The 57,671-nt window shown below is 40.8% G+C and carries 53 protein-coding genes; 29 read left to right on the forward strand and 24 right to left on the reverse strand.

The features are described from left to right. The 14 genes from ACKWB9_RS02595 to ACKWB9_RS02660 form a co-directional block, all read left to right on the forward strand. A partial coding sequence (locus ACKWB9_RS02595) for a DUF4982 domain-containing protein (protein ID WP_414001429.1) occupies positions 1–650 on the forward strand: 650 nt, incomplete at its 5' end. 156 nt (positions 651–806) lie between these two features. Further along, positions 807–1,757, forward strand: coding sequence for an alpha/beta hydrolase family protein (locus tag ACKWB9_RS02600; RefSeq protein ID WP_414001430.1), 951 nt, complete (start codon positions 807–809; stop codon positions 1,755–1,757). Positions 1,758–1,763: 6 nt separating this feature from the next. Then, positions 1,764–2,552 (forward strand): ATP synthase subunit B family protein, encoded by a 789-nt coding sequence (locus ACKWB9_RS02605; protein WP_414001431.1) that lies wholly within the window; start codon positions 1,764–1,766, stop codon positions 2,550–2,552. A gap of 536 nt (positions 2,553–3,088) precedes the next feature. Beyond that, complete coding sequence (locus ACKWB9_RS02610; RefSeq protein ID WP_414001432.1) at positions 3,089–3,634, forward strand: hypothetical protein; 546 nt, start codon at positions 3,089–3,091, stop codon at positions 3,632–3,634. Further along, positions 3,624–3,860: a hypothetical protein gene (locus ACKWB9_RS02615; RefSeq protein ID WP_414001433.1), complete on the forward strand. Its 237-nt coding sequence runs from the start codon at positions 3,624–3,626 to the stop codon at positions 3,858–3,860. The genes ACKWB9_RS02610 and ACKWB9_RS02615 overlap by 11 nt, the downstream gene beginning before the upstream one ends. 6 nt (positions 3,861–3,866) lie before the next feature. After that, positions 3,867–6,197 (forward strand): molybdopterin-dependent oxidoreductase, encoded by a 2,331-nt coding sequence (locus ACKWB9_RS02620; RefSeq protein ID WP_414001434.1) that lies wholly within the window; start codon positions 3,867–3,869, stop codon positions 6,195–6,197. Between the two features lie 3 nt (positions 6,198–6,200). After that, on the forward strand, positions 6,201–6,896 hold the full coding sequence (locus ACKWB9_RS02625) for a cytochrome C (RefSeq protein ID WP_414001435.1): 696 nt from the start codon (positions 6,201–6,203) through the stop codon (positions 6,894–6,896). After that, positions 6,889–7,506: a cytochrome C gene (locus tag ACKWB9_RS02630; protein WP_414001436.1), complete on the forward strand. Its 618-nt coding sequence runs from the start codon at positions 6,889–6,891 to the stop codon at positions 7,504–7,506. The genes ACKWB9_RS02625 and ACKWB9_RS02630 overlap by 8 nt, the downstream gene beginning before the upstream one ends. 36 nt (positions 7,507–7,542) lie before the next feature. Continuing rightward, positions 7,543–8,685 (forward strand): 4Fe-4S dicluster domain-containing protein, encoded by a 1,143-nt coding sequence (locus ACKWB9_RS02635; RefSeq protein ID WP_414001437.1) that lies wholly within the window; start codon positions 7,543–7,545, stop codon positions 8,683–8,685. Positions 8,686–8,954: 269 nt separating this feature from the next. Then, entirely contained in the window at positions 8,955–10,199 is a 1,245-nt protein-coding gene (gene dsrP / locus ACKWB9_RS02640; protein WP_414001438.1) for a sulfate reduction electron transfer complex DsrMKJOP subunit DsrP, read from the forward strand. Positions 10,200–10,435: 236 nt separating this feature from the next. Further along, positions 10,436–10,813 carry a DUF7009 family protein gene (locus tag ACKWB9_RS02645; RefSeq protein ID WP_414001439.1) on the forward strand — a complete coding sequence of 126 codons (378 nt, stop codon included), beginning with the start codon at positions 10,436–10,438 and terminating at the stop codon, positions 10,811–10,813. Positions 10,814–11,132: 319 nt separating this feature from the next. Then, a complete protein-coding gene (locus ACKWB9_RS02650; RefSeq protein ID WP_414001440.1) occupies positions 11,133–11,615 on the forward strand; it encodes an RNA polymerase sigma factor in 483 nt (160 codons plus the stop codon). Then, positions 11,612–12,205: a hypothetical protein gene (locus ACKWB9_RS02655; protein WP_414001441.1), complete on the forward strand. Its 594-nt coding sequence runs from the start codon at positions 11,612–11,614 to the stop codon at positions 12,203–12,205. The genes ACKWB9_RS02650 and ACKWB9_RS02655 overlap by 4 nt, the downstream gene beginning before the upstream one ends. A gap of 82 nt (positions 12,206–12,287) precedes the next feature. Then, complete coding sequence (locus ACKWB9_RS02660) at positions 12,288–12,968, forward strand: head GIN domain-containing protein (protein ID WP_414001442.1); 681 nt, start codon at positions 12,288–12,290, stop codon at positions 12,966–12,968. Between the two features lie 63 nt (positions 12,969–13,031). Here the strand turns inward: ACKWB9_RS02660 and ACKWB9_RS02665 are convergent, their stop codons facing one another. From ACKWB9_RS02665 to ACKWB9_RS02700, 8 genes are all read right to left on the reverse strand, one after another. Further along, positions 13,032–13,214, reverse strand: coding sequence for a CPXCG motif-containing cysteine-rich protein (locus ACKWB9_RS02665; RefSeq protein ID WP_414001443.1), 183 nt, complete (start codon positions 13,212–13,214; stop codon positions 13,032–13,034). Between the two features lie 6 nt (positions 13,215–13,220). Next, positions 13,221–13,928, reverse strand: coding sequence for a hypothetical protein (locus ACKWB9_RS02670; protein WP_414001444.1), 708 nt, complete (start codon positions 13,926–13,928; stop codon positions 13,221–13,223). 3 nt (positions 13,929–13,931) lie between these two features. Then, the gene (locus ACKWB9_RS02675) at positions 13,932–15,296 is read right to left on the reverse strand and encodes a TolC family protein (protein ID WP_414001445.1); all 1,365 of its coding nucleotides are present in this window, start codon (positions 15,294–15,296) and stop codon (positions 13,932–13,934) included. After that, complete coding sequence (locus ACKWB9_RS02680; protein WP_414001446.1) at positions 15,293–18,598, reverse strand: efflux RND transporter permease subunit; 3,306 nt, start codon at positions 18,596–18,598, stop codon at positions 15,293–15,295. Before ACKWB9_RS02680 ends, ACKWB9_RS02675 begins: the two co-directional genes overlap by 4 nt. Next, on the reverse strand, positions 18,598–19,728 hold the full coding sequence (locus ACKWB9_RS02685; RefSeq protein WP_414001447.1) for an efflux RND transporter periplasmic adaptor subunit: 1,131 nt from the start codon (positions 19,726–19,728) through the stop codon (positions 18,598–18,600). The genes ACKWB9_RS02680 and ACKWB9_RS02685 overlap by 1 nt, the downstream gene beginning before the upstream one ends. 10 nt (positions 19,729–19,738) lie before the next feature. Further along, on the reverse strand, positions 19,739–20,140 hold the full coding sequence (locus tag ACKWB9_RS02690; RefSeq protein WP_414001448.1) for a MarR family winged helix-turn-helix transcriptional regulator: 402 nt from the start codon (positions 20,138–20,140) through the stop codon (positions 19,739–19,741). Between the two features lie 208 nt (positions 20,141–20,348). Beyond that, on the reverse strand, positions 20,349–21,227 hold the full coding sequence (locus ACKWB9_RS02695; RefSeq protein WP_414001449.1) for a leucine-rich repeat domain-containing protein: 879 nt from the start codon (positions 21,225–21,227) through the stop codon (positions 20,349–20,351). A gap of 169 nt (positions 21,228–21,396) precedes the next feature. After that, positions 21,397–23,307 carry an ABC-F family ATP-binding cassette domain-containing protein gene (locus ACKWB9_RS02700; RefSeq protein WP_414001450.1) on the reverse strand — a complete coding sequence of 637 codons (1,911 nt, stop codon included), beginning with the start codon at positions 23,305–23,307 and terminating at the stop codon, positions 21,397–21,399. Positions 23,308–23,406: 99 nt separating this feature from the next. On the opposite strand from ACKWB9_RS02700, the gene ACKWB9_RS02705 reads away from it, so the two are divergent. Continuing rightward, positions 23,407–23,796 (forward strand): DUF983 domain-containing protein, encoded by a 390-nt coding sequence (locus ACKWB9_RS02705; RefSeq protein ID WP_414001451.1) that lies wholly within the window; start codon positions 23,407–23,409, stop codon positions 23,794–23,796. Here ACKWB9_RS02705 and ACKWB9_RS02710 read toward each other — a convergent pair. The 9 genes from ACKWB9_RS02710 to ACKWB9_RS02750 form a co-directional block, all read right to left on the reverse strand. Beyond that, a complete protein-coding gene (locus ACKWB9_RS02710) occupies positions 23,793–24,845 on the reverse strand; it encodes an NAD(P)/FAD-dependent oxidoreductase (RefSeq protein WP_414001452.1) in 1,053 nt (350 codons plus the stop codon). The genes ACKWB9_RS02705 and ACKWB9_RS02710 overlap by 4 nt on opposite strands. Before the next feature lie 192 nt (positions 24,846–25,037). Further along, entirely contained in the window at positions 25,038–25,925 is an 888-nt protein-coding gene (gene porN / locus ACKWB9_RS02715) for a type IX secretion system ring subunit PorN/GldN (protein ID WP_414001453.1), read from the reverse strand. Between the two features lie 70 nt (positions 25,926–25,995). Further along, on the reverse strand, positions 25,996–27,555 hold the full coding sequence (gene porM / locus ACKWB9_RS02720) for a type IX secretion system motor protein PorM/GldM (protein ID WP_414001454.1): 1,560 nt from the start codon (positions 27,553–27,555) through the stop codon (positions 25,996–25,998). Between the two features lie 54 nt (positions 27,556–27,609). Further along, positions 27,610–28,257, reverse strand: a complete 648-nt coding sequence (porL, locus tag ACKWB9_RS02725; protein ID WP_414001455.1) for a type IX secretion system motor protein PorL/GldL — start codon at positions 28,255–28,257, stop codon at positions 27,610–27,612. A gap of 97 nt (positions 28,258–28,354) precedes the next feature. After that, positions 28,355–29,722, reverse strand: coding sequence for a T9SS ring complex lipoprotein PorK/GldK (porK, locus tag ACKWB9_RS02730; protein WP_414001456.1), 1,368 nt, complete (start codon positions 29,720–29,722; stop codon positions 28,355–28,357). Positions 29,723–29,844: 122 nt separating this feature from the next. Continuing rightward, positions 29,845–31,002 (reverse strand): formimidoylglutamase, encoded by a 1,158-nt coding sequence (locus ACKWB9_RS02735; RefSeq protein WP_414001457.1) that lies wholly within the window; start codon positions 31,000–31,002, stop codon positions 29,845–29,847. A 51-nt stretch (positions 31,003–31,053) separates the two neighbouring features. Then, positions 31,054–33,549, reverse strand: a complete 2,496-nt coding sequence (gene topA, locus ACKWB9_RS02740) for a type I DNA topoisomerase (RefSeq protein WP_414001458.1) — start codon at positions 33,547–33,549, stop codon at positions 31,054–31,056. 121 nt (positions 33,550–33,670) lie between these two features. Further along, positions 33,671–34,942 (reverse strand): LVIVD repeat-containing protein, encoded by a 1,272-nt coding sequence (locus ACKWB9_RS02745; RefSeq protein ID WP_414001459.1) that lies wholly within the window; start codon positions 34,940–34,942, stop codon positions 33,671–33,673. Positions 34,943–35,019: 77 nt separating this feature from the next. Further along, entirely contained in the window at positions 35,020–35,748 is a 729-nt protein-coding gene (locus ACKWB9_RS02750) for a hypothetical protein (RefSeq protein ID WP_414001460.1), read from the reverse strand. 144 nt (positions 35,749–35,892) lie between these two features. Here ACKWB9_RS02750 and miaB point away from each other — a divergent pair, with 144 nt between their 5' ends. The 7 genes from miaB (at position 35,893) to groL (ending at position 42,738) form a co-directional block, all read left to right on the forward strand. Continuing rightward, positions 35,893–37,338: a tRNA (N6-isopentenyl adenosine(37)-C2)-methylthiotransferase MiaB gene (miaB, locus tag ACKWB9_RS02755; RefSeq protein WP_414001461.1), complete on the forward strand. Its 1,446-nt coding sequence runs from the start codon at positions 35,893–35,895 to the stop codon at positions 37,336–37,338. Between the two features lie 19 nt (positions 37,339–37,357). Then, positions 37,358–38,629 (forward strand): sigma-54 interaction domain-containing protein, encoded by a 1,272-nt coding sequence (locus ACKWB9_RS02760; protein WP_414001462.1) that lies wholly within the window; start codon positions 37,358–37,360, stop codon positions 38,627–38,629. 54 nt (positions 38,630–38,683) lie between these two features. After that, positions 38,684–39,205, forward strand: coding sequence for an LptE family protein (locus ACKWB9_RS02765; protein WP_414001463.1), 522 nt, complete (start codon positions 38,684–38,686; stop codon positions 39,203–39,205). 132 nt (positions 39,206–39,337) lie between these two features. Beyond that, complete coding sequence (locus ACKWB9_RS02770; RefSeq protein ID WP_414001464.1) at positions 39,338–40,207, forward strand: hypothetical protein; 870 nt, start codon at positions 39,338–39,340, stop codon at positions 40,205–40,207. A 5-nt stretch (positions 40,208–40,212) separates the two neighbouring features. Further along, positions 40,213–40,572 carry a preprotein translocase subunit SecG gene (secG, locus tag ACKWB9_RS02775; protein ID WP_414001465.1) on the forward strand — a complete coding sequence of 120 codons (360 nt, stop codon included), beginning with the start codon at positions 40,213–40,215 and terminating at the stop codon, positions 40,570–40,572. A gap of 142 nt (positions 40,573–40,714) precedes the next feature. After that, the gene (locus ACKWB9_RS02780) at positions 40,715–40,993 is read left to right on the forward strand and encodes a co-chaperone GroES (RefSeq protein ID WP_414001466.1); all 279 of its coding nucleotides are present in this window, start codon (positions 40,715–40,717) and stop codon (positions 40,991–40,993) included. Between the two features lie 110 nt (positions 40,994–41,103). Continuing rightward, positions 41,104–42,738 carry a chaperonin GroEL gene (groL, locus tag ACKWB9_RS02785; protein ID WP_414001467.1) on the forward strand — a complete coding sequence of 545 codons (1,635 nt, stop codon included), beginning with the start codon at positions 41,104–41,106 and terminating at the stop codon, positions 42,736–42,738. 173 nt (positions 42,739–42,911) lie between these two features. Here groL and ACKWB9_RS02790 read toward each other — a convergent pair whose 3' ends face one another. The 6 genes from ACKWB9_RS02790 to ACKWB9_RS02815 form a co-directional block, all read right to left on the reverse strand. Next, positions 42,912–43,970 carry a DUF3179 domain-containing (seleno)protein gene (locus ACKWB9_RS02790; RefSeq protein WP_414001468.1) on the reverse strand — a complete coding sequence of 353 codons (1,059 nt, stop codon included), beginning with the start codon at positions 43,968–43,970 and terminating at the stop codon, positions 42,912–42,914. Positions 43,971–43,975: 5 nt separating this feature from the next. Next, entirely contained in the window at positions 43,976–44,953 is a 978-nt protein-coding gene (locus ACKWB9_RS02795) for a transporter (RefSeq protein ID WP_414001469.1), read from the reverse strand. A gap of 82 nt (positions 44,954–45,035) precedes the next feature. Continuing rightward, entirely contained in the window at positions 45,036–45,392 is a 357-nt protein-coding gene (locus ACKWB9_RS02800) for a heavy-metal-associated domain-containing protein (RefSeq protein WP_414001470.1), read from the reverse strand. A gap of 52 nt (positions 45,393–45,444) precedes the next feature. Continuing rightward, entirely contained in the window at positions 45,445–47,709 is a 2,265-nt protein-coding gene (locus ACKWB9_RS02805; protein WP_414001471.1) for a TonB-dependent receptor, read from the reverse strand. Between the two features lie 12 nt (positions 47,710–47,721). Beyond that, on the reverse strand, positions 47,722–48,441 hold the full coding sequence (locus ACKWB9_RS02810) for a heavy-metal-associated domain-containing protein (protein ID WP_414001472.1): 720 nt from the start codon (positions 48,439–48,441) through the stop codon (positions 47,722–47,724). 138 nt (positions 48,442–48,579) lie between these two features. Beyond that, positions 48,580–48,996, reverse strand: a complete 417-nt coding sequence (locus tag ACKWB9_RS02815) for an HYC_CC_PP family protein (protein WP_414001473.1) — start codon at positions 48,994–48,996, stop codon at positions 48,580–48,582. Positions 48,997–49,124: 128 nt separating this feature from the next. On the opposite strand from ACKWB9_RS02815, the gene ACKWB9_RS02820 reads away from it, so the two are divergent. From ACKWB9_RS02820 to rodA, 7 genes are all read left to right on the forward strand, one after another. Continuing rightward, complete coding sequence (locus ACKWB9_RS02820; RefSeq protein WP_414001474.1) at positions 49,125–49,574, forward strand: GAF domain-containing protein; 450 nt, start codon at positions 49,125–49,127, stop codon at positions 49,572–49,574. A gap of 91 nt (positions 49,575–49,665) precedes the next feature. Further along, complete coding sequence (purH, locus tag ACKWB9_RS02825; RefSeq protein ID WP_414001475.1) at positions 49,666–51,198, forward strand: bifunctional phosphoribosylaminoimidazolecarboxamide formyltransferase/IMP cyclohydrolase; 1,533 nt, start codon at positions 49,666–49,668, stop codon at positions 51,196–51,198. Positions 51,199–51,254: 56 nt separating this feature from the next. Next, on the forward strand, positions 51,255–52,283 hold the full coding sequence (locus ACKWB9_RS02830) for a rod shape-determining protein (RefSeq protein ID WP_413968967.1): 1,029 nt from the start codon (positions 51,255–51,257) through the stop codon (positions 52,281–52,283). Positions 52,284–52,362: 79 nt separating this feature from the next. Further along, positions 52,363–53,184, forward strand: coding sequence for a rod shape-determining protein MreC (gene mreC, locus ACKWB9_RS02835; RefSeq protein ID WP_414001476.1), 822 nt, complete (start codon positions 52,363–52,365; stop codon positions 53,182–53,184). Beyond that, positions 53,174–53,683: a rod shape-determining protein MreD gene (locus tag ACKWB9_RS02840; RefSeq protein WP_414001477.1), complete on the forward strand. Its 510-nt coding sequence runs from the start codon at positions 53,174–53,176 to the stop codon at positions 53,681–53,683. The genes mreC and ACKWB9_RS02840 overlap by 11 nt, the downstream gene beginning before the upstream one ends. Further along, on the forward strand, positions 53,680–55,548 hold the full coding sequence (locus tag ACKWB9_RS02845) for a peptidoglycan D,D-transpeptidase FtsI family protein (RefSeq protein ID WP_414001478.1): 1,869 nt from the start codon (positions 53,680–53,682) through the stop codon (positions 55,546–55,548). Before ACKWB9_RS02840 ends, ACKWB9_RS02845 begins: the two co-directional genes overlap by 4 nt. Continuing rightward, complete coding sequence (gene rodA / locus ACKWB9_RS02850) at positions 55,538–56,821, forward strand: rod shape-determining protein RodA (RefSeq protein WP_414001479.1); 1,284 nt, start codon at positions 55,538–55,540, stop codon at positions 56,819–56,821. Before ACKWB9_RS02845 ends, rodA begins: the two co-directional genes overlap by 11 nt. Here rodA and ACKWB9_RS02855 read toward each other — a convergent pair. Next, positions 56,818–57,630, reverse strand: coding sequence for a DNA/RNA non-specific endonuclease (locus ACKWB9_RS02855; protein WP_414001480.1), 813 nt, complete (start codon positions 57,628–57,630; stop codon positions 56,818–56,820). The genes rodA and ACKWB9_RS02855 overlap by 4 nt on opposite strands. Between the last annotated feature and the right edge of the window lie 41 nt (positions 57,631–57,671).

Genomic DNA, 57,671 nt, shown 5'->3' on the forward strand with positions numbered 1-57,671 from the left:
ACATCTTCAGGATACCGAAGTTTGCGAACTATTTTTATCGGAGCCAAAGGCCCCCGGACGAGAAAATCGTGTTCGGGGACATGGCGATCGGCGGCCCTATGGTAAAGATCGCGAGCTACTGGAACGAAAACTCCCCTTTGCCCGTAAAGGTGTACAGCAACTGCGATGAAGTGGCCCTGTTCCTGAACGGGGAGATCGTGGACAGAAAAAAAATGGAAAGGGACCGATATTCCACACATTTGGAATATCCGCCCTATGTTTTCGATATAAAAACGTTCAAAAAAGGGAAACTTGTGGCCATGGGCTATATCAACGGGGAGAAAGTTTGTGAAGATAAAGTGGTAACATCGGGCGGGGCCCGACAATTGGCACTTGAACTGGATATGGAACATATTGCCCCGGCGGACAACGACATTGTCATTCTGCATGCAAGGGTGCTCGATCAATATGGGAATATGATCCATGATGCCAATGATGAGGTCAATTTTTCCGTTATGTCGGGCAATGCAGAGCTTATAGGTGAAAATCCTGTAAAGGCAAAAGCGGGAATTGCATCGATTCTAATGAAAATCGCAAATAAAGAAAAGCCCATACAAGTCGTGGCAAGCACCCCTACTCTAGATAGTAGTATTATAGAACTCACCCAATAATAAAAGCGGTTAAAGTATGATTAAAATATAAAGGCGAGAATGCTAAAAGTACTAGCCGTAATTATTTTTTCCATATGAAATTCTTAACTTATTCACCTTTGTCTCAATTCATGTAAATTTACCATTATACTCCAAAGCCAATTTTCAACGTTTTTAATGACTGGAAATAAAAATAATTTAACCCAAAGAATCCTAAGTGTAATAGGTGATTTTGAACCCGACAAGCATATAAATCCTAAGGTTATTTATCAGATTACAAATGAGTATATAAAAGACGGGGTACGATTTCAGAAACTTGATTTATTAGTTGATTCAGATGATAAAGTGCCGTGTTATCTTTTAACTCCAATTAATTTAAAAGATAAAGTACCGGGCATTTTGTGTTTGCATCAAACAACAGTAGATAAAGCCATAGGTATAGAGGAAGTTGTTGGTAACCAAGGGAATTTAAATTTCTCTTATGCTTTTGAATTGGCAAAAAAAGGATTTGTGACAATATCTCCAGAATATCCTTTTTTTGGTGATTATTCTATTACAGAAGATAGGGTTTATTCGGAGTTTGGTTATGAAAGTGTTAGTATGAAAGGGTTGATGAATCATATGGCCGCACTAAACCTTCTAGAGAGTTTGTCTTTTGTCAATTCTTCAAAACTTGGATGTATCGGACATTCTTTAGGAGGAACAAATGCCTTGTTACTTACCCATTTTGATAAGAGAATTAAAATTGCCGTAATCAGTGCTGGATTTACGACTTTTGAAAAGTATGCAGCCATGCAAAAAAGTGGCGATTTATCTAGATGGGCATTACGAGATAAATACATGCCTAACGTTTTTTTAAAATATAAGAACGACCCCGCACGAATGCCCTTTGATTTCCCAGAACTTTTAGCATCACTCAGCCCAACTCCCTTGTTCGTTAGCACTCCAACTGAAGATGAAATATTTGATTATTCAGGGGCATTGTTATGTGTAAACAATGCTCAAAAAAAGTATTCCGAAAAAGCCGACTTATCTAATTTTGAACATTATTCTCCAAGAACAAAACATGATTTCCCTGAAAAAATCAGAGCAAGAGCATATTCTTTTATTCATAAAAATTTAAACTAATTAACAATGGAAATTGATGTTATTAATATTCTTGTTGCATTTGTATCGATAATGTTAACCGGCTTTCTATCAATATATCTTTATAGAAAACAGAATAAAAAGTCAAATGAACAAATAAATGAGATTAATGAACGAGCAAAAAAACAATTGGTCGAGGCCAACGAAAGAGCAGAAAAACAATTGGCAGAAGTCAGTAAAAAAGCAGATGAACGACTGGACAAAGTAAATAATGGAGTTGATTTTTATCCAATCAGGGAAGGCTCGATAAACCACAATTTTTATAACCATTTTGAAAGGGTAATCAAGCAAGCAAAAGAAGATATATACATCACCGGCAGAGGTCTTAACATGGATAGCAGGGATAAAAAAATTGCAGAAGATTATATAAAATCATTCAAAAATTCATTATCAAATAATAGTGGATTAATGATTACAAGAGTTCAATATGGAGAAAACGCAAGTGAAGATTGGTATAGTGAGTTTAAAGAACTTTGGCAAAAATTCCCTAAACAATTACATTTTTATGTATTGGACGATTCTTCTAATCACGATATTTTACATGTAGCCACAATAGATCATCAGGATAGTGAAAATTGTGTAACCGAAATAATGCTACCTACAAAAAAAGATGTGGAAGACAAAGAAAAGGAAATAGCCGGATCAGCTATTTTTGTTCAAAAGAATATAGACTTAGCAATAAGCATTAAAAATAGGATAAAATCCATTATTCCTAAATGCAAAAAAATCGATACGATTGAAAAATGGGAAGAATTGATAAATAAACAGACTGTTTAAATCACCCCAACCAATATTTAATCTGATTTTTGATCAAACTCGTGCTTTCTATAATTTTCTTTTCTATACAATATAAATGCCTGTTAAATTGATATTGGATATGGTCATTTACTTCCAATATCGTTAATCTATCTTAAAAATTAATGTAGTAAATAACCGTATTTGGGCGTTAGTTTAGATTCACATTCAATAAAGAAGCCATTGATGTAATCTGAGAATCAATCAGTTTTACTTTTAAAATGCAGAAAGAACTTTTGCCCATCAAGGATTTCCATACATTTTTACAAGTTCCATTTAAAATTTCCAAAAATGACATTTGTCATGTTTTATCTTATTTCCTGCATTTATATTTGAACGATTAAATGGATAAATCCAGTAAACCCTATAAAAAACGTTATTGGATTTTCCTAAAAACATATTGTTGTTCAATCCATGATAAACTAAAATTATAAAAAGGTATTTCCAACTGAATCCTAGGGGTTAAGGGCCGTAACCGAATTTATATCTTAGTATTATGCCTAAGCATCGATAAACCTATGAAACAATGCTACTCCAAGATTCTTTTTTTGCTGTTCATATGTTCATTTGCAACCGCACAAGTAACGATCAATGCAGAACTAAGACCTCGATTTGAATTCCGACACGGTTTTCAAACCCTGTTCCTGGAAAATATAGATCCCGCTGCTTTTATTTCTCAGCGTACTCGGTTAAACGCTGACTATAAAAAGGAATACCTCAACTTCTATTTAAGTGTTCAGGATATACGTTGGGGTGACGTTCCGCAATTGAACAGAGCGGACCGCAATGGGTTTGCCGTGCATCAGGCCTGGGGAGAATCACGATTTACCCCGGAACTTTCCTTGAAATTGGGAGGGCAGGTCTTGAATTATAATGATCAGCGTATTTTTGGTGGGGTAGCATGGGCACAACAGGCACGCAGCTATGATGTGTCTTTATTCAAATACCACAAAAACAGATCTCGTTTCCATCTGGGTGCCGCCTTTAATCAGGATGGGGAATCAAATACGGGAAATACGCTTACTATAGCAAATACGTACAAAAGCATACAATATGCCTATTAAAAGCTATCTGGCACATCCGCATGACGGTAAAAAAGAGTACCTTATACAGGCATTAAGTGCTATGGACGAATGTGAGGTCTTACCCGCAGAAAACAAGGATGTATTGATTCTTGTTACCGAGACGAATTCACGACAGGAAGAAGATATTTTAAAAGAAAAACTAGAATCCATTCCCAGTTTAAAATTACTGGCCATGGTTTCGGGCTTTGACACTCCTAAAACATAAAGTACTATGTACCGATCAATTCATACCAATAGAAGAAGTTTTATTAAAAAAATGGCAATGCTATCGGCTATGACCGCCGCTGCGGGCATGTTTCCGGGAATCATTTTTGCCGACGAACAGGAAAGGGGGATTCCCTCCGATGCAAACCTGGATTGGAAAAAAGCACCCTGTAGATTCTGCGGTGTAGGCTGTGGTGTACTCATAGGTACAGAAAATGGAAAAGCGGTTGCGGTAAAAGGAGATCCCAAATCCCCCGTAAATAAAGGACTGTGTTGTGTTAAAGGTTACCATTCCATCATGGCCCTATACGGTAAGGATAGATTAACAAAGCCTTTGGTCAAAAAGAACGGGAAATACGTGGAAACCTCCATGGATGAGGCATTAGATTTAATCGCCTCCAAAATGCAGGAAACCATTAAAGACCATGGCAAAGATGCCGTTTCCATTTATGGTTCGGGGCAATGGACAATTCCGGATGGATATGTAGCATCAAAATTGTTCAAAGGCTGTATCGGGACCAATAATGTTGAAGCCAATGCCCGTTTGTGTATGGCCACGGCAGTTACCGGTTTCCTTACCTCGTTCGGACTGGACGAACCCATGGGTTGCTATGAGGATATTGATCATGCCGATACATTTGTGCTATGGGGCAATAACATGGCGGAAATGCACCCCGTGTTGTTCTCCCGCTTATTGGACCAACGGTTAAAACGGGGCGTTAAGATCATTGATTTTGCCACACGGACCACCAGAACCAGTATGGCCGCCGATAAATCCATCATTTTTAATCCCCAGACCGATTTGGCCGTGGCCAACGCCATTTGCTATGAAATAATCCGTAATGGTTGGATACATACCGAATTCGTCAAGGAACATTGCAATTTTAAAAAAGGCCTGACGAATATGGGGTATGGCCTGGAGGATAAGTATAAGTTTACCGATAAACCCGAAGCCATAACCTTTGAGGATTATAAAAAGTTCCTAGAAGATTATACCCCGGAAAAAGTATCGCGATTATCCGGAGTTTCCGTAAAGGATATCAAATACCTGGCGGCCCATTTTGGCGACCCCAATAAAAAAGTAATGTCCTTATGGTGTATGGGCATGAACCAGCATTCAAGGGGTACTTGGGTAAACAATCTGGTCTACAATATACATTTGCTGACGGGAAAAATTTCCAGTCCCGGCAACAGTCCGTTTTCTTTGACCGGGCAACCCAGTGCCTGCGGAACCGTACGGGAAGTAGGTACGCTTACCCATAAATTGCCCCATGGAGTGGTCATGAACAAAGAACATCGCGCCTTTGCGGCAAAAATATGGGACGTCCCCGTAGAAAATATCCCGGCCAAGCCCACCTATCATACCGTAGAAATGTTCAGGGCACTGGATAGGGGCGATATTAGATTTATGTGGATACAGGTGACCAATCCAATGGTCACCATGCCCAAATTAAAGCGTTATAGGGACGGTGCCAAAAAAGAAGGACGCTTTATCGTGGTCTCCGATATTTACCCGACCCCCACAACGGACATTGCCGATGTGGTACTACCCTCGGCCATGTGGATAGAGCGTGAGGGGATGTACGGCAATTCCGAACGCCGTACCCAGTATTTTGAACAGATGCTGGAACCGCCCGGTGAGGCCATGAGCGATACCATGCAACTATTGGAGGTTGCCAAACGCATGGGCTTTGAAAAACAATTTTATTATAAGAAAGAAACCCATATTGAAGAAATTTATAACGAATACCGAAAACACCATGAAGGCAAGAAACACAATATGGCGCCTTTGGAGGTATTAAAATCACAACCGGGCGCTTTATGGCCCTATGTAGACGGCAAATCCACAAAATGGCGTTTTAATGCCAAATACGATCCGGCGTGTTCCAATGGAAAAGACTTTCATTTTTATGGCAAAAAGGACGGCAAAGCGGTCATATGGCAACGCCCCTATGAACCGGCGGCGGAAGAGCCCGATGCGGAATATCCTTTTTGGTTGGGCACGGGCCGTGTGGTAGAACATTGGCATACCGGTTCAATGACCCGAAGAATACCCGTACTGCACCAGGCAATGCCGCATGCATATGTAGAATTGAACCCCGGTGATGCCGAACGTCTGCAAATACGAACGGGAGACAAGGTAAAATTAACGACTAGAAGAGGGGAAATAACACTTCCCGCTTCCGTAAATGAACGGGGCGTTCCGGCACCAATGCAGGTGTTCGTACCCTTTTTTGATGAGAACATGCTCATTAACGACATCACCCTGGATTCGTTTTGTCCTATTTCCAAAGAACCCGATTATAAAAAATGTGCGGTTAAGGTAGAAAAGGCATAAAGCATGAAAAGAGCTGTAATTTTGTCCATATTAGCGTTACTGTCCATAGGTTTTCTGATCAATTGGATCTATAGCTATGAAAAAGGCAGGGAAGATGCCTACATCCCTATTTCCAAAGACAAAGAACTCCCGATCATCCCATCGGAAAGTGCCGTTTTTGAACGTTCGGGATTCGCCCTGGAGTATTTGAATATGCCCATGGACGAAAACCATCAAAGGACATTGGATACCTATTATGAAAATAGGGCCTATCCCGGTGCCCCGCCCAGTATTCCACATCCTGTTAAAGAGAAATTGGGGATGGGCGGCGTTACGTGCCTGCAATGTCATCAAAATGGCGGTTTTGTAGAAAAATTCAATGCATACGCACCGGTTACGCCACACCCGGAAATGATAAACTGCAAACAGTGTCATGTAGAACAACGGACCCGATCGCGTTTTAAGGCCACCCATTTCTATAAAAAACCTGCTCCCATTGTTGGGACGAACAACGCTTTGCCCGGTAGTCCGCCCGTAATTCCACATCAACTCCAGATGCGCGAGAACTGCCTGTCCTGCCATGCAGGTCCGGGCGCCGTAAAGGAACTGCGTATAGATCATCCTGAACGCATAAACTGTCGCCAATGCCACGTACCCCGAAAACGTCAATATGAAAATATAGAATTGTTCGTACGCACAAATTCAACAACCAATGATTAAACAGAGTATCCTATCCATATTCATCTTACTTTTCTGCCTATGTTCCTGTGGACATAAAGAGGGGGAATACCATAGCTTAAAGGAAAAGATAGAAGAGGAAGGAAAAAAATATCATGAAACAGATATCTCTTCCGAGACCTATATAGGGGATATCAAAACGATAGAGATCACCGAAGGTGAACATACCTTTCTAATCCCCGAACGCAAAAGCCAAATAAAATCATACGCCTGTACCGAATGCCATACAAAACCATTGGCAGCACTGCAAAATACCAAAACGGGGCAAAAAGCGCACTGGGATATGCAAATAAACCATGCCAATGAAAATGCCATGAACTGTGCCACATGCCACAATGGAAAGGACATGGATAATTTGAACAGTCTAACGGGGAACACGGTCGATTTTAATAAGAGCTTTAAACTATGTGCCCAATGCCACAGTCCACAGTTCGAAGACTGGAAAGGCGGTGCCCATGGGAAAAATATTGGCGGGTGGGCCAAACCCCGGGCAGCCATGACCTGTGTAAATTGTCATAATCCGCACGAGCCGCAAATTGCACCAAAATGGCCCGAACGGTTCAATACCCGAAAAGTTAAGGAACGGGAATAAGAAATTACCATCAATACACAACACAATAATAGAACTATGAGCGAGAAAAAGAAATGGTTTACATTGGATCTGGGACTCAATAACAAGAAACCGGGGGCAAATAGTTGTGGATGTGGAAAAACTGCTGGAGGCTGCAAATCCCACGGTACGCCCTCACCGGGGAATCATCAACATTCCATTACGGCGGAAGAATTTGATGCCGCTGTGGAGGAGGCTATGATCGAAGAAACCGGAAAGGACGGTTTTCAACAGGTTTTTGATGTAAAGATGGACAGACGGAGCGCCTTTAGAAAGCTTACCGCCAGTTTATTGGTCGGGGCCGGGGCCGTACAAACCTCCTGCAGCCTGGTTGCCGGGGAAGAGTCCAAGGAAAAGGCACAAATTGATTGGGAAGAACAGTTTAAGGGCAATTATAAGTTAATGACCCAAGAAGAACGAAAGGCCACAGTTGACCGGTTGGTACGTTCCTATCAACTTCGAAAAAAACAAAATATTAAAATGGCGGCGACAGATGCATCAAAAGATGTGCTCTTCGGCTATGCCTTTAATATCTCAAAATGCCAGGGCTATATGGATTGCGTAAATGCCTGTGTCAAAGAAAACAATCAGGACAGGAATTCAGAAATGCAGTACATCCGTATTCATGAAATGAAGGACGGCGAAGGTTTTAAATTTAATGAAGCCGATGACAATTACTATCATGAAGTACCGGCAGCGGGGCATTTTTATATGGGGACCCAGTGCTTTCATTGTGACAATCCGCCCTGTGTAGATGTGTGTCCCGTAGAAGCTACGTGGCGGGAAGAAGATGGGCTTGTGGTCATTGATTACGATTGGTGCATTGGGTGCAGGTATTGCATGGCGGCCTGCCCGTACGATGGCAGGCGTTTCAATTGGAGTAAACCGGAGGTGCCGGAAAAGGAAATAAACAAAAACCAGCACTATCTGGGCAATAGGATGCGTAAAAAGGGCGTAATGGAAAAATGTACTTTTTGTGTACAACGTTCCAGGGCCGGTAGGGATCCGGCCTGTGTCGAAGCCTGTCCTACCGGTGCCAGGATCTTTGGAAATCTCTTGGATCCAGACAGTACGATCAGATGGGTACTCGAAAACAAAAAGGTATTCCGTTTAAAAGAGGACTTGGGTACCGAACCCAAATTCTGGTATTTCATGGACTAAACCAAAGATTCCGTAGCGTAAAAAATAAACCACTATGGATTTAAATTCCATAGTTTTAATATAAAGAATGAAATTCCTTTTAAGCATAATTTGTCATTCCGAACGAGGTACGAAGAGGAATCCTATTATTATCGAGATTTCTCGTCACTCGTTCCTCCCTCTGTCGAAATGGCAAGTATTCTTTAAAATTTATGAAAACTAAAGTAACTGCAACGAATCTCGATAGCTATCGGGAGCAGGGTTTTAACTTTTAACTAGATAATAAAAGAATGAATACATTAAGGGCTTTTACAAGCATGATCAGGGACAGTTTTGATTACATTACCCATGGCTCAAAAACCTATCATATCTGGATGATTTTCTTAACGGTGATCATGCTCGTTGGCATGTATTGCTATTCCATTCAATTGGATGAGGGTCTAAGTGCTACGGGAATGACAGATAGGGTGAGTTGGGGGCTTTACATTTCCAACTTTACGTTTTTAGTGGGTGTGGCGGCAGCGGCCGTAATGCTGGTAATGCCTACCTATGTCCTACATGATATTGATTTTAAACATGCCGTGCTGATCGGTGAGGGGCTTGCCGTGGCGGCATTGCTCATGTGCCTTGCCTTTGTAATCGCGGATATGGGAGGGCCATCCGTATTATGGCATATGATACCGGGTATAGGCGTATTTAATTTTCCCAGTTCTATGTTGGCTTGGGACGTAATCGTGCTTAACGGATATCTTTTTATCAATATTACCATTCCCCTATATATCCTCTTTCGCCATTACCAGGGTAAGGATGCCAATCCAAAAGTATACATTCCCGGTGCTATCCTATCCGTATTATGGGCCGTGGGCATACATTTGGTCACCGCATTTTTATATGAAGGATTACAGGCCCGTCCGTTCTGGAACAATGCATTGCTGGGACCAAGGTTTTTAGCGTCCGCCTTTGCGGCGGGACCCGCTCTTATCATATTGGTCCTGGCGATAATCCGTTCCTTTACAGCATTTAAAATAGAAGACAGGACCATCAGAAAAATTGCCATGATCGTGGTGGTGGCGGCCCAAATAAATCTGATTATGCTGGTCTCCGAGCTGTTCAAGGAATTTTATGCCCCCACCCACCATAGTGAAAGTGCCTATTACCTGTTTTTTGGATTGGAGGGAAAAACGGCCCTGCTCCCCTGGATATGGACGGCCATTCCATTAAATGTATTGGCCACCGTTTTATTGACGTTCCACAAGCTCCGCAACAATTTTAAAGTGTTATACTTTTGCTGCTTTATCCTGTTTGTGGCCATTTGGATAGAAAAAGGTTTTGGACTGATCGTTCCCGGTTTTATACCCGGCCCTTATGGAAAAATAGCCGAATATACCCCTACGGGCGTTGAAATTGGCGTTACCCTGGGCATTTGGGCAATGGGCGCCTTTATCTTTACGATGCTGGCAAAAACCTCCATTGGTATTGAGTTGGGCAAACTCAGGTATAAGAAAAAAGAAGTTTTGGAATCGGAAACGGTATAAAGTCGTTCCAAGATATAAACGGATGGTCATAAAGGGACACCTAATTAAGTTGACCGACCGATAAATTAGTATTTAAAATTCATGGATGCCGATAAAAAAGTGATGAAACCATAAACAATTATACCAGTTTGATTTTAAAATGTCATATTCCTAATTTGAATTATTTTTTGTTCAGATGAGACATTTTAGAGTTGAATTGGTATTACATCCGGTCTAAAAACAAGAAATAGCAACAGATGAAAATTAGAATAAAAGGAAACTCGATCAGATATAGGTTGACGAAAACAGAAGTAGAAACCTTAAGTAAAAAAGGACGCTATTCGGAAAAAACGAAAATTGGTGATCAAACGTTTCATTATACGGTATGTGCGGATGCCAACAAAACACATCTTGATGCCGCCTTTGCCGATAATACCATTACGTTGTCCGTGCCAAAAAAAGATACCCTTGAATGGCCCGGTAATGAACAGGTGGGCTTTCAACATACCGTAGTTTTGCCAAATGGGGGAAAACTTTCTTTGTTATTGGAAAAAGATTTTGTCTGTATGGATGCCACTTTAGAGGACCAATCCGATAATTATCCCAATCCGAAGCTCGATCAAAACATTTCTTGACCGAATTAAGGCAACCACATTCCAAGACCCATAATATCCATTTTTAGGGTTTGTTTTTTTGTATAAAAGGCAACTATTTGATATCAATACAGGGGAGCATATCATCTTTTGGAATCAAATATTGATAAGTGCAACAAAAATATATCCAATACATTTCATATTGAGCATATCAATTCGCAATAGGGGATTATTGAACCCATCCTGTTAGGAGCATATACATCTATCGTACTCCTTCTAATTCCCATGTCAAATATTCCGTATCGGAATAAAAATCATTAATCGTGTAATAAATGTTCTTTTTAAGCATCTAAAACAATATATGCCGATAGACATTAACGAAATTACCCATCATTATAAATCAAAGATATTCCAGACTTGTCTGGGATACACAAATGATATTGAGGAAGCCAATGATTTAACCCAGGAAGTCCTGATTCGTATTTGGAAAGGAATCAAGAATTTTCGTGAGGATTCAAGTCTTAGCACATGGATTTATAGGATAACCGTAAATACATGTTTGATGTTCCATAGAAAAAACAAAATGAAAAAAATTTCATTTAATGATGTTAATGAATCCTTATTGGACAACGTTCAAAATCTAAGTTATGAGAACGAAGAATTGGAACAACTTAATGACTTAATTTCCAAGTTGAGCGTAAAAGACAGACTAATTATTATTCTGTACCTACAGGATTTATCTTATAAGGATATTTCTGATATAACAGGTATTTCTATCAACTACGTCGGTGTTAAAATTAATAGAATCAAGAAACTATTGTCGAATCAAATGAACAAATTATGAAAGATTTGAAATCAATCTGGAATACGATAAATGATATTCAATTGAAAAAAGTTGAGTTTACAGATGTCAATAAATCCAATGATATTTTTTCAAGACTAGAGAAAGAGGAAAAATTGAGGAAAAGCTATTTTATTTGGATTATTTTATTGGTCCTGACCACCATGTCATTCTTTTCATGGATAATCTATGATACAAGTGGAGTTTTTGGACTAAATCAAGGAATAGGAGTGTGCTCAATTACCGTAGGCAGTATTCTAATAGTGTATCTTGCCCAACTCGTTAAAATACCATTAAACGAATATAGGTATCAACAAACGTCTATTGAATTCTTATTGGTGGTCAAAGAAAAACTATCAAAAAGAAGGCGGTTTCTTATAGGTGGTATTTCCCTACAATTGATTTTCTTGATTATCGGACTACATTTACTGATTTTCCCAAATTTCCATTCAGTTGGCACCCAGGCGGCCCTAGGCTTATATTATGGCACCATGCTTGCTTTGGCCGGTTCTGGTATTGGCATTACAGTGGCCTGCTATAATGCTTATTACAAGCCAATTCTTGAACGAATCAAAGTTTTTCTAAATGAATGATCAATCAATTCCACCGGTTTTTAATCGAATTGTTTTAATTTCCCTCTTTGGAACAACATATCAATTCATAATCAAAACCCAAATGAAAAAATATATCCCATTCCTCGTTATAATGCTCTACACCGTTGTTACGGTCGCCCAGCGTTCCAATACCAAGAACCTGGAGAAATTTACGGAACTCAAGGTTTATGACAGAATTATGGTGACCCTTGTAAAAAGCAATGAAAATAAACTGGTCATTACCGGGGACGACAAAGATGAGGTCGCTATTTCCCAAAAGGGCGATTTATTGAAAATTAAAATGGAATTCGATAATTTCCTGGATGGTAATGAGGCCAAAGCTACTTTGTACTATACGGAAGAGCTGACCTTGCTGGATGCCAATGAAAACGGCAAAATAATGTCCGACGAAGTTTTTAAGGCCTCTAGGGTCGAAATAAAAGGACAGGAAGGCGGGGTCATTAATTTAAAAGTGGACCTGGACCATGTGTACGTCCGCTCGGTATCCGGAAGCGAAATTAAGCTCACCGGCAAAAGTGTTTCACAAGAGATATCCGTTAATACCGGGGGAAAAGCCTATAATGAAGATTTGGACACCCAGGAAACAAAGGTTACCGTATTGGCCGGGGGACGGGCAGACGTAAAAGCGACGGATTTGGTAAAGGCCAAAGTGAAAGCAGGCGGTTCCATTTACATTTATGGCAATCCAAAAACCATTGAAAGGGATAAAGTTTTTGGGGGCAAGATAAAAGAAATGGATTGATATCAATTCTAATTTAAAATTAGCATAGAAGAAAAAGGGCAATTTAAGTCAGAAGCGGCATGGTTACTGGGCAATATCCGTTGCCCGAAAAGAAACCAGTTCCTCCGCTTGAAACCCGGGCGTAACCTCAATAGGATTACAACAGACCTCACAATCTTCAATATAGGTCTGCTGGGCTATGGAAGTGTCCAACAGCATGGATATTTCTTCCCAACAATATGGACATTGAAAAAAATGTTCGTGCATGACAGGCTATTCCTGATTTTTCCCGAGTGTCTTGAGTAACTGCTCCATGGTCATTTTTTGTATAAGGTTCTCCGCATTGGAACTAAAGACCCTTCGTTCTCTCAGTCTCACTATTAACTCGCCGTTTTCCGTTTCCAAAAACAATTGGGAAGCATCTTCCCTTATTTCTTCCAATCTTAAATCAAAGCGCTTTTTCATGGTAATGGCACCATCCCGATTGGAAAGGCTAAAACCGGCATAATCGAACAAGCGTTTTAGCCCGTTAAAAAAAATAAAACCGGTCCCGACCAAACTTGCCAGAGCAACATTAATAGCCAGGGAGAAGACATTGATCTCATTTCCGTTCATAAACATAGAAACCAAGGAGGCGATCCCGTAAATCCCTGTCAAAAAAACCAAGAGCCCTACGATTACCGATATACTGTCCGTGAGCAATGCCTTTGTGGTACGGGTCACTACTATGCCGTCTTCCTTGAATTGGGCCGAAAAACCAAAATCCGTGAGATAATCCAAATTCTTTATTTCTTCAAGCTTTTGTGCAATGGTCGCTTCAAGCCCACTCTTATTTACCGCAATACATCTCTTTTCAAAAGCTGTATTAAGCTCAAGCTGCGATTCAAAAGTCAACATCCTATGCTGATCTAAAAGCTCCAAAAGTTCGTTCTTCGATTTTTCGCTATACATTCCTTTCGCTTGTAGAGATTCCACATCCATCCCTTAAAATTCGATGTTCAGAAGCTGACCTGTAAGCTGCAATAGTTGCAACTCCGCTAATTTAGCATCATATTTGGCCAAATTCTTATTGGTTTGTGCATTCAATAGGTTTATCTGCGCCTGTCTAAACTCGATCGAGGTTATTCTCCCTAATTGAAATTGTTCCCTGGAACGCTCAAAATTATTTTCATTGGTCCGAACATTCTGTTCCTGTATCCTAAAGATATTGAGTCTATTCTCATATATGGCCAAAGCGTTCTTCATATCTCGATCAACTTCCAATACTATTTGTTTCTTTACCAATTCTTGATTTTCATAGGCGATTTTTGCATTTTTGACCCGCACTGAAGTTCCTCCGCCATCAAACAAATTCCATGTTAAATTTGCTCCCAGGGCAAGACTGTTGACCGTTGAATTCGTCCCCGGGAAAACTGTCCCGGACAAGAAGGCGGAAGGCGGGTTCTGATTCCTGTTCCAACCATACGATCCGGAAAGACCAATGGTGGGCAAATACCCTGATCGGTTCACTTTAACATCATAGGCATTGATATTCAGGTTCCGCTCTGTTTGTAATATGGCCACATTGTTTGTGGTAGCCCGCCCCACAAATTCGTCCAATTTTAATTTTGGGATAAAATCAATGATCGTATCCACTTGATAAACCTCATTCAAGTTTTGATTTAGTACAACGTTTAGATCACGTCTGGCATTGGCCAATTGTTGTTGTGTATTCAACAGATTAATGCTATCATTGGTAACGTCTACCTGTGCGTTCAATATATCCAATTTTGTGTTCTGACCGTATTCAAAAGCGTATTCCGATCGGGTTATACGTTGTTTGGAAACTTCCAAGGCCTGTTGTTGTACGTTCCTATTTTCGGTTAATCTGGCAATTTCAAAATAAATACTGAACATTTGTAGCATTGTATTTTCTATGGTTTCCCTTGCCTGTAAACTACTTAACCGATATTGTTCCTTAAGCTTTTTAAAATCATAGCGTCTACCAAGGCCATCAAATAATACATAATTAAGACTTAGGGCGGCATTATACCTTTGGCTTTCCGCATTTTCCAAAGAGATATCGGGTCTTGGATTTCCGGTATCGTCCAATTGGCCGGGAAATTCCGTGTTTGTATCGTTGCGGTTATAGGCAGCGCCCGCAGTTCCTGTTAGGGTAGGTAAATACCCGGAATTTAAGATACCTTTATTATTTTCGGCGATCACCACTTGGTTTTTAGCCACTAAAATCCCAAAATTATGCTTCAACATCTTGGCAACGGCTTCTTCTTTGGAAAGTAATTGTTCCTGGGCCGTAAGGGTCAAAAATGGTATGACCAAAAATGTAGATAAAAGTCGTAATCCTATCATTCCGTTATTCCTTCCAATTCTTTTTTTGCTACTTCATTTTTTTCAGGTATCTCCAATTCTGAAGCGTAATTATTGCCAATGATCGTTTCTTTATTCTTTTGACCTTCCAAATAAAATCCTTCCTTTTTTTCTTTGATGGCACGCTCCACTTCTTCTTTGGTAATATTATGGCCATAAGCCAACAACATTTTTTTGGATTTTAATGTATTGCTGAAGGACAGGAATAAGGGCAGCATAATTAATGTCAATACCGTTGCTATGCCGATCCCGTATGCAATGGAAATGGCCATAGGTTTTAAAAACTGGGCCTGCCTGCTTGTTTCCGCCATTAACGGGGCCAGTCCGGCTATGGTCGTAACGGATGTAAGGAAAATGGCCCTGAACCTGGATTTGCCCGCTTCATAAATAGCGGCATCAAAAGTCATTCCTTCACGGAGATTGGTATTGAATTTACCGATGAGCACCAGTCCGTCATTCACCATAATCCCTATTAATGCGATAATACCCAATAACGAAAGTACATTGATAGGAAAATCATGGATCCAATGCCCCCAACCTACAGCGGTTAGACTAAAGGGTACCAATAAAAGCAGCATTAAAGGTTGACTGAAGCTCCTAAAGGTAAACGCAATAGTGATGTAGATAAGAAACAATACCGAAAGACCTACCATTTTCAATGATTTTGTCAGTTTACCCACTTCCCTGTTTTGGCCTTCATAAGAGGGGGTAACGGTGGGGTATTTAGACTGTATTTCCGGCATTATTGCATTTTGAATCTCTGCCATGATATCCGTTGGGCTATCTTTGGGGTTCTTAAGATCGGCGGAAACCTGTATCTCGCGTTGTCCTTCCAATCGGTTAATGGCCACATCTCCCCGGGCTATGGTGTAATCCGCAATTTCCTTTAAGGGAATCCTGCTTCCATTGGGCGTGACTATCCTCATATCGTCCAAATCGGAAATAGAAGATCTACTGGTCCTGTCATAACGCACCCATACCCGTATCTCATCCTGTGAACGCTGAAACCTTTGTGCCTGTGTACCAAAGAAACCGGCCCGTACCTGATTCATGACGGTTCTTAGGTCCAATCCCAGTAAATAGGCACTTTCTTTTAGTTCCAAGCGAATTTCCTTGATTCCGGCGGGGTCGTTATCTTCAATATCCTTAAGGGCGGTATTGTTTTTAAGGGCGGTTACGAGTTCTGTCTTGGCCGCTTTCAATTCCTGGATATTATTGCCCAAAAGGGAAACGGATACCGGGGAGCCACCAAAATTACCCCCGGAGCCATAAACAAGGCTTTCTACTCCCACAACAGGCCCTACAAGTTCCCTAAGTCTGTTGGTCACCAAACTTGAAGCAATCTCATCCGGTCTTTCTTCACCGGGAAGCAGGTTAATGGTCAAAGTAGCAGCGGACGAACCCGGACCAAGTCGCTTGATCATATTTTCAAAAAGAACCTTATCCGTTCCTTTTAAATACTTTTCCGTGAGTTCCTCATTTACGACAACGGCCTTGTCCTCTATCATACCAATAATGGAGTCCGTTATTTTTTCATTGGTCCCATTGGGCATTTGAAGTTCTACACGAACACGATCACTGGCAATCCTCGGAAAAAAGGACGTTCTAATTATGCCACCCCCAATGGACCCCATGGTGAGTATTAGGGCTCCCGCAAAGAAACTAAATGCAAGTACCTTATGATCCATGGCAAAACGCAGCACCGGGCCATATAGGTTATCCCTCATCCAGGCCATGGACCGATCACCTAATTCATTAATGATACGAAGTTTGGCAAACGCATTGGCCAAGCCTTTTTTAGGTTTTTTATCCACGGGCCGCAATGCCTTGGAATGTGCCAGATGCGCCGGCAATATAATCAGGGCCTCCACCAAGGAAACGACCAAGGTCAATATAACGATGACAGATACCTCACTAAAGAACTCGCCTATTCTACTGTCTAGGAACAAGAAGATGGAAAATGCCAAAATGGTGGTTATAATAGCCGATAAAATAGGGGGGAGTACCTCCATGGTGCCGTCTATGGCAGCCTGGACCGGTGATTTGCCCTTTTCATAATGTTGATAGATGTTCTCCGCAATGACAATACCGTCGTCTACCAAAATACCTATAACGATAATCATTCCAAAAAGGGAAAGGACATTGATCGTAACATCAAAAAAGCCTGCAAAAATAAACATTCCCAAAAAGGCTATGGGAAGCCCAAAAGCTACCCAAAAGGCCAAACGTGTATTTAGGAACAACGAGAGAAATATCAGTACCAAAATCATGCCCATAACGGCATTTTCCGTCAATAGTTGGGTACGCTGTACAAGCGTGGTGGAAAGGTCCGAGACCACATCCAGTTTTATATTGTTATACTTTTGATTAAAATCGGCTATATACTCCTTAACTTTTTCCGCAGAACCGATCAAATCTTCGGTATTGGTACTGGTAATGGTCATATTTACCGAAAGGTCATCGTTAAAATAACTGGCATTGGGCGTTTCGGAAAATCGGTCTCTAATGATGGCCACGTCCTTAAGGTGAACCGTACTTCCTGAGACATTGGCCCGCACGATCAAATTGGAAAGTTCATCTCCATAATAAGAACGATTGTTAGCCCTTATCAGGTATTCCTCAGTATCTGTCTTTATGTTTCCCCCCGTTACCAATATATTGGCATTGCCAACGGCCCGCGCTACTTCCGCAAATGAAATGCCATAGGCCAAAAGGCTGTTTTCATTTACGGCGATCTCTATTTCTTCCTGTGGATATCCCGTAATCTCTATCTGGGAAATACCATCAATAGCCCTAAGGTCGTTCTCAATTTGTCTTCCTACGTTTTTCAAGGTAACCAAAGGGATATTTTCCCCGCTTATGGCAAAACTTATGGTCTGGCGGATAGTCTCCCGCTTGGATACGATCAATGGTTCCATACCGGTAGGAAAGGTAGGTACACGATCTACGGCATTTTTGACCTCCAAGAGCATAAAGTCGATATCCCGACCTTTTTCGATCTCAACATTTATGCTCCCATTATTTTCCTTAGAGGTAGATGTTACCCGATCTACACCCTCCAATCCTTTGAGGTTGTCCTCTATCTTAAGTACGATACCTTCTTCAACCTCTTGTGGAGAGGCCCCGGGATAAGTAATATTAATCGTTATATTCTTTGAATCCGTAAGTGGGAAAAAAGAGGATTTCAATGATTTGGCACCTACAATGCCAAAAAGGGCAAAGGCAATGATCACCACGTTCACCGCAACATGATATCGAATAAAATATTCAATTAATTTCCGCATCACCTTTTAGATTTGGGCCGCTCATTTTCATAGACCTTCACCGTCATACCGACATATGCACCTATGAGGGGCCTGGACATTATCGTTGTGCCGTCGGTCACATTTTTGAGTACTACACGCTTATCCGAAAAATAAACGGGATCCACTGTGATCACATCCAAAATAGAATCCCTCACGACAAATATCTTATTTCCTTCCAATAACAGGTTCCTATCTATTTCTATAGCGTTTTGCTCCTCCTTTGCATTCAAATAGGCCCCCAAATACATCCCTTCCCTTAACTCTTCGTCCGTGACCTCTATGTAAGCCTTGATCGTCTGCGTAGCTTGATCTATTCTACCGTTGACCCGGGCAACCTTGCCCCTATATTCTTTTTGCCCTTCCAAGGTCGTTAGCGTTACATCTTCCCCGATCTTTAATAGGTTGCTATATGTTTTACTTACGGAAACCTCGAGTTCATAAACATCCGGATTAATAAATTCTCCCAGTTTTTGCCCGGAACGGACCAGGGTCCCTTCCGTTACCAATGTTTCGGTAAGAATTCCATTAAAAGGAGCAGAAATGCGATATTTGGAAAGGCGTTGTTCCAGGTTCCTTACATTATAATACCCTGTAAGAATTCCTCTTCCGGAAATAAAAAATTTTTCATTTTCCGTGGTCATTTTAGGCAAAGTAGGTGTGCTTTTGGACAGGTCAAAATTGTTAAGATAGGCTTGCCATTTAGGAAAAATATCCGGATAATCCAGGCGTAGGTCCGGCATTATCGAAGTTAATTGATTGTACAAATTACTTTTTGCCGATTGTACGCTGGCCGTATACTCGGAAGCATCGATATGTATGATCGTCTCCCCTGCCCGATAAGATTGCCCTTCCTTAAACCATTTATTTCCCTGCTTGAAAACACCTTGTACTTCTGCAAAAAGTGCTACTTTTTGTTTTGCGGAGAGATTGCCATTTGCGGTCACTACAATAGGTACCGTACCATTTTTTACTACTTTGGCAAAAACGGTCTTAACCGCCTTTTGGGCCTTAGGCCTCAAACTTTTTTTATTTTCCACTATGGCCTTGGCCATAAAGAAAGAGGCTACAATAAGGAGAAACCCTAGAATGGTCGTAACAATTTTTCTCATAAAGGGACAGCTATTTGTTCGTTGTTTCTAACATAAAATTTGCCTGGATCTTCTTTAAAAGTGATATCATTAATGTTTTGTCCTCTTTACTAATTTCGTTTTCCATAACATTTATGACCTTTTGGATTATTGGTCTTGTCCGTTCAAAAAGCACTATTCCTTTAGGAGTAAGGAAAACCTCGTTATTCCTTTTATCTTCCTTACTTTGAATCCTCCTTATGTATTCCTTAGCTTCCATTTTACGAAGTAATCTTGCCAGTGAAGATTTATCGCGAAATGTTAGGGTAGCCAGTTCATTTTGGTTAATACCATCCTGTTCATATAGTTTTTTAAGTATGATCATCTGCTCTTTGGTAAGATCCAAGCCATGATCATTAAACGCTTCTTGCAAATGATAATCTACAATTTTCATTGTTCTACCGAGCCAGGGGCCTATGGAAGTTTCAAAATCGATATCAAAAAAATTAACGGTTACAAGGCGAAACTAGTAAAAACCATATTAGTTGCACATGCAACCAACGTTAAATAAATCATAAAAACCTATAGTGTATTGCAAAACAAAATAGAGGTCCCCATGGAACCTCTATTTTCACCAAACTAACTAAAAGTGTAAACTACTCTTAATCTTCTATATCATCCTCGAACTTTGTATCGGCCATTCTGGTCCTATTAAAGTCGATATCCTTAAACTCAATATTTCGATCTTCCTTGTCATAGTCGAACACCAAAAACTCCCTGGTCTCCATCAGTTCTAAATTCTTAAAAGAATCAAATTTATTGTTCTGTATCTGCAAGATTTCCAAACTTGCCAATTGCCCAAATTCACTGGGAATTTCTCCATTCAATTTATTATTGGCCAATACCAGCTCTTTCAATTTTTTTAATTTGCCCATCGCATTGGGTATTGCCCCTTCTATACCATTCTCAAAAAGCCCTAGGGTTTCCAACTGGGTAAGTTCGCATAAGGTATTGGGTATAACACCTTTTAAGGCATTACTGGAAAGGTTCAATACTTTTAATTTTTTAATGTTACCGATACTTTCAGGAATTGCGCCTGTCAAAAAGTTATTGAAAACCGAAAGTTCTTCCAAGTTGGTCAGGTTTCCTATTTTCACAGGTATCTCACCTTTGATCCTATTCATCTCCAACTTCAAAACCTTCAGATTGGATAGGTTGGCTATTTCTTCTGGCAATTCTCCGGTTATTGCATTAAAAGCTAAATTCAATACCATTAAATGTCTTAGGTTTCCAATATCCTCCGGAAGCTGCCCCATTAAATTATTTCTGAACAGATTTATCTCGACTACCTTGTTATCGATTACCTTAACACCGTGCCACTGGGATACCGGAGTTTTTAAATCCCATTTCTTTACCCAATGTTGGCCATTGGTACTATGGTATAGACCAATCAATGCTTTCTTTTCTTTTTTTGAAACCTCGGCAACACTACTATTTGAGCATAAAAGTGCAAGAAATAAAATGGCGTACAGCTTTCTCATTTGTGCTTAGTTTATGAAATGAAACTCAGTTACAATATTCTTTTAAGAATTATCCTACAAATCTATTCTAATAACGGTGAAAAAGCAAAATTTATCGTTCAACGGCCCCATTTTGTTGTGAAAGCCTTAAAAAGTGTGGTGTATGGGCAAAAACTGTCCATATAAAAGCTTATTCCTTGGTTTCTATTTCCAAAGTAAGCGTTTCCCAACTTTCCATAAATTTTTGTAGTTCTTTCTTTTTGGACTGGTATTTATCAAAGAAACCGGGGGCTGCAATAGTCGCATCATAATCCATTAAGAGTTCATGGTCTATATTCTTGATTTCCTTTTCCAAGTCGGAAATTTTGCTTTCCAAAGAACTCAATTGGTTCTTAAGGCTTTTTATTTTTTTCTGATCTTGGAAAGAAGTATTCTTTTTGGGGGCAGTTTCTTTGACTTCAACGGACTGCTTTTTTTCGATAGCTCTAAAATCCTCGGCTTTTCGTTGTTCTAAATAAAAATCCACATCGCCCAGATATTCCTTTATTTTCCGGTTTTTAAATTCATATACCTTGTTCGTCAATCCCTGTAAAAAATCCCTGTCGTGTGAAACCAATATCAGGGTTCCTTCAAAATTCTGAAGGGCCTGTTTCAGGACATTCTTCGATTTTATGTCCAGATGGTTGGTAGGTTCGTCCATTACCAACACATTAAAAGGCTGCAACAGCATTTTGGCCAGGGCCAAACGATTGCGTTCACCTCCGGACAGGACCTTTACATATTTCTCCACCTCGTCCCCCCTAAAAAGAAAAGACCCTAAAATATCCCGGACCTTGCTCCTATTGGATTCGTTGGCAGCATCTATCATGGTGTCCAAAATGGTCTTGTTCCCATCTAAATATTCCGCTTGGTTCTGGGCGAAATAACCGATTTGTACATTATGCCCCGATTTTAGATGGCCATCAAAATCAAGTTCCCCGATAATGATCTTGGCCAATGTGGATTTCCCCTGACCGTTTTGCCCCACAAAAGCGGTTTTGCTATCGCGTTCTATTAAAAGGTCTATATGCCTCAATACTTGATTATCTCCATAATTCTTGGATAAATTTTCAATCTCTACCACGACCTTTCCGGGGGTAACGGAAACGGGAAACCGCAAATTCATGACACTATTATCATCCTCATCCACTTCAATACGCTCCATTTTGTCCAATTTCTTAATGAGCGATTGCGCCATGGAGGCCTTGGTAGATTTTGCCCTGAACTTTTCAATGAGGCGTTCGGCCTGCTGTATTTCTTTTTCTTGATTTTTTTGCGCATTCAACTGTTGTTGTTTTATCTCATTGCGCAACACCAAATATTTTGAATAGGGTTTGTTATAATCATAAATACGTCCCAGGGATATCTCTATGGTCCTGTTGGTTACATTGTCCAAAAACATCTTATCGTGGGAAACAATGACTACTGCACCGGTATAACCGTTCAAAAACTGCTCGAACCAGATAATGGACTCTATATCCAAGTGGTTCGTGGGCTCATCCAACAACAGCACATCATTGTTCTGTAACAGCAATTTGGCCAGCTCTATACGCATGCGCCAACCGCCCGAAAAAGTTTCCGTTTTTTTATCAAAATCCGCTCTGCTAAAACCTAGGCCTTGCAATATTTTTTCGGTCTCGCCCTGATAATTGTAACCGCCCAGTATCTCATAATGTTGGGTAACATCGTTCAAATCTATGATCAACTGATTATAGGATTCGCTTTCATAATCGGTACGTTCTGCGAGTTGATGGTTGATTTCATCCAATTTCGCCTCCAGTTTTTTGATTTCGGTAAAGGCCTGATAGCTTTCCTCCAGGACCGATCTCCCCTGTTCAAAATCGATATCCTGTCTTAGAAACCCTATTTTTATATCCTTTTCTATGGCTATTGTGCCGGAATCCAAGGGCATGTCCTTAGCCAATAATTTTAGCAACGTAGATTTACCGGCACCGTTCTTGCCCACCAAGCCTACTCTATTACCGGCATTTAAACGAAACGATATTTCCTCAAATAAATATTCTCCTCCAAAGGAGACGGAAAGGTTATGGATATTAAGCATGTCTACAATATAGTTTCGTTATCTTAAAATCAAATTTAAATATTACCTTTTGCACAACAGGAATCCATGCAATTCCTATTTTTGTAAAAAGCTTTGCAAATGTTAAAAAAAGGCACCAAACTCTACAGTATTTTAACAGGAAGTTGTCCTAAATGCCATGAGGAAAGTATGTATGTGGATAAAAACCCATACAGACGGGGGCATCTTTTCAAAATGCATGAACGTTGCTCCCATTGTAACACAAAATATAAAATTGAACCTTCTTTTTTCTACGGTGCCATGTATGTGAGTTATGGGGTAGGTATCGCATTTGCAGTGGCAGCATTTGTAATTGCAAGACTTCTTATAGGCGCTTCTTTAATATATACATTTATAGCCATAGTAGCTACTATGTTGGGATTCATGCCCGTAATTATTCGATTATCCCGAAACATTTGGATCAACCTGATCGTAAAATATGACCCGGAGGCAAAAACGGCACAGCTTTAAGTATTCCAATCCGATCTGAACCTTTCCACGTCCATTTCAGCAATAAGCGGCTCGTTATTTTCAATATACCCGTACAATGCTTTTGAGGCCCAGGGCGCTATCATAATCCCATGGGACCCAAAACCGTTAAGAACCCAAAACCCCTTATGTACAGGGTGTCTTCCGACTAATGGCCTCCTATCTTTTACCGTAGGCCTTACTCCCGCAATTTGATCCACAATCTCATAATCACAATTGATCAAGTCCTTAAGCTGACTTTCCAATTGGTGTCTCCCTAATTGGGTAGGTACATTGGTCTTATCATTACTGTTATAATTGGCCCCTACCTGATATAGATCATTTCCCAAAGGGATGAGAAAAATTGAAGATTTAACGGCACATTTTTCTTTTAACCCTTTTGATTTTACAATCAAATATTCTCCCTTGGAGCCCTGTAAGGGCAGGTAATTGAAATAAGGGTTTTGTTTTAGGCCAAAACCTTCTGCAAAAACAATGTTCCTCGCCTTAATGTCTCCGTAAGATAGATACTCCCCTTCTACATTCAATCTATCATATTCAAATGTGCCGGGCTTTATAAGACGATGTTCCAAAAGCCATTCCTTATAGGATTCCAATACAATTTTTGTATTCAATCTACCTGTCCGTAATACTTTTCCAAATCCTAAAGTTGCCTTGATCTTCGTATTTCCATTCTGTAAAAGTTCGGTAGAGAGATAGGGGCTTAAACTGGTTTTATCCGTGGCTTCGAACCACAGGTTTTGTTCCTCTGTAGATGCAAAACGTCTTAATACGGGCAGCTCCAAATTAAAATCAACGCCCAATCTGGTCTCTAGATCGGAATAAAATACATTAGCGGTCTTCAATTGTTCCGGTGCCCTCCAGGAAAGTGTAAATCTTTTGAGAATTACCGGGTTATAAAGTCCCCCGGCAACTTTAGAAGAGGTTTGGGAATCATCGCTCATGACGATAAAGGTCTTACCGTTCTTTTTTAACGTTTCGCAAAAAGAAAGCCCGGCCAAACCTAAACCAACTACTATATAATCTACCATTGGGCAAAGGTAGAGAATTGGCATTACAGAATAAACGAATCCATAGTATACTTCCCATCCGGAGAGGTATTGGATCAGAGGTGTTTTTTTAGTATTTGTTCTAAAGAAAAGACCACATCTTTCGATGTGGTCTTTTGTATTTTGAATTGGAATGTATTTTAATATCGATATAAAATATCGATCTTGATTTTATTAATAGGCCCACATATCTTGTTCCCGATCCCTGATCGTTTCCTTGATGCGTTTTGCCTCCAATAATTGGAACAGGGCATTATCCGCTATATAATCGCTTACTTCACGGTCTCCGTGAACATTATCCTCTTTATAGATCACCGCATTAAACCGCCGTGCATTCAACAACATATCAAAAGATATGGGTTGTGCCGAATTGCGTTGGTTAAATACTTTGGAATCATGCAGTATTTCACGCGCATCTGGATACCATACCCAAAAAAGCTCTACTTTATCCGGATCTTCGTCATCTATAAAGTTTACATCGGGTGCAACGGGTGCTATACCCAAAAGACGATACTTTAGCTCGCCCTGCCGTTTATCAAAATACCACATACCTTTAATACGGTATTCTTCAATTTCGGCCGCGGTAATGTTTCTTTTGGTAATGAATTCCTCTGAAACCTCTTCTCCCGCATTCATTTGCTCGTAACCGTAATCCAAGGTATCCGTTTTTTGTAAGGAAGCGGATAAATCCTCAAACTTTCTTTTTTCGGTAAAATAGGAATCGGCATATACTTCTAAATTACCATTTTTAACGTTTTTCATCAAAACGTGGTACAAAGACCTTCTGTCCATACCAATATCCGTAGTATCCGTAGGATAGTATAACGGGAAATTGACCCTTTCGTCCAAATCTATGGTTTCCCATAAGGTCTTGGACCAAAGAATGTCCCTATCGTCCACATAACCATAGGCTAACGGGGCATCATTATCGACCGCCTTTTGTTTTTCTGTTCTTACGCCTACTTCCTGAGGCTTTTTGGCATTTAAAATATTCGCCTGAGCCATGATTGAAGCTGGCAACAATGTTACTGCTCCGATTATTAAAACATTTTTCCAATTCATGTTTGTTTCACTTTAAAATTAACCGGGCAGCAATTGAATATGGCTACCCGGTATCATTTTTCTAATTTTATTAGTTTGTAATCTCCACAACGATCGGAGATACTTTTTTCAACTTATAACTTTTGTTGTTCGTGATGAAAGCGTTGATATCGAATATCTGTACGACATCACCTCTCTTGGCACGTTTTAAGGCAGATTTTGCCCTTGAATCCAATTTTCTTCCTTTAACGCTAACCGTAGGCTGGCCCGGAACCTTAAACTTGAATCCGCTTACCGCTAGGTTCAAATCAAAATCAAAGTCTTCCAATAAGGCACCGATCGTAGCGATCTCCACATTTCTACGCGGTAATTTAACACTACCCGTTTGCTTGCTCAATGAACCTGAAGGCCTTGGAATATCTTTAATCCTAAAGGTTGCAGGTGTATTGATCGGTGTCCCATCAGGTAATACCCCTCGGGCGTTGATCGTTACTTCCCTACCTTTTCCAGGGTTCATGATATACTTGCTTGAACTAACTTTCTTAAGACCTGGAGCGGATGCGGTTACTTTGTTATCCGGGATACCAGGTATGGAGATGGACATTGGGTTTGCAACGCCACGGTACACTACGTTCATCTTATCCGCAGCAATCAAAGCGGAATTTGGTTTTGAAATGGTCGCGAAAGAGTTTTTTACGGACACTTCAATTTCCTCACCGTCTTGCTTAAAGAACAATGTACCGGCAACTTCATGGTCTCCGGCAGCACCGGAACCGATCAGCATTTTCACGCCTCCAGCTTCCAATTTATAATCTTTGCCTTCTGCCAGTTTTCTACCGTCCAAGGTCAATTCAGCCCTTACCGGGGTAGATGTGGCATCCGTCTTGCTAATAATAATCTTACCATCATACTTTTCTCCTGTATAATAGGCCGATTTGGTCGCAAAAAGAGATGTAGCAAAGTTTTTCAAAGAAACCTGACTTGTCAACTCGCCTTCCAACATAGATTTTAAAGCGGCTTCTTCGGTCGCTTTTACATCTGCCTGCAAAGCGGTCAATTTTGCCAAGGAAGCTACCAAAGGGTATCCTTCATAATGATAGTTGATCCAATCTTGTTTGGCACCGTCCCTCTTGGTTACTTTACCGTTTTCGTCCCCGGTCTGGAAACGTGTATTTACGGACTCCTTTAAAGAGGCGGGGACAATTGCAGCTACTTGGTTTCTGTAGTCCGTAAGTCTTTTCATGAACTCCTTTCCATCCTTGGAAAGGTTATCTCCTTGAAAAAGCTTTTGGTCCAACCAATCGGAATTATCCATACGGGCATAGTCCTTAGCGTCTTCCAAACCTTCTGTCATTCCCTTTTTTAAGGTCTCCAGATAGTCAAAATACTCCTGTGACATTGCCTTGATTTTTTGGGCGTCCGTATACATCTTGTTATACTTGGCCGCATCTTCGGAAGCCTTGGTCCCAAGACTTTCCAAAAAGGCATCGTTACTTGCCGTTGTCTTTGCATTGGAAGTCTCTAGCTTTTCATTCATGATACCGAATGCAGCTAGCACTTCTTTACTCATATTTAACGCCAGCATTGCTATGAAGATCAAATACATTAAGTTGATCATCTTCTGACGTGGTGTTTGTTTTCCTCCTGCCATGGTTTTTTAATTAGATTTTAATTACTACTTGATTTGGGTTTGGTTAAAATCCAATTAATTTTTGCTCATTGCGCTCAACATACCACCGTAAACTCCGTTCAAGGAAGAAAGATTGGTCGCTAAAGATTCCATTTGATCTTTAAGGGCACTGGCGTTCTGAACAACTTCTTCATTAACGGAAGCTTGCTTACTGGCACTTTCCAATTGTACTTTATAAAGACTGTTCAAAGACTCCATTTGAGCGGCAGCCTGTACCATTTCATCAGAATATTTCTTAGTGGATTCCATAGCATCTACCGCAGGGGCTATACCTTTAGCGGCACCTTCAAAGTTCTTGATGCTGGAGCCCAAGCTTTCCATAAGGTTGGCATCTACACCGGCTTCTTTCAATAAGTCGTCCAATTTTTTGGAAAGGGACGTTTCCGTTTCTTTAAGTTCAGAACCTTGGTTCTTTCCATTGGAAGCACCACCGGCCAATTCTGGATACACCAAAGACCAATCGTACTCATCGTCTACGGGTTCAAATGCACTAATAGCGAATATAAGGGCCTCTGTAATAAGACCTACCGCCAATAACAATCCACCTGTAAGGGGTCCAAATTCCCAGTGAAGGATTTTAAACAATGCACCAATAATTACTACCGATGCTCCAAGGCCATAGGCCATGTTAAATAATTTCTTTGTTGATTTTGACTGTGCCATGATTTAAATTTAATTTAAGGTTTAATAATAAAGATTTGGTTAAAATTTGATTTGAAACTTGTGTTAAAATATAATTGGGTTATTAACTTTCCATTGTTTATTGCGTCGAGTCTTCTTCTCCCATATAATCCTGTACCGTTCTGAAACCTACATAACTACGTGCGGAATCAGCATACTCATAATCCCGTGTACTCACTTGCAGGAAGTAGGCCACATCTTTCCATGACCCTCCTCGGATAACCTTTCTTGTGTTGGATTGGTCCCCTCCGTTAGGGTTCATTGTAGAAACATAGTCATAGGCACTTGGATCGTAGCTAGAATTTGTCCATTCCGCAACATTCCCCGCCATATTGTACAGGTTAAAATCATTGGGCTCATAAGACTTGGCCTCTACGGTATATAGCGCCGCATCCGCTGCATAATCCCCTCTTTGTGGTTTAAAGTTCGCCATAAAGCAACCTGTATCGCTAATCACATACGGACCGCCCCATGGATAGGTACCTCCTTCGATTCCACCCCTGGCGGCATATTCCCATTCGGCTTCGGTAGGCAATCTAAACTGATTTACAAACTGCTTGCCCTTACTTTTTTGGTCATCATTTTTAAATTTAGTCCTCCAATTACAGAAGGCCTTGGCCTGTTTCCATGAGATGCCCACTACAGGGTAATCACTATAGGCGTCATGCCAAAAATAATCGTTGTGCATGGGCTCGTTATAGGAATATTCAAAATCTTTGATCCAAACAGTGGTATCGGGATAAATCTCCAATTCTTCCGTACGGATAAAATCTTTACGGCTCCCTTTGCCTTTTTTAGCGGCACGGGCAGCGGCTTCTATATCCATCCAACTGTATTTGTACTTTAATTTTGTGACATCTATTGTCTTCTGGCCGTTGTACGATTCTTCTTCCGGAAGATAAATGGAATCTACCATAATCTCCGTATAGTATTCGTCTGGATAGTCCGAAACATCCCAAATCAGGTCTTCATCCTTGTTCAAGGCCCTTCCTTCAAAACCTGTTTGACCCAAACCGGAATAATTGTCCAACATGTATTTATCATATTCAGATAGTTTTGTTGTATCGGCATCCTTAAAGGCATATTCCCCAATACCTCCTTCTTCGGGCCCAATGCCCAGTTCATCCGCTAAAATGGCCAATTTGGTCCTAACAATAGAATCTTTGACCCATTCTACAAACTGACGATATTCACTGTTGGTTATTTCGGTATCGTCCATATAAAAAGAACGTACCGTCACTGTTTTTGTAGGAGCGTTTAAAACCTTCGCCTGATCCTCTTCACTTTTCCCCATGATAAAAGAACCTCTTGGGATAAGTTCCATTCCATATGGTTTTTCCGGGTACCATTTTTTTCCTTGGACCCCGACTAGCTCTCCTTTTGTTTTTGAACCACAACTTGATAGCAAAAAAACAAACGCTATAGATGACAACAATAGCTTCTTCATACTTTAGGTTAAATTTCGATTTTGGTTATAAACTGCAAATACGATTGTTTATTCTAATTTCTAAAACTACGTTTTGATTAAATTATTGTATCGTAGCCCGTTAATCCTATAAAAAATCCTATTTAATTAAAGCCCTTCTTATAAGCCTTAAACCACCGTTCGGGAATGTTTTGATTACATGCATCTAAATAGTCCTGTTCGGTGCATGGTAATAACGCAGGTGTATCTGGTTTAGTATGTGAAGTAAAAATAGATGGTACTTCTATCCACCATCTTTGGGTCAATAGGCTTTTGTAGAAAACAAGTTCCTCCGTATCCGTTGGAACCGTGTATTTTGTAAAATCGTCCGTTTTGGAATAGGGCGTCTCTTTTATCCTGTAATTGACCCCTTCTATAAAATACCAAATTATCTGGGCGATGAGCTGTTGTGACTGGACGGTATTCTCCATTTCATAAAGGCCAAAAACGGATACTTTATCACTGATGCCGGCATATCTTGCAATGGCACAGATTTCCCTACCCGTAAATCCGTTCGGGGAAAAACTGGCGGACATGGATATTTCGCTCGCCTTAATGGCCCGCACATCCAAACTTACCATATGTGCATTCCTTAAAACTGGTTCGGCCAATGACAGGTCATTGGCAATTTCACCCAAACGATATGCATCAAAAAACAAACGCTCCATAAGGTCTGCTTCCTCTTGTGCGTTAAAGTAACTTTGATATCCTAAATTGGAAAAATTAAAGAGATTGTTGGGCTTATCGGTAATGATCTTACTCATATAGGAATGGGAAGAGATAAGCTCATCATCCATTCCAAAATCAAAACGGCTATCTATCGCCACTAGATTGATCATATCCCTTATACCGTCAAAAGCACGATAGGCCGGATAGGTAATATCCTGAGTAGCACCTATAATTATTGGTATAATATTTTCCTCCAACAATCCGGCCACAATTTCCTTTACCACAAAATACGTATCCTCTACCTCGTCCCCTTCCTCTAGGTCTCCAAGATCCACCAGTGAAGCGTTCCAATTACCGAACATCAATTTATACAATTGGATCCTTATGGCGGATACATCCAATTTTTCCAACTTCTTCTCAAAGGCATTTCTGGATTCCCTGACCCCCAGGATGGCGACCGTAGCATTTGCCAGTACCGGCAATCCATCTTTGACCGTATGGATATAGGTATTTTTTCCAAGGGCCTGAGCCGGTAGCAGCTCACAATGTGCAAGAACTTTATCTTCTACGGGAACTAAAAAATCAAATGCCATATGATCGGTTATTGGGTATTTGAGTTTATGGTTTATGCACGGGGAATCGCTTTATTTCTTCGCTTTGGGCTTTGCCTTTGCCCTGGTTTTCTTTTTAGGTGTCTTTTGTTCGATCAGTTTTTTGGCCTCCTCTAGGGACATTGTAACAACATCTACGGTTTTGGCCAATTCCACTTTTATTTTCCCCTTGATCACATTATGACGCCCCCATCTTGCCTTTTCTATACGAATACCTTCTTCGGGCCAGTCTTGCACCAGCTTTTCTATTTCTTTTTGTTTTTTGGCTTCGATAAGTTCTTCAATATCCGATTGTGACAAATTATCAAAATCATAATTTGTAGTAATATTGATGAACATACCGTCCCATTTTATAAATGGGCCGAACCTACCTTTTCCCTTGGTAACGTCCTTATTTTCATAGGATGCTATCGGCGCATCCGCTTTTTCCTTTTCCTGAATCAATTCTATGGCCCTATCCAGTTGAACTTCCATGGCACTTTCGTCCTTAGGTAGGGAAACGAATTTTTTCCCAAAACGCACATAAGGACCAAACCTGCCTACATTGGCCATTATTTCCTCACCTTTATAGCTACCTAATTTCCGGGGAAGTTTAAAAAGGTCCACAGCCTCTTCATAGGTAATGGTGGTCAATGACTGATCGGGCATTAAACTTGCGAATAACGGTTTTTCCTCTTCATCGGCGGTACCGATCTGGGCCATAGGGCCAAACCTTCCTAAACGTACCGAAATCTGCCTACCGGATTTAGGGTCTTTTCCCAAAACACGTTCTCCGCTGGCACGGTCCGCATTCTCTTCAACATCTTTCACGTTAGGCTCAAAATCCTTGTAAAAGTTCTTCATCATTTTTTTCCAGTCTTCCTCACCAGTAGCAATCTCATCAAAATCCTCTTCTACCTGGGCGGTAAAATTATAATCCAGGATGTTCGTAAAATTACTGACCAAAAAATCGGTCACGATCATCCCGATATCCGTAGGGACCATTTTACCTTTGTCCGAACCTACATGCTCGGTAAGGCTTTTTTCCTTGATCTGCCCAGATTCCAACAGGAGTTGGCTATATTTTCTTTCCGTACCTTCCACAGTTCCTTTTTCCACGTATCCCCTATTTAGAATAGTAGAAATTGTAGGTGCGTAGGTAGATGGTCTTCCTATACCCAATTCTTCCAACTTCTTCACCAATGAAGCTTCCGTAAAGCGATATGGCGGACGCGTAAAACGTTCCGTACCGGTCATATAATTGTTCGTTAGCTCCTCACCCTGCTTCATGGCCGGTAACATTCCTTCCTGTTCTTCCGTAATGTCTTCGTCGTCCATGCCTTCCATATATACTTTTAGGAAACCATCAAATTTAATGACCTCACCATTGGCGGTAAACTCTTCTGTGTGCGTATTCGTCTTTATCCTTACATTAGTACGTTCCAGTTCGGCATCGCTCATTTGGGAGGCCACCGTTCTTTTCCAGATCAAATCATATAGTTTGGACTGATCCCTTTCTAAAGATGGGGATTGGTTGCCCATATCCGTGGGCCTTACGGCCTCATGTGCTTCTTGGGCCCCTTTGGTCTTGCCGGTAAAGTTCCTTACTTTACTATAGTTCTCGCCGTAGTTTTTTACAATCGCTTCTTTAGCGGAATTTAGGGCCTCATTGGACAGGTTTACACTATCCGTCCTCATATAGGTGATAAGGCCGGCCTCATATAAACGCTGGGCTACCTGCATGGTACGCCCCACGGAAAAATACAATTTTCTGGAAGCCTCCTGTTGTAAAGTCGATGTGGTAAATGGTGCGGATGGTGATTTTTTAGCTGGTTTTTTAGTCAATTTACTGACCGAAAATTCCGCTCCGATATTTTTTTCAAGAAAGGCTTCCGCTTCTTTTCTCGCGGCAAATGTTTTTCCCAATTTGGCCGAAAAAACGTTTCCTTGTGCTGTTTTGAACTCCGCGGCAATACGAAAGGACGCTACCGGTGTAAAGGCCTCTATATCCCTTTCCCGTTCTACGATCAATCTAACCGCGACAGATTGCACACGACCGGCAGAAAGTCCCGGTTTGATCTTTTTCCAAAGTACCGGGGATAACTGATATCCCACCAATCTATCCAAGACACGCCGTGCCTGTTGCGCATTTACCAGGTTGTAATTGATTTCCCTGGGGTTCGCTATCGCCTTTTGAATGGCCGATTTGGTCACCGAATTAAAAACGATACGCTTGGTCTTTTCCTTATCCAATCCCAAAGCCTCCGCCAAGTGCCAGGAAATAGCTTCCCCCTCCCGATCCTCATCACTGGCCAACCATATGGTCTCCGCTTTTTTGGCCAAATCCTTTAATTTTTTGACCAATGCCTTCTTCTCCTTATCAACAATATATTTGGGTTCAAAATCATTTGCTACATCCACCCCCAACTCCTTTGACGGTAAATCCGCAATATGCCCAAAACTGGACTCTACCTTAAAATCCTTACCCAAAAACTTTTCAATGGTCTTGGCCTTAGCGGGAGACTCAACAATTACCAAATTCTTAGCCATGCGTTCCTTTTTATGAGGAACAAAAGTAGTTGAATTTTTTAATTTGATTTCAGATTATATATATCGACATAAAAAAACACCTTGCTTTGGCAAGGTGTTTTCGCATTAATTTCATTGCCAATTATTTCAGATCGAACGTACTTATCAATTGAATATCGCTATCCAGATATTCATATTGATATAAGGTTTGATCACCGATCATAAGTAACGAATTGGCAAGTGGAATAACATCGTAGGCCACAATGTTTTCAAAATGATTCAACTGCGTGACATTAGGCGCATCACTTTTATCAAAAACCTTTAAGCCCGAACTGCCATCACAAATAAACAATTGATCCCCCTTTATTCCCAAACCACTTGGACCATCCATAGGGTAAATAACTTTGAGTTCGGGATTTTTCAAATCCGAGACATCTACAACATAAAGACCGCTTTCTACGCTACCACAAAAACCGCCTCCTTTTAAAGTAACATAGGCATAATCCCCGTCTACAACTACCGGATCGCAGGCCGTACCGTGTCTAAACTCGGAGATAAACTCCGGTTTTACCGGGTCTTTAATATCATAGATATACATCCCCTGTCTACCTCCTATAAATAGGATATCTCCTTGATTAAAAATCGTTTCAATATCCCAGGCCACCTTAACATCGTCCAGAACCTTTGGGTCTTCCAAATTAGAAATGTCAAAAATATTGATGTTGCTGTAATCCACTACATATAAATAATCCCCAACGATCTTAAAACGGGCCAAAGACCCTCCCTGGCCTACAGTAGGTTGTGGGGAACCGGAATCAGAATTATTGAGCGCAAACTCACAGGAATTACAAGAAAATTGTTTTTCATAATCCGAAACCAACCTCCTTTCTGTTTTTATCTCCCAGTCCACGATGACATCTCTCTGGGAATCATAATCCCCATAGTCATAAATATCCGCTCGAGGGGATTCTAAATTTGCAATCCAGATGCCGCCATTATTATATATGGCATTTACCACACGGCCCGTGAGTTTTATGTCATCAATATCCGATATATCAAAAATGACCAAATCGCCATAACTGTCCGCATATAGTTTATCGTCCTTTATAGAAATATCATTGTTGCCTTCTAATTTAATAAAGGCAATACTTTTAGGCGAAGCGGGATTCCTGTTATCCACTACATGGAAACCACGATCAACGTCGTTTACAAAAATATAATCCTGATACGCATAGATTTTCCCGGAAGATACTATAGGAACCGGATCTACAATATCAATAGCTTCAGTTTTAAATGCAATAGCATCCACAACCACGGGACGGGCCACTAAATATTCTTCATAAGGGCCATCATTATCACAGGAAACAAAAGAGGTCAATGTAATGATGAATAATAAAAAAAGATTCTTTTTCATTGTTTGGCAATTTAAAAAGTTATACCCATTAGATGTGGTATTTTACTTTTAGTTGCGTAACGTATTGAAAAAGATCGTTATACCTCCGTATTAAAACCTACACCATCCTTATACATGAAATAGATCGGAACCTTGGCGAGCATGACCGTAAACAAAATTCCTATGCAGCATAAAACAATGCCCAATTCGGCAACAATGCCCATTACGAGAACAAGGCCAAAGATGACCAACCAGTTCTTGTTGCCCAAATTAAAACTGGATTTTATGATTTCCATTGCCGAAAGATTTTCGTTAAAGGCCAAAAAAGCAGGAAAAAGGGACATCGGAACCAGTAAGTAGATCAATCCTATGCCACAAGCAAGCATTCCCAGTATAGTTAAACCTACCATGAGCAAGGATAGGTTTAAAATTTTACCCAAACGTCCTTCCTTAAAAAAATAAAAGTAATCGTCGTTTCCGGCCAAATCCATATCCTTTTGTTTACAAATTCTCAGAAATGCCGCGTTAAGGGCAGTTCCAAAGGTCATAATCCCAATCAAGAACACGGGCATTAAAATAAACATGCTAACGATTACAATAATCGGCGGGGTTTCGTTCTGTAGCATTTCCGGATCTGTTATTCCGGCAGCGATCAACGGGATATAGATCATAAGATAGAAAGGGAGTATGGTAACAAATGTCAACAAGAGGGTAATAAACCCCTGTAGCCATACTTTTTTGAACAAATCTATAGATCGGCTAAAAATACTGCCGAACTCCAAAGAAGGTTTTTCCTTGATTATTTGGTTTAGGGTGTCAAAATTCATAGTGGTTGTTTCAGTTAATCACGGTTAAAATAAAAAGAAGTATGCAAAGTCTAAAATTACCATAAAATAACTGTCAACTTGTCACGCTTTTGAATATAATATTATCTTTGCGAACCCGCTATTTTTAGTGTAATGGATATGGTCATGGAAAAAACGATCGACGAAAACATTCAGGGAACAGCTTTACAGTTGGAAAACACATCAAAGAACAAGCGCAAGCTTTATATAGAAAGTTACGGTTGTCAGATGAATTTTTCGGACAGTGAAATCGTGGCTTCCATTTTAGCCAATGAAGGTTTCAACACTACGCAGGAACTTAACGAGGCGGATCTTGTTTTGGTAAATACGTGTTCCATCCGTGAAAAAGCGGAACAGACGGTCCGCAAACGCCTAGAGAAATTCAATGCCGTAAAAAAGGTCAACCCCAATATGAAAGTCGGTGTTTTAGGGTGTATGGCAGAGCGACTTAAAAGCAAATTTCTGGAGGAGGAAAAAATTGTGGATATGGTGGTAGGGCCAGACGCCTATAAAGACTTGCCCAACCTTATCCAAGAAATCGATCAGGGAAGAGATGCCGTAAACGTAATCCTTTCCAAAGATGAGACCTACGGCGACGTTGCCCCTGTAAGGTTAAATTCCAATGGTGTTACCGCATTTGTCTCCATTACCAGGGGTTGCGACAATATGTGTACTTTCTGTGTAGTCCCGTTTACCCGTGGGAGGGAACGGAGCCGAAATCCACATTCCATTATCGCGGAAGTAAACGATCTTTGGGACCGGGGCTTTAAAGAAATTACGCTTTTGGGCCAGAACGTGGATAGCTATTTATGGTACGGCGGCGGACTCAAAAAAGATTTTGACAAGGCATCGGAGATACAAAAGGCGACCGCCGTAAACTTTTCCAAATTGTTGGAACTAACGGCCCTGGCCCAACCTAAAATGCGCATCCGGTTCTCGACATCCAATCCCCAGGATATGACATTGGATGTTATCGAGACCATGGCAAAGTTCCACAACATCTGTAATTATATTCACCTGCCTATTCAAAGTGGGAGCAATCGCATACTAAAGGCCATGAACCGTTTGCATACACGGGAGGAATATTTTGAATTGATAGACAATATTAAAAAGATAATACCGGACTGCGCCATTAGCCAGGACATCATTGCCGGTTTCCCTACGGAAACGGAAGAAGACCATCAAGATACGTTATCATTAATGGAGCATGTAAAATACGAATATGGCTTTATGTTCGCCTACTCCGAAAGACCCGGAACCCCCGCTGCTAAAAAATTGCCCGATGACGTTCCGGAAACCGTTAAAAAAAGAAGGCTTCAAGAAATTATAGCCGTACAACGAAAACATGCCGCTTATAGAACCGGTCAGCATGTTGGTAAAATAGAAGAGGTATTGATCGAGGGAGCTTCCAAAAAATCCAAGGACGAATGGATGGGGAGGAACTCGCAAAACATCGTCGTTGTATTTCCAAAGGAAAACTATACGGTCGGGGATTTTGTAAATGTAAAGGTCAATGACTGCACATCGGGTACCCTTATCGGGGAAGCCGTAGGCTATTCCAATAATAATTAAAGACACAAGTTATCCATAGATGGAAGGCGTACAAAGCATAAAACAACGTTTTGAGATCATAGGCCAGGACCCAAAACTCAACAGGGCCTTGGAAAAGGCTATTCAAGTGGCCCCTACGGATATTTCGGTCTTGGTAACGGGTGAAAGTGGCGTAGGCAAGGAATCCATCCCAAAAATCATTCATTCGCTGTCACACAGAAAACATGCCAAATATATCGCAGTTAACTGTGGTGCCATTCCGGAAGGCACCATAGACAGTGAACTTTTTGGTCATGAAAAAGGAGCCTTTACCGGAGCTACCCAAACCCGAAGCGGTTATTTTGAGGTTGCCGATGGAGGGACCATTTTTTTAGATGAGGTTGGTGAGCTTCCCCTAACTACCCAGGTAAGGTTATTGCGGGTCTTGGAAAATGGGGAGTTTTTGAAAGTGGGTTCTTCCCAGGTTCAAAAAACGGATGTACGTATTGTAGCAGCGACCAATATTAATATGTTCGAGGCGATTAAAAAAGAAAAGTTCAGGGAAGATCTCTACTATCGCCTGAGTACGGTAGAGATAGCCATTCCCCCGTTGCGGGACAGGCAGGGGGACATACATTTACTATTCCGGAAATTCGCTTCGGATTTTGGGCAAAAATACAAGATGCCCACCATACGCTTGGATGAAAATGCCGTTTCCCTTTTATTAAAATACAGATGGCCCGGAAACATTAGACAGCTTCGGAACATAGCTGAACAGGTTTCTGTTTTGGAGGAAAAAAGGATCATTTCGGCCATGACACTCAATGGCTATTTGCCTAACAATACGGGCAGTAATCTTCCGGCGGTCATAAATCAGACCAAATCCGAAAGTGATTTCAGCAATGAACGGGAAATCCTTTATAAAGTATTGTTCGATATGAAAGGTGATCTTACCGATCTTAAAAAATTGACCATGGAACTTTTAAAGAACAATGATTCGCAAAAAGTACAGGAAGAAAATCAGCATCTTATCCGTAAGATATATGGCGATGACGAAAATGAAATAACCGCACAAGAAGATCCGTCCATGGAGGTTTTGCAGTTACCGGAACCTGCGCCGGAAAAATTATATGTTAACCCGGCATCACAAGAAGATAAATACCATTTTGCCGAGGAGATACAGGAAGAGGAAACCCTATCTTTACAAGAGAAGGAAATAGAACTGATCAAAAAATCATTGGAACGCAATAGAGGAAAGCGAAAAGCGGCAGCGGCAGAACTCGGAATCTCCGAACGTACCCTGTATCGAAAAATAAAACAATATGACCTATAGCAGTGGGCAAAATATTTATAGTCTCTTGAACGAATACATTTTTAAACACTTTTGATGGGAAAAAATATCGGCATAACAATTCTATTCATAACGGCCTTGCTTTTCAACGGATGTGGGGTCTACAATTTTACGGGCGGTAATGTAGGTACGGCTACGACCTTTCAGGTAAATTATTTCCAAAACTATGCCACCCAAAGCCCGGGTTCCACTTTTGAACCGGGCATGGATCGGGATTTTACCCAAGCATTGCAAAACAGGATTCAGGATCAGACCAATTTAAGTTTGGTCAACAATGGCAATGCGGATTTACTCTATGAAGGGGAAATTATTGAATACCGTATTTCGCCCATGTCGGCCACGGCACAGCAAACAGCGGCCCAGAACAGATTGTCTATCCGGGTAAAATGTCGTTTTTATAACAGGACAAAAGAAGATGCGGATTTTGATCAGAGTTTCTCTTTTTTCTTTGACTATGACGCCAATGTACAGTTAGCTTCCATTAAAAGCGAAGCACATGAGGTCATTTTTGAACGGATTACCCAGGATATTTTTAACGCTTCCCTGGCAGATTGGTAAATGCAAAATAGGGATTATCAAAAAAGAAATACGGATTTTTATCTTTACGATGAATTTTTTATCTGAATATGATGGTCATTTGTCCCGCCAACCCTAGGAATCGAGCTTAAACTTGATGAACTGGTAAAAAAAATGAAGGTAACAGACTTTACATATCTTTTGGAGCAGCCCGATAAGGTAGTCGATCCATTGCAAACCAAGCAACTGGAAGATATGCTGGAGGAATATCCATACTTTCAGGCCGCGAGGGCGTTACATTTAAAAGGGTTAAAAAACCTTAACAGTTATAAATACAATAAGGCCCTTAAAGTCACGGCCGCATTCACAACGGACCGGGAAGTCCTCTTTGACTTTATAACGTCCAGGGATTTTCTTAAATACGATATTCCCAAGACCTCCAAGAACATTGAAGAAGTTAAAAAACCAGAGCTTCCGGGATTGGAAAAACCGTTAATAGAAGCCTCCGAAGATAAACCTTTGCCACAGGACAAGAAAGATGCCGAGCAAATTCTGGATCCCAAACTGTTCAGGCAAAAAGAGGAAGTCAAAAAACTTGAACTGGGAAAACCCCTGGTTTTTGATAAAAAGGAAAAATATTCCTTTACAGAATGGCTGCAGTTGACCTCCAAAAAACCTATTGCACGAACTTCTTCCAAACCTTCCCAAAAGACCGGGCAAAGTGTTCCGGAAAAAAAGGATTCCATCCCTGATCCCATTGGCCGGAAAGAAAAAAAATTCGAACGCATAGATAAGTTCATAGCCCAAAATCCAAAAATAACCATAAAGGAAAATAGCAATTCTTCCATAGACGTATCCAGCTCTACAAAATTGGACAAAAACGAACTGATGACAGCCACATTGGCAAGGGTATATTTGGAGCAAAAAAAGTATAAAAAAGCTATTCAGGCCTATAAAATATTAAGTTTGAAATATCCGGAAAAAAGTGGTTTCTTTGCAGACCGAATTAAAGCGGTGGAAAAAATTCAACAAGAAAATAAGTAAGTTAAATGAGTACATTTTCAATATTCCTTGTACTGATCATCATTGTTTGTTTTTTGCTGGTCTTGGTAATCATGGTACAAAACCCAAAAGGCGGCGGACTGTCCTCTTCCTTTGGAGGTGGCGGAAACCAAGTAGTTGGTGGCGTTAAGAAGACCGGTGACTTTTTGGACAAAAGTACATGGACCTTGGCCGGGCTTTTGGTCCTGCTTATCTTGGCATCCAATATTGCCCTAAAAGGAAACTTTAGTGATGCCGATTCAAAATTATTGCAAGGTGATGATATAGAAACTACGGTTCCCGAGGCACTTCCCGACGAGGTTACCCCTCCGGCCAATACGGAAGCTACGCCAACGGACAGCTTATAGAAAAAGAAAATCAAAAATTAAAGATGCCAGCTAAATGACAAGCTGGCATTTTTATTTTACAATTATGTCAGTTTTTGGGCAATGGCATAATTTCTGCCAACTAAGGATGAAACTAAAAAATAAATTTAAATTTTATAATACTATGGCTAAAGTTAATATCAAACCATTGGCGGATAGAGTTCTTATAGAACCCATGGCAGCTGAAACAAAGACGGCTTCGGGAATTTATATTCCAGATACCGCAAAGGAAAAACCACAAAAAGGCAAAGTTGTAGCCGTTGGCCCCGGAACAAAAGATGCGGAAGTAACCGTTAAAGTAGGAAACACCGTCCTTTACGGCAAATACTCCGGTACTGAACTAAAGCTAGAAGGCACGGATTACTTGATGATGCGCGAGAGTGATATTCTGGCCATTATCTAATTGCAAATTCCAATAAACAAATAACAAAATCCAAGTTTTATCCCGCGATTCAAAATTGATATACGGGATATTAATTTGGAAATTTAATTTTTTCAACTAAAAATTTAAACATGGCAAAAGACATAAAATTTGACGTAGATGCACGGGACGGCCTCAAAAGAGGTGTCGATGCATTGGCCAACGCAGTAAAAGTAACATTGGGACCAAAGGGTAGAAATGTAATTATCAGCAAATCGTTCGGAGCACCACAAGTGACCAAAGATGGTGTTACCGTAGCCAAGGAAATAGAACTGGCGGATGCCCTTGAAAATATGGGTGCCCAAATGGTAAAGGAAGTAGCTTCAAAAACCAACGATCTAGCAGGTGACGGTACCACCACGGCCACCGTATTGGCACAATCCATTGTTAAAGAAGGATTGAAAAACGTTGCGGCCGGTGCAAATCCAATGGATTTAAAAAGAGGTATAGACAAAGCGGTGGATTCCATAGTGGAAAACTTGGCAAAGCAATCCAAAAAGGTAGGTGACTCTTCGGAAAAAATAAAGCAAGTAGCTTCTATTTCCGCCAATAATGATGACACTATCGGTGATTTGATCGCCCAGGCATTCGGCAAAGTAGGAAAAGAAGGGGTTATTACCGTTGAAGAGGCAAAAGGAACGGATACTTACGTAGATGTAGTAGAAGGAATGCAATTTGACAGGGGTTATCTTTCCCCTTATTTTGTGACCGATTCAGAAAAAATGGTCACCGAGTTGGAAAGCCCGTACATTCTTCTATTCGACAAGAAGATTTCTGCCATGAAGGATTTACTTCCCGTATTGGAACCCGTGGCACAATCTGGAAAACCTCTTTTGATCATTGCCGAAGACGTTGATGGAGAAGCGTTGGCTACATTGGTAGTGAACAAATTAAGGGGATCTCTTAAGATTGCCGCGGTAAAAGCCCCCGGTTTCGGGGACCGCAGAAAAGCCATGCTAGAAGATATCGCCATCCTTACAAAAGGTACCGTAATATCGGAAGAACGTGGGTTCTCTTTAGACAACACTACAATAGATATGTTGGGTACTTGTGAAAAAGTAAGTATCGATAAGGACAATACCACTATTGTAAACGGCGGTGGTGTTGCCAAGAACATAAAAACAAGGGTAAACCAGATAAAATCACAAATAGAGACGACTACCTCGGATTATGACAAGGAAAAGCTTCAAGAGCGTTTGGCAAAATTGGCCGGTGGTGTAGCGGTCCTTTATGTTGGTGCCGCCTCCGAAGTTGAAATGAAAGAGAAAAAAGACCGTGTAGATGATGCGCTCCATGCGACCAGGGCCGCAGTTGAGGAAGGTATCGTGGCCGGTGGTGGCGTTGCTTTGGTACGGACCAAGGCCGCCCTTTCCAAAGTAGCTACGGATAACGAGGACGAAGCGACCGGACTCCAGATCGTAGCCCGCGCCATAGAAGCTCCTATCAGGACTATCGTAGAGAATGCCGGTGGAGAAGGTTCCGTTGTAGTTGCCAAAATCTTGGACGGTAAAGGGGATTTTGGTTATGATGCCAAATCCGAAAAGTATGTAGAAATGATGAAAGCAGGTATCATCGACCCTAAAAAGGTAACAAGGGTGGCACTGGAGAACGCCGCTTCCGTTGCAGGTATGATCTTGACTACGGAATGTGCCTTGACCGATATTAAGGAAGAGACCCCTGTAGCCGCACCTCCAATGGGTGGAGGCGGAATGCCGGGAATGATGTAATCCGAACCAATATATAAATAGTGTGCATTAATGCCCTATTTGTAATGACAGAGATGAAAAAACCGCTTTTGGAAATCCAAAAGCGGTTTTTCTATTCAATCAATATCATCTACTTAGCGCGCATCTGGTTTACAAACCATTACCATTACCTGCTTCATTTAATAAACCCAACTTTATCTATTATAAATTTCTGTTTCATAAAAAGCAGGGATAGAAAACCATTGCGCCATCATGGCATTGGAAGTGCTTATTATTTGACCTTCCCTAGGTCCTGAAACGGCCTCTCCAAAAACATTCCATAGATTACCCTCGTTATCTTCCATCACAATATCCGGTCGTTCGGGATTATCCCCCAGTACATAATTAAACTCCAAGCCGGACAAATCTCCAGTAAGCGAATACGAAAACATAAAGTCTTCATTCCCTATCAACAGATACTCCTTCCCATTAAATGTATCCCTGATGAGGTTGGTATCTAAAAAATCGGTGAATCTATACACCTTGGCGGTATCATCTAGAATAGCCAGTACTTTTTCTTTCAATGGAAGTCTACCATCTTTTGATACCGGGAAGAAAAAGAGATCGTTGTTCGTATTGTAATTCCCATAGGGGGATGTGCCATATGTTCTTGAAAATCCCGTATCCGTGCCCACTACGTCAACATTGGGATACATTTGTTTGGCCGTTGCCCAATTGGTTTCCCATAGCTGATAGAGTTCGGCAGGTCTTCCCAATAGCTCCCCGTTTACCGATTCATTTAATATTTGTGACCAATTGCTCTGCGTTTCCCTATCAAAGGGGATTAAATTAGTGTTATAAAGTAATCCGGAAACACCAAACGTAGTTTCATTTCCATTGATTATCCTGCCCCATCCTATACCTGTTCCCGTAAGGGGACAAAATGTAATTGCCAAGGAAACATCCCCGACGTTCTCATTGATGATTTCATGCCAATCCAAAATAATATGGGGATATGCCCTTACATCATCACCGTTTTTAAATAAGATTACTAAATCTTCATCCTCTATAAAGCCAGCCTCGGAAGCCGACACCAGTTGTGGGTTTACCAGTGCAGGAATCCCATCCCTTCCTGGCCCACCGTCCAAAACCTCGGATACCGGAATACTCCATTCACTATCTAAAGACGGTAAATCTATACCGTTATTGGAATTGGAAGAACTGCATGCAACCATTAATGTACTCAAAAGAATAAGAATCATTATTTTTTTCATAGCTATTATTTTATAGTTCCGTTGGATAAAATATTATTTTTCTTTTTTAATCTGAAGTTGATTCCCCCCGAAAACCTAAGGGTCGGGGTCAATTGTGTGCCATCGACATAGCTATACATCGGAATTTCCAATCTGGAAAACAATGAAAGATCCGAAGTAATGTTTACCGTTAGTTCCGGCCGGATAAAAACCCATTCCCCACCAGTATTGGGAAGGTTAGAATCATCTATCTTATCTATTTGTGCATTCCTGTACTTAATGACCAAACTGGGGCTAAAAATTGTGTTGAACAATAAAAATTGATCTGTATAACCTATATTTACCTGTACCTCATCCCCAAATTCATAGGTAGATGAACCATTTAAATAATCATTATTCACTCCCGTAAACCGGAACGTAGCACTCCCCGAAATAACCGACGAAGGTCTAAAAGGCAAATTTTTGGAAATTGAAAAAAGGGCGATGTAGTCCAAAGCACCGCTACCCGGCTGCAAATCGGCAGTTAATTGAATGCCTTGTTCCGTAAGCAAATCAGAACGCCCCAACGGGACTTTAACGCCTCCACCAAAACTTACGGAGGAATCTTCGCCCAGTACTTTAGGGATTGCATATTTTAATAAAAATAAGGCATCACCTATACCCGACGTTTCTGTAAACGATTCATTTTCAAATTGACTTATAGTCCTTGATTGGTTGACCCAGGTCAATAACGATTCTACGGAAAATCTTTCGGTAAAGGCATATCCCAAACTCAACAAAATAGCGTTGGTGATACGCAATCTCGAATCATCATCCAACTCTTCTTTACCGGCATTCAGGGTATTGAGATTGTTGTAATCATAGGTGAGGCCTAAAAACACAGATCCTTTCCCGTCATTGGGCAATCCCAAATTATTGGACAAGGGAACCCCGCCGGAACAACAGGTCTGGGAAAGGGTCATTTGCATGCTTATTAGGGCAAGAAATACTAAAAAAATCCGCATCTTAAAAAGAGTAGATACGGATTTAGTGTCTTAGTCCCGATTATCCTTACATCGGAAAACAAACATTTAACATCTTGGCGTCTTAATGCTTTCCACTATCATCGGAATCATCTTCCCGGTATTTGCAACATGGATGAATGGAATCATAGGCTTCCTGAGTGGCCTTTAACTCCTTGGTATCATGGCCTACGGCAATTAAAGCGGTCTTTACCTTCATGGGATCTGTTTTGCGCTCATCGATAATCAAGGACAATTGATGCGAGGGGATATCCCACATGGCATATTTAACGCCTTTTACACCCAAAGCCGCTTTTTCTATACGCATTTTGCACATGTCACATTTACCATCGACCTCCATGGTCAGCTTTTTATTTTTTTCCTGAGCAAAACCTGTTGTCGCCAAGAACGCTAAAACAATTGTTACAATGACTTTTTTCATAATCGTTATTTTTTAAATTTTTATTTTTAGTTATTCGTAAAAAGTTTAGGGTCTACAATATTTTATATCTAAATCCGGCATAAAACATACGCCCCATAATAGGCGCATATACTATACTGGTATCAAAATTCGCACCAAAAGGGTCTTCCGCACTCAATACCGGGCCGGGCTGTTTAAAATTGGTCAAATTTTCCCCGCCCACATACAACTCGAACTTTTGGGAAAAAACTTTGGTAACCTGTGCGTTCATGAGGCTGTAACCGTCCACAAAATCCCCTAATCGGAATTGGGGAGGGTTTACGTCTGTACTTGGCAAACGTTGCCTCCCCAAAGTGTGCAACGTATAATCAAACCGCCATTGGGAACCATTTTCCTTGCTATCTGTCTTATATCCCAGATTTACAAAAAATCGGTTTTGGGCCTGCAACGGTTTCTGCAATTTTCCCGAACGATAGTCCGTGCGCACATCATAATGTTTATATGCCGTTCGCAATTCCAAATTTTCAAGGATTTCATGGTTTACCTCTATTTGAAAACTGCTTGCATAGCTTTCACCCTCTAAATTATAAAAAGATACGGTTCTTGGATTTTCCCAATCCACCACCACCTGATTCTTAAAATCGGTCTTATAATAATCCAACGTAATATTTCCGCTCCTTCCCAAAAACGTAAATCCTTGTAAAAAACTTACCCCATAATTCCAGGCATCTTCCGGGTCAAGCCCATAAACATTTCCACCATTGCCCAAAATCTGAATTTGGCGAGCGGACGCAAAAAACCGTTGATTCTCCGCAAAGATATTGGCCGCCCGCCTACCCCTACCAAAAGAACCTCTTAAGCTTCCCCTTTTCCAGGGGGTATAACGCACATGCAACCTTGGGGTAACAAATGTCCCCAGACGATTGTGGGTATCTACCCGAAGCCCTGCCGTAAGGCTCAGTTTCTCCAAATTTTCGTAACTATATTCAAAGAACGCTCCGGCCGAGACGTCTTCCCGCTCAAAATTTTGTGTGTCTACCAATTCATCATAACCATCATAAGCAAAGGTAAGTCCGGTTTTAAATTTATTGCGTGTGTCCCCGATAATGGAGTTGAACTGTAAGTTGGAATATAAACTCTCGTGATCAATAGCATAGTTTCGCAATCCAAAATAGGATTTTTGGTCATGTAAGCTATAGGAAGCCTGAAATCCGAAACTCTGAAAAGGCAATTCGGGAAAAACATAGCCCAATTTAATGGACGAATCAAAACGCTTGGTATCTATTTCACTACCCCATATTTCGGTTCCGTCAAGTGCGGATCCATTGTTGTCTACCCTATCGGTATCCGGATCAAAGCCAGCTTCCCCTACCTGTTTTTCATCACTCAAAAAACGAATATTCAAAAAACTTACCCAACCTGTCTCCGGATTTTGATATTGCCATCTGTTCATAATATTGATCTGATCCGCCAATGGGGCATCTAAAAATCCGTCATCGTTCCTATCTTCTTTTTGTGTCCGTTTATTGCCATGGATATAGAGTCCCGTACTCCATTTGTCGTTTAGTTTATGATTGAGATGCGTATTCAACTCCAACCGGCCGTTTCTATTGGCGTACCCGTTTACAAATAACCTGTTATCCGTGAGCGGTTTCACCAATTCCGTATTAATTTGACCCGAAATACTCTCATAACCATTCACCACGCTACCGGCACCTTTGGTAATCTGAATACTTTCTACCCAAGTACCCGGCGTAAATGTTAATCCATAAGCTTGAGAAGCACCTCTTATCATCGGAATGTTCTCCTGCGTGATCAGAAGGTAAGGGCTGGTAAGGCCCAACATTTGAATCTGTCTGGTCCCGGTAAGGGCATCCGAAAAATTAACATCTATTGCCGGATTCGTCTCAAAACTTTCGGACAGGTTGCAACAGGCAGCCTTTAACAGTTCCGCACTATTTACCGTAACCACATTCCGGGCACTGAAATAGGTTTTTTGTACCGCTTCCCGTTGCTTCTCTACGACCACCTCATCCAATTCATTGGATGCTTTTAACCAATGGCGAACAGTTTGGGGCTCATCGATTATAAGCGTGTCCGATTGAAACCCGACATAACTGATGACCAATTTATGGTATGTTTCCGAATAGGGGATGCTAAACCGTCCCTCTTCATTGGTAATGGTTCCTATCTGGGAATCCATCCAATATACATTAGCACCGGGCAACCCAATAGGTTTGTTTTCGGAATTGGACTCCATCACCATTCCCTCTACCTTATTTTGGGAGAGGCATAGCAACGGGAGAAATACTGTCATAATAATTATATACTTTTTCATTTTTCCCGTCTTTTAAACAAATTGAAAAAGCATAGTTCCCGCCATAACCAACATAATGGCATTTTCTATAAAAGTAGCCTCGGTCATCGGAAGTTTAAGGGCCGTACCCAAACAGGCGCAACGGATGGATTTTTTATCCAATAAGGTTTTTGTTACCCCGATCGTGGTAATACCCAATATGACAACGGTAGCAATTAGGGCCATTTTGACCTCCAATCGCATTAAGAACAGTATTCCAAGAACGAGTTCCAAAAAGGGATAGACCCACCCGTATAGTGGAACGGCTTTTGCCAAAGGATCGTACATCCTGAAAGAATCCGGGAAACCTTTTAAGTCCAAAAACTTAAAAAAGCTGAATACGATGTAAAAAAGCCCCATAAAATCCAACATTGCGCTGGTGATATCCCAATCCTTAAAATTGAGTAAAAACGCCGCTGAAAACAGGTATAGGAATATGAGAAATAGAGGTTTTAATTGTTGCCATTTTGACCGTTCCGCAACCTTGTCATTAATAGTTTCTTCCAGTTCGTTCTTTTCTGAGATGGAATATTTATCCGGTAAAACAGATTTAAAATTCGCCAATGGAATGTGTTTTTCCATACGCACTTCAACCTCGGTTTTTTCCAAATCTACGGTAACTGCGGTTACCCCCTCTATATTGAGTAACTTTTCCCGGACAGATGCCGCACACCCATCACAGGTCATTCCGGTAAGTGTATATATATGTTTCATGATTTTCTAAATTTATTTTCGTTTCCTTGATTTGCACTCGATCTATTTATATCAATAGAGAGGGCCTTATGTAGGGGCCTTTAAAAATCTATTAGATCGTAAAAAGAAAAACCCCGTTTGTACTAGGAATGAAAAAAATCAGATTATGAAAACCTCGTCAAGTAACTGAATGTCCTTGATCAGAATAGGTGGTGGGTAGTGTTTTAGAGGAACGTTTCGTTTTGTCTCTAAAGCTATATTTTTTATAAAGGATCGGGAAAACGCAAAGAGAAATTGTTGCTTTTCCAAAGAAATATCTTGAAAAGAAAGTTGCATATCGTCCTGCCCTTCCAATAAAATAGTTTCCTCAGAACAGCAGGAACTTTTTGTCACATCCATAACTTCCCCATCTTCCAATAAAGAAGTATCCATTCCACAGGTTTCCGGTGCCGAAAATAATGCCACATCCACCAAATGCCCCATGCAATAGTGTTTTTCTATTCGCCATGAAACCGTAGAGGCCAAAATCAGCAAGGCCATTGCAATGGACCATATTTTCCGAAAACCTTCTTTCATTGTCCCAAAAATACAAAATATTGAAATTATCACTTAAAAACCACGATATCTTAACGAATATTTATAGATCAAACTATTGTATGGTTTACTTGAAAAATCGATTTTTAAACAAATTTTGAAGAACCATTATGTTAGATATATTACGCCCAAAAATCAGTGCCATTATCACTACCAATAAAGGGGCAAACGCCAAGTTACAGGATATATGTAATCTATTGAAAACAACGATAGATCATTATGATTGGGTGGGTTTTTACTTTAAGAACGGGGATAGACGGGAATTAAAATTGGGCCCATATGCCGGTGAACCTACAGACCATGCCCTTATCCCTTTTGGCAAGGGAATATGTGGCCAAGTAGCGGAAAGCAACAAAAATTTTGTAGTGCCGGATGTACAGGCCCAGGATAATTATATTGCCTGTAGCATAACGGTCAAAGCAGAGATTGTAGTACCCCTTTTTGTAAATGGGGAAAATATAGGTCAAATAGACATTGATTCCAATACTCCCGACCCTTTTACTGAAGCCGATGAACGGTTTTTGGAATTCGTAAATTCGGAAGTTGCCAAAATTCTTTAAAACTTTCCGGTTTTTGTTGATAAACCGAGGCAAGATTACTGCTAAAAAAATTACTTTTGTTGGCTTATACAAGTAACCTTAAGCACACAAAATGAGCAGCGTTAAAAAAGCCTCCTCGGCACTTATATCGGTATTCCATAAAGACGATCTGGAACCTATAGTCAAAAAATTCCAGGAATTGGGAATTACCATCTATTCTACAGGTGGAACCGAAAAATTCATCAAGGATTTGGGCATAGAAGTAATCCCTGTCGAGGATGTTACCAGTTACCCCTCAATTTTGGGAGGGCGTGTAAAAACCTTACACCCTAAAGTTTTTGGTGGTATCCTGAACAGGCAGGACAATGAAAGTGATGTTGCTCAACTAAAGGAGTTTGAAATTCCGCAATTGGACATTGTCATCGTAGATTTATACCCATTTGAAAAAACAGTAGCGAGCGGTGCCCCGGAACAAGATATTATTGAAAAAATAGACATAGGGGGTATTTCCCTTATCCGCGCAGCGGCAAAAAACTATAAGGATGTGCTTTGCGTTTCCTCTATGGAAGATTATGGCGAGGTACTTGAAATTATTACGGAAGGCAATGGAAGTACGACCCTGGAACAGCGCAAGCAGTTTGCCGCAAAATCCTTTAATGTTTCCTCCCATTATGATACGGCTATCTTCAATTATTTCAACACCGATCATAAAATCCCTTCCCTAAAGATCAGCGAGCAGAAAGGCCAGGTGTTGCGCTATGGGGAAAACCCACATCAAAAAGGCTTATTTTTTGGAGATTTTGAGGCTATGTTTTCAAAGCTCCATGGCAAGGAGCTTTCATACAACAACTTATTGGATGTTGATGCGGCCGTTCTATTAATGAACGAGTTTAAAGGTGATGCACCTACATTTGCCATATTAAAGCACAACAACGCCTGTGGACTGGCACAACGGGAAACCATTCACCAGGCTTATGTGGATGCTTTGGCCGGGGATCCCGTTTCCGCTTTCGGGGGCATTCTGATAAGCAATGTGGAAATTGACAAGCCTACCGCCGAGGAAATTCATAAGCTCTTCTGTGAAGTGGTCATTGCTCCAAGCTATTCGGAGGATGCGCTGGACATATTAAAAGGCAAAAAGAACCGTATTATATTGATTCAAAATGAAATGGATCTGCCCAAAACTTCGATCAGGACATGTCTTAATGGGGTTTTGGTACAGGACAAGGACAATAAGACCGATGCCCTTCCCGACCTGACACATGCTACGGACAAAAAACCGTCCGAAGGGGAACTGGAAGATTTGCTCTTTGCCTCAAAATTGTGCAAGCATACCAAATCCAACACCATAGTTCTGGCAAAAAACAAACAGTTGTGCGCAAGCGGAACCGGACAAACATCCCGGGTAGATGCCTTAAATCAGGCCATACACAAAGCGGGTTCCTTTAATTTTGACCTGAACGGTGCCGTTATGGCCAGTGATGCATTCTTTCCTTTTCCAGATTGTGTTGAAATTGCGGACAAAGCAGGGATAACCAGTGTCATCCAACCCGGTGGTTCTATAAAAGACCAGTTAAGTGTTGATTATTGCAATGAAAATGGAATTTCCATGGTGATGACGGGCACTCGTCATTTTAAGCATTAATTTTACTACTTTTGTCGATGAAATGCACCCTTTAATCCAGAACCAAACATTAATATATGGGATTTTTTGATTTCTTGACCGAGGAAATAGCCATTGACCTGGGTACGGCGAACACCCTTATTATCCATATGGATAAAGTTGTTGTGGACAGTCCGTCCATTGTTGCCAGGGACCGCGTTACCGGAAAAATTATTGCGGTAGGGAAAGAGGCCAATATGATGCAGGGCAAGACCCATGAAAACATCAAGACCATCAGACCTCTCAAAGATGGGGTCATAGCGGATTTTGATGCCTCGGAAAAGATGATCAATATGTTCATCAAGAATATCCCGGCCTTAAAGAAAAAATGGTTTCCACCCGCACTGCGCATGGTTATCTGTATCCCTTCGGGAATTACGGAAGTGGAAATGCGGGCGGTAAAGGAATCCGCAGAACGTGTAAACGGTAAGGAAGTATATCTGATCCACGAACCTATGGCCGCAGCGATCGGTATAGGTCTGGATATTATGCAGCCCAAAGGAAACATGATCGTGGATATCGGTGGTGGAACTACTGAAATTGCCGTAATAGCCCTGGGTGGTATCGTATGTGACAAATCGGTCAAAATTGCGGGGGATGTATTTACGAACGATATTATTTATTACATGCGTACGCAACACAATCTTTATGTTGGGGAAAGTACCGCGGAAGCCATAAAAATAGAAATAGGATCGGCTACCGAAGATCTGCAGTCGCCACCGGATGAAAAATCGGTGCAAGGCAGGGATCTCTTGACCGGAAAGCCCAAACAAGTACAGATTTCCTATCGGGAAATTGCAAAAGCACTGGACAAATCCATTTTACGTGTTGAGGATGCGGTTATGGAAACCCTTTCACAAACACCACCAGAGTTGGCGGCCGATATTTATAATACCGGTATTTACCTGGCCGGTGGCGGATCCATGCTACGGGGATTGGATAGACGTCTGTCCCAAAAAACGGACCTGCCCGTTTATATTGCGGAAGATCCATTAAGGGCGGTCGTTCGCGGAACAGGTATCGCATTAAAAAACCTGGAGCGGTACAAGAGCATTTTGATCAAGTAATTTTGATCAGGGCCGTGATTTGGTTTTTACGATTTCAACAAAACTATCCTTATCGGTGTAGTTGAAAATTTAGAGATGGATGCAACAGATTATAAATTTTCTGATTCGATATAAACTTTTTCTACTCTATACCTTTTTTCTATTCGTTTCCTTGGTTTTTACCTTTCAGTCCCATTCGTACCATCAATCCAAATTCTTAAATTCCGCAAATTATATTTCCGGGAGTATTTATGAAACTTCGGATAATATCACCTCCTATTTTGGCCTTAGGGAGGAAAACCAAAGTCTTTTAAAAGAAAATGAGCAGTTACGATTTCAATTGTACAATCAAAAAAACAAAGGACAATCTACCGCAGATTCAACCCGATCGGCATATACGGTCATAAAGGGAAGGGTAATCAACAACAGTTATGCGGCACAGCGGAACTACATCACCATCAATAAGGGTAAAAGAGACAGTATTGCCCAGGATATGGGCGTCATTACGGACAAAGGTATTCTTGGTATTGTGGAAAACACGTCCAACAACTTTGCTACGGTACAAAGTATTTTAAACGAAAAATCCAACATCAATGCCAAAATCAAAAATTCAAATCACTTTGGTTCCCTAATTTGGAATACGGAAGGTTATGACAGGGTCCAATTGGTAGATATACCGAGGTTGGTACCCCTCAATATAGGTGATACCATTGTTACCGGGGCCATGAGCAGTATATTCCCGGAGAATGTCCCGATCGGTGCCATCGCAAAATTTGATCTGGACCGATCTAAAAGTTTTTATTCTATAGATGTAGCTCTTTTTAACGATATGACCAATATCAAAAATGTATACATCATCAAAAATTTAAACAGGCAGGAAGTCCTGGAATTGGAAGCAGAAACCCAATCTAATGATCAGTAGTTCTTTTTTCACGAATATTTTGAGGTTTTCGTTACTGATCCTAATACAGGTCCTGGTCTTCAATAAATTAAACTTTTTTGGGTTTATCAATCCTATGGTGTATGTTCTCTTTTTATATTGGTATCCTATAAAGGAAAATAGAACCACCTTTATTGCCATAAGTTTTTTGTTGGGCCTGCTTATAGATATTTTTTCGGATACGTTGGCCATCAATGCGGCCGCAACCGTGACCATCGCTTATATTAGACCCACAATAATGAGATTCATTTTTGGTGTAAATTATGAATTTCAAAGTTTTAAGTTAAACAACGCGACCAAAGCACAACAATTTACGTTTTTGGCGTTATTAATTGTAATACACCATGTTGTGTACTTTACATTGGAAATTTTCAGCTTTACCAATACCTTAATGATATTAAAGAAAACATTGGTGACAGGATCGGCTTCTTTAATTTTATGTTTGTTGTTCAGCACTCTTTTTAGCACCCGAAAAGAATGAGAAAAATTCTTTTATCGTCCATCATTATAATCATTGGAATAACTTTTCTGAGCAGATTGTCCTATTTGCAGATTTTTAGTTTTTCCGCAGATCAAGTATTGGAAGATCCAGCTATCAAAGCCATTTACGACTATCCTGAACGCGGGTATATTTATGACCGGGACGGTAAACTTTTGGTAGGGAACGACCCAGCGTACGACGTTATGGTCATCCCAAGGGAAGTTAAGCCATTGGACACTATAGAGTTCTGTGGGCTATTGAATATCAGCAAAGAAAAATTCGTAGAAAAATTGCGTAAAGCAAGGGTATATTCCCCCCGGTTACCCTCGGTTTTAGTCCCGCAACTTTCTAAAGAGGACTATGCCGGGCTACAGGAAAAGATGCGAAAGTATGAGGGGTTTTATATTCAAAAACGCTCTTTGCGCTATTATGACACTAAAAGTGCCGCCAATGTGCTAGGATACATCAGTGAGGTCAATGAAGCGGATCTGGCCAAAAACAAATACTACGTACAGGGCGAACTCAAAGGCAGAACGGGAGTAGAACGTTATTATGAAGACATATTACGCGGTAGAAAAGGCGTGCAATACATCCAGAAGGATCGTTTTAACAGAGATATTGGGCCCTACAAAAATGGTGCATTGGACACACTGCCGGAACAAGGCAAACAGATAAGCCTTACGTTGGATAAGACTTTGCAGGAATATGGAGAATTGTTAATGAACGGTAAACGAGGGGGTATTGTCGCCATTGAACCATCATCCGGAGAAATATTATCCATGATTTCGGGCCCTACTTATGACCCTTCCCTTTTGGTGGGCAGACAACGTTCCAAAAACTATACCCGATTGTATTATGACACGATCGCCAATCCTACTTGGGATCGTTCCATTCATGCACAACAGCCTCCGGGATCTCCCTTTAAAACATTAAATGCATTGATAGCCCTGCAAGAAGGTGTTATGAACAAATTTTCTAAAATACGTTGCTATAATGGGTTTTATGTAGGAAAGAAGAAAAAGGGATGCCATTGTGGTGGTGGAATCCGTAATATGAACAGCGGTATTTACCTTTCCTGCAATGCCTATTTTGCCGGCACATTCCGTAAAATATTTGAAAAATACAATACCACGGATGAAGGTATGGATGTGTGGGAAAAGCACATGAAAAGTTTTGGCCTCGGAAATTATTTAGGCTATGATCTGCCTTTTGGCCAAAAAGGACGGATACCGAACAAAGCGTACTATGACAAGTGGTACGGGGACAATCGTTGGAGTTCTTCCTTTATCATATCCAATGCCATAGGCCAGGGAGAAGTTTTGGCCACCCCTGTCCAATTGGCCAATATGACGGCCGCAATCGCCAACAGGGGTTATTTTTTTACGCCCCATGTCCTAAAAAAAATAGAAGGAAAGGAAATTACCAACCCCAAGTTTACCGAAGCCAAGCATACTACTATAGACCCCGAACATTTTGAACCGGTAATTCAAGGAATGGCAGCGGTATATAAAAAGGGAACGGCCAGATGGCTTCAAATCCCCGGGGTTAATATTGCCGGGAAAACGGGAACTGCTGAAAATTTCACTAAAATTGACGGTGTTCGCACCCAATTGACCGATCATTCCGTTTTCGTGGCCTTTGCTCCTATTGAACGGCCTAAAATTGCCATTGCCGTATATATTGAAAACGGGTATTATGGCTCAAGATACGCTGGGCACATTGCTTCGCTCATGGTAGAAAAATATATCAAGGGAAAAATTACCCGAACAGATCTGGAGAAAAAGATGCTGGAAAAAACCTTGGAACGTGAATATGCCAAACCATATAGTGGGGAAGCGTTCGAGATAAACGAATATGTCTGGTAGAAGTGTCTTTAAACGTATAGACTGGTTATCGGTCATGCTCTATTTGTCCCTGGTCTTTATTGGTTGGTCCAATATTTACTCCACTACATTTACCGAAGCGGATGAATCCATTTTTAATTTTGGCATGCTGCATGGCAAACAGCTCTTTTTCATTGGTGTAAGTTTTGTGGCCATCCTGATTATTATGGCTTTGGAAGTGAACTTTTACGAACGTTTTTCAAGTGTTTTCTATTTACTGTCCATGCTGTCCCTTTTAGGGCTTTTCGTATTTGGAAAAACAATTGCCGGTGCCACCTCCTGGTACGACCTCGGCTTTTTTAATTTACAACCTTCCGAACTTGCCAAAGTAGCAACGGCATTGGCATTGGCCAAATATCTAAGTGATATCCAAACCGATATCAAGAGGAGAAAAGATCAATTGTATGCCATAGTAATACTACTTATTCCTGCATTGCTTATTATACCTCAGCCCGATCCGGGAAGCGCCTTGGTATTTTTTGCCTTGGTGTTCGTTGTTTTCAGGGAAGGCCTGCCTTTATTTTATTTGGCCATAGGCCTTGGTTTGATCTTGATATTTGTAACCACTTTAATGTTCGGTACTATTTGGGTGGCTATTGGTTTGGCCTTACTCATCGTATTTTTATTCGGATTGAAAAGGAAATCCTATAAGGTCCCTATTTTTCCTTTGGTCGTTATAGCGATCATTACCCTGTTTTTTTCCCTGTCCGTCAACTTTGTTTTTAACAATGTTTTTGAACAGAGGCATAGGGATCGTTTTAGCCTTTGGCTGCGCCTGGAAAAAGACCCTGCCAAACTGGAACAGATTAGAAAAAACATCGGTTACAATACTTATCAATCTGAAAAAGCCATTGAGTCAGGTGGGTTTTTCGGAAAAGGTTATTTGGAAGGAACAAGGACCAAAGGGGATTTTGTACCGGAACAGCACACAGATTATATATTTAGTACAGTGGGAGAGGAATGGGGATTTTTAGGAACGGCTACCGTTATCATCCTTTTTTCAGTTTTATTCTTACGGTTGATTTCCCTGGCGGAACGCCAAAAAAACCCTTTTGCCAGAATGTATGGCTATGGGGTCATTTCTATCTTATTCGTTCATTATTTCATCAATATCGGTATGGTGATCGGGGTGTTGCCCACGGTTGGTATTCCATTGCCCTTCTTTAGCTACGGTGGATCTGGATTGTTATTTTTCACCATTTTATTGTTTATCTTTCTAAAGTTGGATACCAATAGATTAAAGGAAAGTTTTTAAAACTTCCAGTTTTCCAGACTGTTCTTACTTTCAAATTCTTCTTGTCGTTTTTTATCCAATCTGTAAAAAAAATCGATTCCCGTTAATTCTTCTATCTTATCAAGGGGAACGGTAAAGGTTTTCAACGGTGATGCTTTTTCTCTGCCGGCCATTAAAAAACCGATAACTTCCAAATCTTCCTTATCTCCCTTTGCAACGATCTTGTAAAAGTATTTTGGCACATCCACACCTTCTTCCCCAATTTCATCCAAACCCTTCTCCAAAACACCTCCGGTAATTACATATAGTTCTCCATACCGTCTCGTCCAAGAACGGATCTGCGCTTCCAACCGGTTCCAAATGCCCGCATTAAAATCCCTGTTCTGGGGACTTATATTACTGGTATAAAATGTCTCGTTATACGCCTGTTCGGAAAACCTACGATCTCCTGCCGGGCACAAATGCCCCCTATCATAACCAGAACCTTTGTAGTTCCGCCAATCCGCGGACTTGGTCTTTACCCAAGGATCCTCTATAAAATAGGGGCGTTTCCGGTCGTCATATGTTAGGTGCTCTCTTTTAAGTATATAGGCCACCCATTCCGCTTGTTCAAAAGGCTCGTTATAGGACAGGGAATAATGGGAATGATGCACGACCTCACCGGTAGTGGAAAACGGTAAAAAGGTTTCAGGAAAAGTACTTTCTTTATTTGATTCCGTATTATCGGAATAGATGCTGGGCGTATAAAAGTTCTCAAAAACCCAGAAACTCAATACACAAATGAGTATCATACCTGTATAAATAGCCCTATCTTTTTTATAGTTCCCCATCGTTCAAATTTAACTCAATTTTGTAAGAACTATCGATATAT

The organism is Maribacter spongiae, assembly GCF_047345125.1.
GTDB lineage: Bacteria > Bacteroidota > Bacteroidia > Flavobacteriales > Flavobacteriaceae > Maribacter.

Excerpts from the sequence above, each read along its gene's own strand:
- ACKWB9_RS02635 (WP_414001437.1), top strand. The coding sequence starts at position 7,543 with ATGAGCGAGAAAAAGAAATGGTTTACATTGGATCTGGGACTCAATAAC.
- mreC (WP_414001476.1), top strand. The coding sequence starts at position 52,363 with ATGCAACAGATTATAAATTTTCTGATTCGATATAAACTTTTTCTACTC.
- ACKWB9_RS02855 (WP_414001480.1), bottom strand. The coding sequence starts at position 57,630 with ATGGGGAACTATAAAAAAGATAGGGCTATTTATACAGGTATGATACTC.
- ACKWB9_RS02675 (WP_414001445.1), bottom strand. The coding sequence starts at position 15,296 with ATGATAGGATTACGACTTTTATCTACATTTTTGGTCATACCATTTTTG.
- ACKWB9_RS02610 (WP_414001432.1), top strand. The coding sequence starts at position 3,089 with ATGAAACAATGCTACTCCAAGATTCTTTTTTTGCTGTTCATATGTTCA.
- ACKWB9_RS02620 (WP_414001434.1), top strand. The coding sequence starts at position 3,867 with ATGTACCGATCAATTCATACCAATAGAAGAAGTTTTATTAAAAAAATG.
- ACKWB9_RS02665 (WP_414001443.1), bottom strand. The coding sequence starts at position 13,214 with ATGCACGAACATTTTTTTCAATGTCCATATTGTTGGGAAGAAATATCC.
- ACKWB9_RS02800 (WP_414001470.1), bottom strand. The coding sequence starts at position 45,392 with ATGAAAAAAGTCATTGTAACAATTGTTTTAGCGTTCTTGGCGACAACA.
- ACKWB9_RS02780 (WP_414001466.1), top strand. The coding sequence starts at position 40,715 with ATGGCTAAAGTTAATATCAAACCATTGGCGGATAGAGTTCTTATAGAA.
- ACKWB9_RS02745 (WP_414001459.1), bottom strand. The coding sequence starts at position 34,942 with ATGAAAAAGAATCTTTTTTTATTATTCATCATTACATTGACCTCTTTT.
- ACKWB9_RS02735 (WP_414001457.1), bottom strand. The coding sequence starts at position 31,002 with ATGGCATTTGATTTTTTAGTTCCCGTAGAAGATAAAGTTCTTGCACAT.
- porM (WP_414001454.1), bottom strand. The coding sequence starts at position 27,555 with ATGGCAGGAGGAAAACAAACACCACGTCAGAAGATGATCAACTTAATG.
- ACKWB9_RS02670 (WP_414001444.1), bottom strand. The coding sequence starts at position 13,928 with ATGGATGTGGAATCTCTACAAGCGAAAGGAATGTATAGCGAAAAATCG.
- ACKWB9_RS02840 (WP_414001477.1), top strand. The coding sequence starts at position 53,174 with ATGATCAGTAGTTCTTTTTTCACGAATATTTTGAGGTTTTCGTTACTG.
- ACKWB9_RS02680 (WP_414001446.1), bottom strand. The coding sequence starts at position 18,598 with ATGCGGAAATTAATTGAATATTTTATTCGATATCATGTTGCGGTGAAC.
- purH (WP_414001475.1), top strand. The coding sequence starts at position 49,666 with ATGAGCAGCGTTAAAAAAGCCTCCTCGGCACTTATATCGGTATTCCAT.
- ACKWB9_RS02615 (WP_414001433.1), top strand. The coding sequence starts at position 3,624 with ATGCCTATTAAAAGCTATCTGGCACATCCGCATGACGGTAAAAAAGAG.
- ACKWB9_RS02820 (WP_414001474.1), top strand. The coding sequence starts at position 49,125 with ATGTTAGATATATTACGCCCAAAAATCAGTGCCATTATCACTACCAAT.
- porN (WP_414001453.1), bottom strand. The coding sequence starts at position 25,925 with ATGAATTGGAAAAATGTTTTAATAATCGGAGCAGTAACATTGTTGCCA.
- ACKWB9_RS02690 (WP_414001448.1), bottom strand. The coding sequence starts at position 20,140 with ATGAAAATTGTAGATTATCATTTGCAAGAAGCGTTTAATGATCATGGC.
- ACKWB9_RS02650 (WP_414001440.1), top strand. The coding sequence starts at position 11,133 with ATGCCGATAGACATTAACGAAATTACCCATCATTATAAATCAAAGATA.
- ACKWB9_RS02845 (WP_414001478.1), top strand. The coding sequence starts at position 53,680 with ATGAGAAAAATTCTTTTATCGTCCATCATTATAATCATTGGAATAACT.
- porL (WP_414001455.1), bottom strand. The coding sequence starts at position 28,257 with ATGGCACAGTCAAAATCAACAAAGAAATTATTTAACATGGCCTATGGC.
- rodA (WP_414001479.1), top strand. The coding sequence starts at position 55,538 with ATGTCTGGTAGAAGTGTCTTTAAACGTATAGACTGGTTATCGGTCATG.
- ACKWB9_RS02655 (WP_414001441.1), top strand. The coding sequence starts at position 11,612 with ATGAAAGATTTGAAATCAATCTGGAATACGATAAATGATATTCAATTG.
- ACKWB9_RS02625 (WP_414001435.1), top strand. The coding sequence starts at position 6,201 with ATGAAAAGAGCTGTAATTTTGTCCATATTAGCGTTACTGTCCATAGGT.
- ACKWB9_RS02795 (WP_414001469.1), bottom strand. The coding sequence starts at position 44,953 with ATGCGGATTTTTTTAGTATTTCTTGCCCTAATAAGCATGCAAATGACC.
- ACKWB9_RS02660 (WP_414001442.1), top strand. The coding sequence starts at position 12,288 with ATGAAAAAATATATCCCATTCCTCGTTATAATGCTCTACACCGTTGTT.
- ACKWB9_RS02605 (WP_414001431.1), top strand. The coding sequence starts at position 1,764 with ATGGAAATTGATGTTATTAATATTCTTGTTGCATTTGTATCGATAATG.
- ACKWB9_RS02685 (WP_414001447.1), bottom strand. The coding sequence starts at position 19,728 with ATGAGAAAAATTGTTACGACCATTCTAGGGTTTCTCCTTATTGTAGCC.
- ACKWB9_RS02645 (WP_414001439.1), top strand. The coding sequence starts at position 10,436 with ATGAAAATTAGAATAAAAGGAAACTCGATCAGATATAGGTTGACGAAA.
- porK (WP_414001456.1), bottom strand. The coding sequence starts at position 29,722 with ATGAAGAAGCTATTGTTGTCATCTATAGCGTTTGTTTTTTTGCTATCA.
- ACKWB9_RS02705 (WP_414001451.1), top strand. The coding sequence starts at position 23,407 with ATGTTAAAAAAAGGCACCAAACTCTACAGTATTTTAACAGGAAGTTGT.
- topA (WP_414001458.1), bottom strand. The coding sequence starts at position 33,549 with ATGGCTAAGAATTTGGTAATTGTTGAGTCTCCCGCTAAGGCCAAGACC.
- ACKWB9_RS02695 (WP_414001449.1), bottom strand. The coding sequence starts at position 21,227 with ATGAGAAAGCTGTACGCCATTTTATTTCTTGCACTTTTATGCTCAAAT.
- groL (WP_414001467.1), top strand. The coding sequence starts at position 41,104 with ATGGCAAAAGACATAAAATTTGACGTAGATGCACGGGACGGCCTCAAA.
- ACKWB9_RS02710 (WP_414001452.1), bottom strand. The coding sequence starts at position 24,845 with ATGGTAGATTATATAGTAGTTGGTTTAGGTTTGGCCGGGCTTTCTTTT.
- ACKWB9_RS02630 (WP_414001436.1), top strand. The coding sequence starts at position 6,889 with ATGATTAAACAGAGTATCCTATCCATATTCATCTTACTTTTCTGCCTA.
- miaB (WP_414001461.1), top strand. The coding sequence starts at position 35,893 with ATGGAAAAAACGATCGACGAAAACATTCAGGGAACAGCTTTACAGTTG.
- secG (WP_414001465.1), top strand. The coding sequence starts at position 40,213 with ATGAGTACATTTTCAATATTCCTTGTACTGATCATCATTGTTTGTTTT.
- ACKWB9_RS02830 (WP_413968967.1), top strand. The coding sequence starts at position 51,255 with ATGGGATTTTTTGATTTCTTGACCGAGGAAATAGCCATTGACCTGGGT.
- ACKWB9_RS02815 (WP_414001473.1), bottom strand. The coding sequence starts at position 48,996 with ATGAAAGAAGGTTTTCGGAAAATATGGTCCATTGCAATGGCCTTGCTG.
- ACKWB9_RS02760 (WP_414001462.1), top strand. The coding sequence starts at position 37,358 with ATGGAAGGCGTACAAAGCATAAAACAACGTTTTGAGATCATAGGCCAG.
- ACKWB9_RS02700 (WP_414001450.1), bottom strand. The coding sequence starts at position 23,307 with ATGCTTAATATCCATAACCTTTCCGTCTCCTTTGGAGGAGAATATTTA.
- ACKWB9_RS02770 (WP_414001464.1), top strand. The coding sequence starts at position 39,338 with ATGAAGGTAACAGACTTTACATATCTTTTGGAGCAGCCCGATAAGGTA.
- ACKWB9_RS02750 (WP_414001460.1), bottom strand. The coding sequence starts at position 35,748 with ATGAATTTTGACACCCTAAACCAAATAATCAAGGAAAAACCTTCTTTG.
- ACKWB9_RS02810 (WP_414001472.1), bottom strand. The coding sequence starts at position 48,441 with ATGAAACATATATATACACTTACCGGAATGACCTGTGATGGGTGTGCG.
- ACKWB9_RS02790 (WP_414001468.1), bottom strand. The coding sequence starts at position 43,970 with ATGAAAAAAATAATGATTCTTATTCTTTTGAGTACATTAATGGTTGCA.
- dsrP (WP_414001438.1), top strand. The coding sequence starts at position 8,955 with ATGAATACATTAAGGGCTTTTACAAGCATGATCAGGGACAGTTTTGAT.
- ACKWB9_RS02805 (WP_414001471.1), bottom strand. The coding sequence starts at position 47,709 with ATGAAAAAGTATATAATTATTATGACAGTATTTCTCCCGTTGCTATGC.
- ACKWB9_RS02600 (WP_414001430.1), top strand. The coding sequence starts at position 807 with ATGACTGGAAATAAAAATAATTTAACCCAAAGAATCCTAAGTGTAATA.
- ACKWB9_RS02765 (WP_414001463.1), top strand. The coding sequence starts at position 38,684 with ATGGGAAAAAATATCGGCATAACAATTCTATTCATAACGGCCTTGCTT.